Raw genomic sequence first — 56376 nt, forward strand, 5'->3', positions numbered from 1 at the left:
CGCCCGGTACGCACACACAGTGTGACCAGGCGTTCGGGGGCGTAGCGGGCGATCCGCCCGGGCGGATCGGCTGCCGCCAGGGCGTCCGCGGCGCGGTCCGCCCGTACGGCCAGGGCCCGGATCACCGCCGGTTCGGCCGGCCCGAGGCTGCTGCGGCGCCCCTCGACCACGGCCTCCAGCAGGTCCACCGCAGCCACGTCGGCCAGCTCCGGCACGGCGACGTCGGCCAGTTCCCGGGCCGTGCGCTCCAGTTCCAGGGTGGTGCCGATGCGGGCCGAGGCATCCGCGATGAGGGCCAGGCGGCGGCGCGCGGCCTCCGCCTCGACGCCCGCCCGGTACTGCTCGGTGATGTCGACGACCGACATGGCCACGCCCAGCACGGTGCCGGCGGCGTCCTCCAGCCGGTACAGCGAGAACGACCAGGCGTGGTCCTCGTCGGGATCGGCCGGGGTCCGGCCGACCGTGGACAGGTCGACGAGCGGTTGCCCGGTCTCCAGCACTCGGCGCGCCGCGGACTCCAGGGCTTCCGCGCCCCACTCGGGCAGCAGCTCGCGGGCCGTGCGGCCCACGTGCTCCTCGGCGGGCAGGCCGTTGATCCGCTCCAGGGCCGGGTTGACCGAGACGTACCGCAGCCGGTTGTCCAGCACGGCCAGGCCGATCGGGGACTGCGAGACGATCCGCTCCGACAGCGCCACGTCCCGCTCCAGCCGCCGTACGGTCGACTGGTCGGCGGCGAGCCCGAGCGCGTAGACCTTCCCGCGGTCGTCCAGCAGCCGCATGTTGCGGAACTCCACCAGGCGGGTGCTGCCGTCCTTGTGCCGGACGGGAAAGGAGCCGGCCCAGCCCCGGCCGGTCCGCAGTACGTCCGAGAACAGCTTGATCACCAGGTCGAGGTGCTGCTCGTGGACCATGAGCCGGGCCGCGTACCGCCCCAGTGCCTCCTGCGCCGAGTAGCCGAAGAGCTCCGCGGCCTGTGGGCTCCACAGCACGATGCGTCCCTGGGCGTCGAGGACCACCGAGGCGACGCCCAGCACGTCGAGCAGTCCGCTCGGCCGTGCCGGGCGGCCCGCCGGCTCCTCGCCCTCGGCCGAGGGAGCCCCGGAAGCAGTCATCCACGCACCGCCTTCGCCTGTCCGCATGGCCCGTCGTCCCGGTGCGGGCCCCCCTGTCGTACCGCGCCCGCACGTCTTCGAGGCGGTCCGTCGCTTCCCTCCACCATCCCCTACGGCAAGGGCTCCTTCGCGCCGAATCGGCCGGAAGACCGATGCCCGGGCAGACCGGCAAGCGACAAGAGGGCAAGCGCAAGCGGGCAGACGGCGGTGGTGTTCTGCCGGGAAACGGTGCTTTGCTGGTTTTTGCGAGTGGAGGGCCGTGCGGAGGGAACTTTGTGCGGTACCCCGGCCACGAGAGGAGTGATCGTGATGGCGAGCGAGCCGGAGCACCACGAATCCGTCTCGGTGGAACTGAGCGGATGCACCAAGGAAGACGCCCGGACCGTGTTCGACGCCCTGTGTGCCTGCTTCTCCTCCGACCGGTGCGCGGACGACGTGCCCCGGGACTACCACGAAGTGCGCCCGACCGTGTGGCTCGGCACGTTCGACGTGGCCGAGGAACGCGGGACGGACCGCGGGTCCACCCGGCTCGGTGCGTCCGTCACGGCCGACGTGCAGGGCGGCTACTGGGCGATCGACCGTTTCCGCACCACCCTGGACTCCCTGTTCACCGTCCAGGACCTGTGCATGGCCTCCGGCGACCAGGAACGTGAACTCCACGTCCGTCTGGAAAGCCGCTGACCCCGGACGCCGAGGAGACGCCGAGGGGTTTATGCAACTAGTTGCATAAACCCCTCGGCGTCCTCTACAACTACAGACATGAGCCGTTACCCCCATCTGCTGCGCCCGCTCGACCTGGGCTTCACCACGCTGCCGAACCGCGTTCTCATGGGCTCGATGCACGTCGGCCTCGAGGAGGCCGAGCGTGGATTCGAGCGGATGGCGGCGTTCTACGCCGCCCGGGCCCGCGGCGGAGTGGGGCTCATCGTCACCGGCGGCATCGCCCCCAACGAGGAGGGGCGCCCGTACGAGGGCGGCGCGAAGCTCACCACCGAACAGGAGGCCGAGCAGCACGCGACCGTCACCGCGGCCGTGCACCGCGAGGGCGGCCGGATCGCCCTGCAGATCCTGCACTTCGGCCGCTACGCCTATCACCGCGACCTGGTCGCCCCCAGCCCCCTCAAGGCTCCCATCAGCCCGTTCGCGCCCCGCGAGCTCACCGACGCCGACATCGAGCGGACCATCGACGACTACACCCGCACCGCCCTCCTCGCCCGCCGGGCCGGCTACGACGGCGTCGAGATCATGGGCTCCGAGGGCTACCTCGTCAACGAGTTCATCGCCGTGCGGACCAACCACCGCACCGACCGTTGGGGCGGCTCCTACGAGAACCGGATGCGCTTCCCGGTCGAGATCGTGGGCCGGGTGCGCGAGGCCGTCGGCGAGGACTTCGTCATCATCTACCGGCTGTCCATGCTGGACCTCGTGCCCGACGGCTCGACCCTGGACGAGGTCGTCACGCTCGCCGGGGCAGTCGAGGCCGCCGGGGCGACCCTCATCAACACCGGCATCGGCTGGCACGAGGCCCGCATCCCCACCATCGCCGCCTCCGTACCGCGCGGCGCCTACGCGTTCGCCACCAAGAAGCTGATGGGCCGGGTCTCCGTCCCCCTCGTCACCACCAACCGCATCAACACCCCGGAAGTCGCCGAGCAGTTGCTCGCCGACGGATACGCCGACATGGTCTCCGTGGCCCGCCCGATGCTCGCCGACCCCGACTTCGTCGCCAAGGCCGCAGCCGGCCGCCCCGAGGCCATCAACACCTGCATCGGCTGCAACCAGGCCTGCCTCGACCACACCTTCAGCGGGCAGATCACCTCCTGCCTGGTCAACCCGCGCGCCTGCCACGAGACCGAGCTGGTCCTGTCCCCGACCCTGCGGCGCAAGCGGGTCGCCGTGGTCGGCGCCGGACCCGCCGGGCTCGCCTGCGCGGTCTCCGCCGCCGAACGCGGCCACCTGGTCACCCTGTTCGACGCGGCGAGCGAGATCGGCGGACAGCTCAACGTGGCCCGCAAAGTCCCCGGCAAGCAGGAGTTCGACGAGACGCTGCGCTACTTCCGCCACCAGCTCGACGCGCACGGCGTGGACGTACGGCTGAGCACCTGGGTGAACGCCGGCGACCTCACGGACTACGACGAGACCGTCGTCGCCACCGGCGTCACCCCGCGCACCCCCGACATCCCCGGCGTCGGCCACCCGAGCGTCCTCGGCTACCTCGACGTACTGCGGGACGGCGCACCGGTCGGCGAGAGGGTGGCGATCCTCGGCGCCGGCGGCATCGGCTTCGACGTGGCCGAGTACCTCACCGACGGCGGTGACAAGACGAGCGAGGACCCGGCGGCGTACTTCAGGCTCTGGGGAGTCGACATGGACCAGCGCGAGTCCGGCGGACTCACCGCGCCGCAGCGGCCCGCGCCGCCGCGCACGGTGCACCTGCTCCAGCGCAAGACCACCAAGGTCGGCGCCGGGCTGGGCAGGACGACCGGCTGGATTCACCGCACCGAGCTCAGGCACCGCGGGGTCACCATGGTGCCCGGCGTGCGCTACGACCGGATCGACGACCGGGGCCTGCACATCACCGTCGACGGCACGAGCTCGGTCCTCGAGGTCGACACGATCGTGCTGTGCACCGGACAGGAGCCGCGGCGCGACCTGTACGAGGAGCTGGTCGCCGCCGGGCGCCGCGCACACCTGATCGGCGGCGCGGAGGAGGCCGCCGAGCTCGACGCCAAGCGCGCCGTCAAGCAGGGCACGGAACTGGCGGCGGCCCTGTAGGAGGCGACCGGCGGCCGTCCCGCGGGGCCGCCCCGCGGGACCGCGGCGGGCGTGCGGTCCGTCCCTAGGATGATCCCATGTCACTTCCGCACGCGATCCTCACCGCCCTGCTGGAAAAGCCGTCGTCGGGGCTCGAGCTGACGCGCCGCTTCGACAAGTCCATCGGCTACTTCTGGTCGGCGACGCATCAGCAGATCTATCGCGAGCTGGGAAGACTGGAGGCCGACGGCCTCATTCGCAGCCTGCCGGCGAAGGAGCCGGCCCGCGGGCAGAAGAAGGACTACGAGGTGCTGCCCGCGGGCCGCGCGGAACTGGCCCGCTGGACCGCCGCCTCCCAGGAGCCGAAGCCGTACCGCGACGCCCTGCTGCTGCGGCTGCGCGCGGCGGCCGTGGTGGGCACCGCGGGCCTCCGGGTCGAGCTGGGGCGTCATCTGGATCTGCACCAAAGGCAGTTGGCGGAGTACCGGGAGATCGAGGAGCGTGACTTCCCGCCCGGCAGGGACAGTCCCGAGGACCGGCTGCGGCACCTGGTCCTGCGAGGCGGTATCGACCTGGAGACCTTCTGGACGCAATGGCTCCGGCATGCGCTGGAGGAGTTCACCGAGCTGCCCGGCCAGGAATCGGAGTGAGGCCGGCCGGGCCCGATGGGGCGGTCGGAGCCGGTGCGGCTTCGCGGGGCCGTCAGAGCCGGTGCGGCTTCGAACGGCGGCGCAGCACCCACACGGTGGCGACCAGCGCCGCCCCGACCAGGGTCCCGCCGACCGCGAGCGTGAGGGTCCCGTAGTCCTTGACGCCCCCGCCCAGGCCGCCCAGCACACCCCGGGTCGGCACGGCCGTGGGCGCGACATTCGGTGCGTACGTGGGCGCGACATTCGGCGCGTACGTCGGCCTGTACGTGGGCGCGGCCGTCGTGGTGGCGCGGCCGCCGGAGACGACGACGGACTGCGTGCCCGCAGTGACGTTGTTCGCGCAGACGACGGCCACGGTGTAGGTGCCCGGGCTCACGCTCTGCCAGGCGGCGGACTGACCGCTGGCCGTCCCGGTGAGCGCCACCTGGCGTCCCTGGGTGAAGTTCGTCTGGTTGCCGGTGAGCAGCGAGGCCGTGCCCCAACGGCCGTTGACCTGGCTGCACACGCTGGTCGTGACGGACACCGTCGAGCCGTTGGCGGAGACGGATATCCCGGTGCCGCCGGCGTCGGCGGGGCCGGCGGCGAGACCGAGTGCGAGTACGGCGGCCGCCGTGGCGACGGCTGCGGAGCGGGAGGTTGGCTGAGTGTGGCGCATGGGACTGTCCTCCGGCGGCACGGTCGGCGGACCATCCCATGTGCCGCCGGAGATAGGGGAATCGCCCGTGCTGCCTCGTGGCCAGCCAACGTCTCCCGGCCGCCGCCCGCATGCGGGGCGCGTCCGTACGGGTGGGCGCCGCCCGGCCGGTCGACGCCCGGTCGGGTGCTCGGGGCTGCCCTCACGGAGCGGTCGGGTGCTCGGGGCTGTCCGGTCGTCACCGTCCGGTCGGGTGCTCGGGGCTGTCCGGTCGTCACCGTCCGGTCGGGTGCTCGGGGCTGCCCGCGTCACCGCCCGGACGGGTGCTCAGGGGCATCCCGGTCGTCACCGAGCGCTCGGGTGAGAAGCCGCCCCAGGTGCCGTCCGGGAGCATCGCCCGGATCCGCACCCGGTGGCCGGCCCCGGCCTCGCGCCCCAGGTAGAAGCTGTACGAGGCCTTCCCACGCGGTGCCGTGCCGCCCCAGACGAGGGAGGTGGCCGGCTTTCCGTCCAGCTGGATCTGGTACTGCGTCACCGCACCGTCGGTGCGCGGCGGGATCCAGCTCAGGTCGAGGTAGTACGCCCCGTCCGTACGGTGGGTGCCGGCGCGGAAGGAGGACGGCGCGGTGGCCCGGCCGTCGTCGGAGCCCGGCGCGGTGGTGAGCCGGACGGCGGCGCCGGCGGCGGAGAGGTTGTCGGCCGCGTCACGGGCCCGCACGGTGAACGCGTAGGAGGTGCCCGGCCGCAGGCCGGTGACCACGGCGGCGGTCTGGCTGCCGCCGACACTGTGGACCTTCGTTCCGCCCTGGTGGACGTCGTAGGACACCACGCCCCGGTCGTCCGTCGAGCGGGACCAGGACAGCTGGACGGCCCGGCTGCCCACCGCCCGGCCGCGCACGTCGAGCGGGCGGCTGGGAGCCGAGTGGTCGGCCGCGACGGCGGTCGGTGTCGTCGCCCGCACCTGCCGGCTGCGCGGGCCGAGCCGGCCGTCGGTGCCCCGCGCCCGGACGGTGAAGGCGTACGTGGTCGACGGGCTGAGCCGGGTGATGTCCACCATGTGCTCCCGGGCCGGTACGGCCTTCACCTTCGTGGTGCCGCGGTACACCTCGTACCCGCCGACGTCCGAGGCCGCGGGCAGCGCGTTCCACATCACGTGCACGCTGGTGGCGCTCCCCGCGGCGGCGGTGACGCCGGTCGGCACGCCGGGCAGCCGGCCGCCCTCCCCGTCGTCCGCGACACTCCGGCCGCAGGCGGCGAGCAGTGCCAGCGCACCGCACAGCGCCACGACACGCCCGGGCGCGCGGGTACGGCGGGAAGTGGGGGCGGGAACGCGTCGCACGGGTCTGCCTCCCCAGAAACGGCGGCGTGGACGGCCCGCACGCCGCACGGATAATGGTCCGGACCAATATGGCGCGTTGGCGGGAGCGCATCAAGGGGGCCGGGGTTGGTGGGAGTCGCGGGGCGTTACGTATGCTGAAGCTCCTTCCGGGCTGAACCTCCCTGCAATGCAGGGGAGTTCATGCTGTGGCGCGGACAGCTGTCGTCGCTGCCTTCCCGCGTCGTCGCGGGCGGCCGGGGGTCGGGTCGGCATGGATCCGGACCCCCGGCCGTCCGACGGATGGTGCGGGCCATGTGCCGTCCGGTCCCCTAACGTGGGCCGCGCGACCGATTACTCCGCAATTCATCCCTCGTGGGGTGAATGCCCGTAATGTCCCCGAGGAGAGGGGCCTTCATCGTGCGTGCCCAGTCGCTGACGCTCGTCGCGGCGAGCGCCGCCCTGCTCGCCCCCACGACGCTGCCGACGCCCACCGTGCCGTACGCGTACCGCACCCGAGGGGAGCCCGCGGCGCACGGCGACGGCGGTGTCCAGGCCGCCGATCTGCTGGCCAGGGTGCGTGACTGCACACCGGTCTCCCGCGGCCGCTACCGCCTCGACGCCGGGCAGCCCGCCACCGTCCCGGTGTGCGGACTGCCCGGCGCCGTCTTCTGGAAGGCCGACATGGACATCGACTGCGACGGACGGCCCACCGTGCGCTGCAACCGCCGCACCGACCCGCAGTTCTCCCCGGCCGCGGCCTACGAGCAGTCCAACGGCCGCCGTCTGGACGCCGCACGACTGCCGTACATCGTCCTGCCCGCCCCGAGCCGCATCTGGGACCACCGCGCCCACGGTGTGGACGGGGGATCGGTCGCGGCCGTCGTCTACCGGGGCCGCGTGCAGTACGCGGTCGTCGGCGACATCGGGCCCCGAGAGGTGATCGGCGAGGCCTCCTACGCCACCGCCCTGCGCCTCGGCATCCCCGCCGACCCCCACGGCGGCGGTGTCCGCTCCGGCGTGACCTACATCGTCTTCCGGCATTCCCGGATCAGCGCCATCGAGGACCACGCGGACGCCGTGGCCACCGGCGAGCGGCTGGCGCGCCGACTGGTGAACGGCGGGACGGCGACGGCACAGGCGGACGAGCCGCCGCGTCCACCCGGCGCCGTCCCGGCCGCTCCTCACACCTTCCGGTAGCCGTACGCCTCCGAGGCCGCTGCCTCCACGGCGTCCAGGTCGGCTCCCGCCGCCGCCGTGACCACCGCGGCGACCGCGCCCTCGACGAACGGGGCGTCCAGCAGCCGTGTGTTCCCGGGTAGTTCGTCACCCTCGGCGAGCAGCGCCTTCACGGTGAGCACCGCGCTGCCGAGGTCGGTGAGCACGGCGACCCCGGCACCCCGGTCCACGGACGCGGCCGCTGCGGAGACCAGTTCGGCACTGGTGCCCAGCCCACCGTCCTCCCGGCCGCCGGCCGCGGCCACCGGTACGCCCGCCGCCCCGCCCGCCAGCCCCTTCGCGAGCTCGACCACCGAGGACGCCACCTCGGCGCTGTGCGACACCAGCACGATCCCGACCACCTTCTCGCCGCTCACGTCACGCCTCCGCCGCGGCGGCTTCGGCCAGGGCCGCGATCAGCAGGGCGGACGAGGTGGCTCCCGGGTCCTGGTGCCCGATGCTGCGCTCGCCCAGATAACTCGCCCGGCCCTTGCGGGCCAGCAGGGGCGTGGTCGCCTCGGCGCCCGCCTCGGCGGCGGCGCGGGCCGCCGGGAAGCCGTCACCGAGCGCGTCCACCGCCGGGACCAGCGCGTCGATCATGGTCTTGTCGCCCGGTGCGGCCCCGCCCAGCGTCATGACCCCGTCCACCCCGGCCCGCAGGGCCTCGGCGAGCTGCTTCTCGCTCACGTCGGCGGCGTCCCCGAGCGCCTTGCCGGTGCGCCGCAGCAGTGTCCCGTACAGCGGCCCCGACGCGCCGCCGACCGTCGAGATCAGCTGCCGCCCGGCGAGGACGAGGATCGCGCCGGGCGTCTGTGGAGCCTCCTTCTCCAGCGCGGCCCGCACGGCCGTGAACCCGCGCTGAAGATTGGTGCCGTGGTCGGCGTCCCCGATGGGCGAGTCGAGGGCGGTGAGCCATTCCGCCTCGCGGGCCACGGACGCGGCGGTCGCCGTCATCCAGCGGCGGAAGAAGTCGGCGTCGAGCACTGGATCTCCCTTGCGTGGTAGGTACGGTCGAGACGCTCGCGAACTCACCTGCCCCAGCGCAGGCCCGGTGTGCTCACCGGCGCGTCCCACAGCCGCAGCAGTTCCTCGTCGATCTGGCACAGGGTGACCGAGGCGCCCGCCATGTCCAAAGAGGTGACGTAGTCGCCCACCAGAGTGCGGGCGACGGCCACACCCCGCTCGGCGAGCACCCGGTGCACCTCCGCACCGAAGCCGTACAGCTCCAGCAGCGGGGTCGCGCCCATGCCGTTGACCAGCAGCAACACCGGGTTGCGCGGGCTCATGTCCTCCAGGATGGCGTGCACCGCGAAGTCGGCGATCTCACCTGAGGTCATCATCGGCCGCCGCTCCCGGCCCGGCTCCCCGTGGATGCCGATGCCGAGCTCCAGCTCACCGGCCGGCAGGTCGAAAGTGGGGCTGCCCTTGGCCGGGGTGGTGCAGGCGCTCAGCGCTACGCCGAAGCTGCGGGAGTTCTCGTTGACCTGCCGGCCGATCGACTCCACCCGCTCCAGCGGTTGCCCCTCGTCGGCCGCGGCGCCCGCGATCTTCTCCACGAACAGGGTCGCGCCGGTGCCGCGCCGCCCGGCCGTGTACAGGCTGTCGGTCACCGCCACGTCATCGTTGACCAGCACCTTCGCGATCTGGATGCCCTCGTCCTCGGCGAGTTCGGCCGCCATGTCGAAGTTGAGCACATCGCCGGTGTAGTTCTTCACGATGAACAGCACGCCCGCCCCGCTGTCCACGGCCGCCGCGGCCCGCAGCATCTGGTCCGGCACCGGCGAGGTGAAGACCTCCCCCGGACAGGCCGCCGAGAGCATCCCGGGCCCGACGAATCCGCCGTGCAGCGGCTCGTGCCCCGACCCGCCGCCGGAGACCAGGGCGACCTTCCCCGCCACCGGGGCGTCCCGCCGCACGATCACCCGGTTCTCCACGTCGACCGTCAGCTCGGGGTGGGCCGCCGCCATACCCCGCAGCGCGTCCGCCACGACGGTCTCGGCGACATTGATGAGCATCCTCATGGGTACCTCCCGGTGATCTTAGCAGGTGTGGCCGCGACCTGCGTCTTTGCTGGTCAGGGCACATAACGGCTGTTGTTGATCTTGGCGGTCCGTGACGGTCGAACGCGGTGCCCGGCGGTACTGGCGCTGGCCTAACGCTGACTTTACTGACGGGGCATCAGGAAGCTCGGACCGGCGGACACGGGGAAGCCTGAGCGTTCCTACCGGCAGTATCGACCTTGCGGCAGCGAAGGTCACCTGTGGCGACCAGTCAGGCGAACGAGGGAATGGGCGCCTACGGGCTTACCGGCCGTTTCTCAGGGGCGGCCTGCACCCGTCAGCCCGGGCAGGCGGAGCCTGGTCGAGCGATGAATCTCGGCGCAGCGGAGGGGCTCCTCCTGCGGGTGGCGTCCGAGTCGTGGTCTCTCGCCGGCTTCGTTGGCCCGCGAACGGTCCCGATCTTGGCTTCTCTCATCCACCAGTGAGGGTGAGAACTCCGGGCCTACAGCCGTGTCGCTCGCGGGTAGGCGGTTCGTCCCTGGCCGGACCACCAGCGGCGGCGACGGTGTCCGCACTGACCTTGTGCCCGGCCCGGGCCAGCTCCTCGGCGAGGGTGCGGGTCGATTTTCACCGTCCACCGCAGCGGCGACATCGGATCACCCCGCTCGTCCGGCTCGACCAGCGCCAGCAGCGCGGGCCGCAGTCCCGGATCGAGATCCACGACTCGCTTGCGGCCCCCGCCCGGTCGCCGCACCCGGCCCAACGGCTCCTCGCCAGCCTCCAACTCCAACACGCCCTTGCGGACCGTCGTCTCACTCACCGCGGCCGCCCGCGCGACGGCCCGAACCACGCCATGCCCCAGCACCGAGCCTCCGCTCCCATCATCAGCCGCCGCTGCCGCTCGTCCAGATGTGGAAACAACGCGGCGAACTTCACAGCGAGTTGAGCTTGAGTCTCGTGGTGCCCCGTAACCGCTGGTCACGGGTGAGAGGATCTCGCCGTGGCCGGTGTGATCACGGCGTCGGCGCCGTCTTGGATGGCCCCATTCACCGGGCTGAGCCCACGTCAGTTCGGCAGGCTGATCACCGCGCTGCGGCGCGAGGGCGCCGACCCGGTCCGCCAGGGCCGGCCGTGGAGCCTGCCGCTGGAGGACCGGGTGCTGCTGGTCGCCGCGTACTGCGCCGTCCGCGAGGAGGCACGGCGCCCTTTTGGTGCGGACCGGCGGCTCGAGTGACGTCGGTGGTCCCCCGGGATACTGCGGACCGGTGTCGGCGCCCTTCCGCAACTGGAAGGGCGCCGCAACTGGAAGGGGCTCCGTCGGGGAGCCTGACGGCGCGGCGGGCTGGGTCAGACGTCCAGCATCCCCGAGGTGTCGATGACCTGACGGACGGCCCGGCCCGAGGCCAGCTCCTCCATCGCTGTGTTGATGCCTGTCAGCGGCAGGGTGCCGGTGTGCATCCGCTCCACCGGCATCAGGCCCGCCCGCCAGAGGTCCAGGAACCGGGGAATGTCGCGGCGCGGTACCGCGCCGCCCATGTATGAGCCCAAGAGGGACTTGCCCTCGCCCGCGAACGCCAGCGCCGGGACCTCGAGCACCCGGTCGGGGGCGGGCAGGCCCACCGAGACGACCGTGCCGCCCCGGGCCACGGCCGTCAGGCACTCGGCCATCACCTTCGGGCTGCCCACTGCCTCGACCGCCAGCTCGACGCCACCGGAAGTGAGTTCACGAATCGCCTCGACCGCCTCGCCGGGGGCGTACGCGTGGGTCGCGCCCAGCCGGAGAGCCAGCTCGCGCTTCGCCGGCACCGGGTCGACCGCGATGACCGGGTACGCCCCCGCCGCGCGGGCACCCAGCACCGCGGAGAGGCCCACGCCGCCCAGGCCGTAGACCACCGTCGACTGGCCGGGGCGCAGGGCGGCCGTGTTGATGACGGCTCCGGCACCGGTCAGGACCGCGCAGCCGAACATCGACGCCACCGTGAACGGGATGTCCTCCGGGATCGGCACCACCGACTCCTGGGCCAGCACCGCGTGTTCGGAGAACGCGGAGACGCCCAGCTGGTGGTGGACGCGGGCGCCGGAGGCGTCGGTCAGCAGCGACGGGCCGTGCAGCAGCGCCCCTGAGCCGTTCGCCGCGGCGGCCTGTGCGCACAGGGCGGGCCGGCCGGCCGCGCAGTCGGCGCAGAAGCCGCAGCTCGGCACGAAGACCAGGGCCACATGGTCACCGCGACGGACTCGGCTGACGCCCGGCCCTGTCTCCTGCACGACGCCCACCGCTTCGTGCCCCAGCGCCATCGGCAGCGGGCGGACCCGGTCGCCGTTGACCACCGACAGGTCCGAGTGGCAGAGCGAGGCGGCCGCGATCCGAACCAGTACCTCGCCCTCGCGCGGGGCGCCCAGCTCCAGCTCCTCCACCTCGACCGGGCGGGTCTCGCAGTAGGGGCGGGCGGTCGACACGCCGCGCAGCACCACCGCACGGGTCTTCATGCCCGCACCTCCGGACGCAGGGTGCAGCGCAGCACGTCACGGCTCTCCAGCAGTGGGACGACCTTGCCGAGCACGATCTCCCGAAAGTGCGGGGTGGCGCAGTGCGCGGTGAAGTCGGCCTCGGAGACGTACTCCTCGTACAGAACGATCGCCCGCGGGTCCTCGGTGCCCTGGTGGACGCGGTAGGCGAGGTTGCCCGGCTCCTGGCGGGACGCGGCGGCCATGGTGTCGAGCAGGGGGAGGACGGTGTCCTCCTCGCCCTCCTTGGTGTGGTAGCGGGCGACGACGACGTATGACATGGGGGCTTACTCCTGGGATGGTGCGGCGGGCCTCTTCAGCGCGGCGGGCGGAACCGGCGGCAGCTGGTTCCGGCGCAGGTGCCAGAGGCGGGGGTCGGACGTGGCGGCGGCAACGGACCCGAGGGCCAGTGCGAGCGCCACGTCCGAGGGGGTCTCCACGAAGCCCGCGGCGACCGACGGGGACATCGCGCGCAGTGCCTGCTCGCTCATCCGGGCGGCGATCGGGGCGGGCATGATCTCGACCAGGTCCGGTGCCCCGCGCGAGACCGCGTCCGTGGAGCGGCGGAGATTGGACCGGTCGGTGACGAACACCTTCATCATCGTCAGCAGGCCGAGCGGTCGGCCCTTCTCTATCAGCGAGAGCCGGGTGCTGACCACGCCGTGCGCGCCCAGGTTCTTGATGAACTCCAGCGCGCCCCGGTCCTGGGCCAGGCCGGGGCTGCTGTCCACGTTCACGAACACGGTCTTCCCCGCCCGGCACAGCGCCGGCACGACCTGGGGCAGCTGCCCCACCGCGAGCGACGCGACGATGCACGCCTTGGCCGGTGCGGTCAGGAACTGCCGCAGCGGCTGGGTGCCGACTACCGACGCTACGACCGGGACCTCGGCCAGTGCGGAGGCCAGCCGGGCGTCGAGTGCGGCACTGGACCGGGACGGGAAAGAGGTCATGGCAAAGGCCTACCTGGGGATCAAGGGTCCGTGGCTGCTGAGGTCAGCTCAGCGGAGACGTACCGAAGCGGCTGCGGAGGCCCAGCTTGCCAGGGTTGAGGATGCCGGCCGGGTCCAGGGCGTTCTTCACCGCGACGAACGTCGCGAAGCCCGCCCCGAGGGATTCCTCCAGGTAGGGGCCGCGCAGCAGGCCGCAGCCGTGGTGGTGGCTGAGCGCCGCGCCGTGCTTGATGAGCACGGCGTTGGCCGCGTCCCACACCTTGCGGTACCAGCCGCGGCGCCACTCGGGCGCCACGTTTCCGCGGAGCGAGAAGTAGACGCAGGCGCCGTCGGTGTACGCGTGGGACTGGTGGGCCGAGGCGGCCAGGGTGCCGTCCACTGCCTGGATCGCGGCGACCACCTCGTCGTAGATCACCGGGAGGTCGGTCCAGGACGCGGCCATCTCCAGGGTGTCGGCGACGAAGCCCGGACCCGGCTCGAAGCCTTCGGCGGACTTGCCGACCAGCATCCGCTCGTCCAGCCAGCGCTCGAAGACGGCCTGGCTGTCCAGCTCGGGGCCGTACTCCTCGCAGACCTCCTTCGCGACCTTGATCGACGCGTCGACGATGGCCGGGTCGCCCTCGTCGGCGATGAGCAGGAGGTTGGTCTCAGGGTGGCCGAAGTGGGTTCCCGACTCCAGGGTGTCGTACAGGCGCAGGACGGCCGGGGCGGCACCGCGCTGCATGATCCTGCGGCAGGCGTCCAGGCCCTCCGCGAAGGTCTCGAAGCCGTACGCGGCGGCGCTCGCGTACTCCGGCAGCGGGTGGACCCGCAGCCGGGCCGAGACGATCACGCCGAGGGTGCCCTCGGAGCCGACGAACAGCTGGCGCAGGTCCGGGCCGACCGCGGCGCGGGCGTAGTCGCCGTACGTGGCTCGGGTGCCGTCCGCGTGCACGACGTCGACGCCGACGACCATGTCCTCGATCTTGCCGTAACGCGTGGAGAGCTGACCGGCGCCGCGGCAGGCGATCCAGCCGCCCACGGTGGAGACGGCGAACGCGGACGGCCAGTGGCCGGTGGTGACGCCGTACTCCTCCTGGAGCTGCTTCTCGAAGAGGTCGCCGAACATGCCGGCCTGGACGTCCACGACGTTCGACCCGGCGTCGAAGCCGATGATCCGGTTCAGTCCGCACACGTCCAGGACGACGCCGCCGAAGACGGGGAGCGCAGCGCCGGTGACGTTGGAGCGGCCCGCGGACGGGGTGACCGGGATGCCGGCCTCGTGGCAGATCCGCAGCACGGCCGCGACCTGGTCTGCGTCGGCGGCCTCGACGATCACGGCGTTCGGAGTCGCGGGACGGCCCTCGGTCTCGCCGATCATCGAACCGGCCCACCAGTCACGCGTTCGGGTGACGACCTCGTCGCGGGAGGTGTGCACCGCGTGCGCGGCCTCGCGCAGCGCCTCGACCACGGGCTCGGGGACCTCGACCGGGTTCGCCTGGAGCGCGGCCTCGCCGTCGCCGATCGGGGTGTTCTGCGCCCACTTGGCGAAGCTGGGGGCGCCGACGGTGTAGTTGCCCCGGTTGAACGGGTGGGTGATGGTCTGGCGGCTGATCATGATGCTGCCCCTTCGAGGAGTACGGACTTTTCGTGACGGACGGCTGCGAGGTACTCGGCGACCGAGCGCTCGACCTCCGCGTCCGTGAGGTTCAGTTCCTGGCCGAGGATCGTGCCGACGGCCTCGGCGGCGTCGGCGGAGGCGTCCCGGGCGAACAGCCGGGCGCGCGTGCGGCGGGAGAGGACGTCGTCGACCGACCGGGCCAGCTCGGCGCGGGCCGCGTACACGACCTCCGCCTTCGTGTACGGAAGTCCCGCGACGATCGGCTCGGCCAGCGACGGGTCGTCCTGGATGAGGTCGCCGACGAAGCGGGCCTCGGTGCCGAAGCGTTCGCCCAGGTGCGCGGCGATGCCGCCGGACGCGGCGACGGCCTCGGAGTCGTAACCGGCGCCGCCGAGGAGCGGGAGGTCGGTGGTGCGGCTCTTCCCCTTGCGGCCGAGGACCGTCATCACCTTGTCGATGACGAGCTCGCCCATGTGCCGGCTGGTGGTCAGCTTCCCGCCGGTCACCGTCACCATGCCGGTGCGGCCGACGGTGATGCGGTGGTCGCGGCGCACGTCGAGGGTGGCGCCCTCCTTGCCGCCGACCAGCGGGCGCAGACCGCCTATGGAGCCGACCACGTCGTCCGGGGTGAGCTTCCCCTCGAAGGCGGTATTGGCGCCCTCCAGCAGGAAGTCCATCTCCTCACGGGTGCAGTGCACGTCGTCCAGGGAGCCCTGGTAGTCCTCGTCGGTGGTGCCCAGCACGACGTTGTTGCCCCAGCGGGTGCAGGTCGCGCGGCGGGCCCGGCCGGGGATCGGCACGGTGACCGTGCAGTTGATCCGCACCTTGTCCCACGGCACCACGATGTGGACGCCCTTGGCGGGGCGGACCTGCGGCCTGTGACCTTCGTCCGCCTTCGCGTCCAACTCGTCGGTCCACACCCCGGTGGCGTTGACGACGGCCCGCGCACGGATGTCGATGGTGTCGCCGTCCGCCGAGACCCGGGCACCGGACACCTTGCCCATCTGGATCAGCAGGCTTTGCGCCCTGGCCCCGTTGAGGACCGTCGCGCCGAGTGCGGCGGCGGTGCGGACGATGGTGAGGACGAGGCGGGCGTCGTCGGTGCGGGCGTCGAAGTACATCAGCCCGCCTTTGAGGTTCTCGGCGCGCAGCGTCGGCGCCTGGGCGAGCACCTCGGGAACGGTGAGCCGCTGGTGGAGCTTGCCGATGCGCCATCCGCCGACCAGGTCGTACGTCCACAGCAGGCCCTCGAAGCCCTTGGCGAGGCGGGCGTCGAAGACACCCTCCTTCTCCAGGATCGGGAAGAGGAACGGCAGCCGGTGCACGAGATGCGGGGCGTTCTTCCGGAAGCGGTGGCGCTCCAGGAGCGAGTGCCGGACCAGATTGACATTGCCCTGCTCGATGTAGCGCAGGCCGCCGTGCACCATCTTCGACGACTTCGACGAGGTGCCGGAGGCGAAGTCGTCCTTCTCGACCAGGGCTGCGCGCAGACCGCGCGAGGCGGCGTCGAGCACGGCGTACGCCCCGGTGATGCCCCCACCGATGACGAGCACGTCGTACATGTCGTCGGCCAGTCGGCGCTTGAGGGCGGCCCGGCCGAGCAGCAGAGGCGTCCGGCGGGTCGCCGCGGCGTTGCGCCGCGGTTTCCGGGCGGGCATGGTGATCACAACATCAACTCCTGGTGTTTCGGTTCGGCGGCCCGTCATCGTGTGCGGGCCGCCAGTGCGACGGCCGGGGGCCGTCAGTGGGGGGTGTGAGATTCGGGCGTGCCCTCCCGCAGGGCGAGCAGCGCGGAGTCGTTCAGATGGGCGATCAGTACGTCGCGCCAGGCGGCCCGCAGTTCGGTGCGCTCGGCCGCCGTGATCGACGGCTCGAAGACCCGGCCCTGCGGCTGCGCCTCGACGATCTCTTCGAGCGAGGGCCACAGGCCCTGGGCGACCCCGGCCAGATACGCGGTGCCGCGCAGGCTCGCGGTGGCGGAGTCGGAGACCCGTTCCAGCGGCAGGCCGGTCAGGTCGGCCTGGACCTGCATCAGCGGATCGCTGCCGGAGACGCCGCCGCCGACCCGGAGCCGGGTGAACGGGGTGCCCATGGTGTCGGCGACCCCGTCGATCAGGTCGCACACCGAGTGCGCGATCCCGTCGAGCACGGCGCGGGCGAGGTCGGCGCGAGTGGTGGCCAGGGTGAGCCCGGTGAGGGACGCGGTGGTCTCCGGGTGCCAGACCGGCGTACGGACCCCGGCGAGCGCCGGGACGAAACACGGGGTGCGGCCCGGTCGGGTGGGGACCCGGCCCGCTTCCTCACCGAGCTCCTTCGGCGACGCGAACAGACCCAGATCGTCGCAGAGCCAGCGCAGCGCCGAACCCGCAGTGGAGGTGTACGCCTCCAGGCTGTAGTGGCTGATGTCGCCCTGCCGTCGGCCGGGCTGGGCGAGCACCCCGGAGATGTACGGCCGGGGCAGGGCGGGCGTGGTGCCGGTCGCCGCGTCGACGAACGCGCCAGTCCCGTACATGCACATGCCCTGCCCGGCGGCGAGACCGCCGAGCGCGACCAGTGCGGCGTGCTGGTCGCCCATGGATGCGGCCAGCGGGACGGCGATGCCGAGGGCGGCCGGATCGGTCGTGCCGAAACCCGTGTCGTCGGAGCGGAGCTCCGGCAGTAGGTCGAGGGGGAAGCCGAGGTGCCCGATCCATTCCTCGTCCCAGGCGTGCCGCTCCAGCAGGTAGCCACCAGTGGACGCGGCGTTGGTCGGGGTGGTGGCATGCACGGCGCCACCGGTGAGGTGCCAGATCAGCCATGTGTCGACCGTGCCGAAGAGCAACCGTCCCGCCCGGTGCGCCTCGGCCACCTCCGGGTGCGCGGCGATCTGCCGGGCGGCCCAGAGGAACGGGGCGCGGGCGCCGACCGGGCGGCCCTGCCGGGCCAGCAGAACGGCGTCCCACTCCGCCTCATAGTCGGCGAGCTCGTGCGCATACCGCCGGTCCTGCCACACCACCGCGGGCAGCAGCGGTCGCCCCGTGACCCGGTCCCACAGCAGCGCCGTGGCCCGCTGGGTGGACAGCGCGACCGAGGCGATCTCGATGCCCTCCTCGCATGCCCGGCCGACGGCCTGGCGCGCCACCTCGGCGGTGGCGGTCCAGATCTCCATCGGGTCCTGCTCGACCGAGAGGTCATTCGGATGGCTGACCTTGATCGGCCGGTAGAACACCTCGTGGGTTGCGCCCGAGTCGAGCACGACTCCGGCCCGGGTGCCCGTGGTGCCCTCGTCGATGGACAGCACACCGCGCCGTGGGGAAACGCCAGGGAACGTCTGCGTCATGGCAGCCCTTTCATTCGAGCATCGCGAGCGAGCCGTGCGGAGGGATACGGAGAGGACGGATGCGGAGGGGACCGGACCAATGTGTGGTGCGCCAGGTCCGGCGGCGGATCAGCGCGCAGTCACGGAGAGCGCCGCGACGGTGTCGCGGTCCTGTCCGGCGACCTCGTCGGGCGAGGCGGCCTTCGTCGGGTCCCACTTGATCAGCAGGCACGTGACCAGGCCGATCAGCGGCACGACGGACAGCACCAGGAAGGTGTCGGCGAGTCCGAGCGAGTCCTTGATCTGCGGAAACACGTACAGGCCGGCGACACTGCCGAAGCTGCCGACCATCCCGGTGACACCGGTGCCCAGGGCGCGGACGTCGCTGCTGTAGGAGAGCGCGGCGATGGACTTGCCGTTGGCACCGGGGCCCGCCGAGTGGCAGAGGATGAACAGCACCGGTAGCAGGAACGCCACGGCCGTGGGCACCTTCCCGAAGGTCAGCCCCATCGCCACCAGGGCCACGAAGACCCCGGCAAAACCGGCAGCGGAGCTGAGCCGCAGGCCGAGGCGGCGGCCGAAGTACGCGGACAGCAGCCCGCCCGCGATACCGAAGGCGTTGAACACCATCGAGCCGATGGTGGCCTTCTCGAAGCTCTCGCCGAAGATCGCCAGGCTGATCAGCGGGAGGTACCAGCCGACCGCGAAGTACTGCATCGACTGCCCGAGCGAGATCACCGAGGAGAGGACCGTGCGCGGCAGGTAGTCGCCCTTGAACAGGAGTCCGGCCTGGCGGAACCCGATGGCGGGTGCCTCAGCTGCGGTGCGGGTCACCGCGTCGGGCGTACCGGCGACGGCCTTGATCCCGTAGATCCGGTCCAGGTTGGCGACGGACTCGTCCAGCCGGCCCTTGCTGGCCAACCAGGTGGGGCTCTCCTTGAGCATCAGTGCCTGGCTCAGCAACAGCGCGGCGGCGACGACCGCGGCCGAGCCGACCGACCAGCGCCAGATGTCGGCGCCGACGTCCAGGTTGAAGAAGACCAGGGCCAGGGCGAGGTTGCTGGTGGTGGCGACATACCAGACGGCTTGCCACAGGTTGAGCCGACCGCCCAGCTTCGCGGGCGTGTACTCGGCGAGCAGCGCCATGGCGACCGCGAAGTCGATGCCGTACGCGACACCCACCAGGACCCGGCCGAGCCATACGACGGTGAAGTCACCGGCGAACGCGGCGAGCACGCCACCCGCGATCGCGAAAACCTTGGCGATGAGGAGCGGGGGAACGCGGCCGATGCGGGTGGCGAGCCATCCACCGAGGGGGTTGAAGATGATCGCCAGGGCCGGAGCAGTGGCCGTGAGTATCGAGACTTGGGTGCTGGTGAGCTCCATCTGGGACGTCATCGGTCCCAGACCGGCGCTCAGCGCCGCGTTCGAGTAGGCGTCGAGGAACAGCCCGCCGAACACGAGGAACCAGACGATCTGCGCCCGGCCGGTGATCTTTCCCAGCCCATCGATGAGCGCAACGACGTCGGCGACGCTTCTGACGCTCGGACGTTGTGCCATGAATCCGCCTTCGAGGAAGACCTACCGGCGGCACGGGGAGCACAGAAAAAAGGCACGACGAAGCCACCGACAGGTGGTCTGTGTCTATGCCTGCCAAAACACTGCGGAAAGCGCCGCAGCACGTGAACTGCTGGGACTGCCAATCACGCGGTGCAGTGAGGTTAAGAACGAGCCAGTAGAAACGTCAAGGGTTTCAGCCAGGTTACTGAAACGTGACGGGTGTCCGGTGCGGGGCCCAGGCGGGTGGCGACGACGAGTTCGCGGACGCCGCCGGCCTTGTGCAGCCGCTCGGCGCGATCGGCGAGCACCACCCGTCGCTGCATCACCCCCAAGTGCTCGTCGAGGTACCCCGTCAGGCTCCCCCCGATCGAGCCGGCCCCTTACTGCTCGCCGACCGGGGGCTGCCGGGCGAGGAACTCCGCGAACGCCGCCGACTGCTTCGGGTCCATGTAGCCCTGGCGCCCGTTGCGCGCCCACTCCTCCAGCCGGGCAAGCTCACCCGCAGACCGCAGCTCGGCCACGACGACGCGGCCCCGCGTGAACGTCGCACGCACCCCGTCCGCATGCACGTACCGAACGTACGGGCCCTGCTGTTCCGGTCCCGGCGGCCGCTCCCGCGCCTCATCCGGAAGGGGTGTCGAACACGGGGTCCTGATCCCGGACGCGGCCGACTCGTCGGTCAAGACGCTCCGTGTGGTGGCCGAGCAGGAACCGCGTGTCCGCGCACCGACGCGGTGACAGCTTCCGGACGCTACCCCGGTTGTGCGCCCTGCGCGGCCGACGGGTGTCGAGGCGGTGGCGCGTACATGACCGCGATGGCCGCGGCATCGTCGGCGAGCCGGCCCCCCACGTGCGCGAGGAGGTCGCCGCGCAGGCACTGGAGCACGTCGTCGGGCGTGCAGTCCCCCCACGCGGCGAGACGTTCGGTCAGCAGGTAGAAGGCGCCGGACTCGTCACGGGCCTCGACGACGCCGTCGGTGTAGAGCAGCAGCAGGTCGCCCTCCTCGAAAGCGAACTTGTCGAGGGCGTACTGGCCGCCGTTGAACTCGCCGAGTCCGAGTGGTGGCGCCGACGGGCTGCGGTTGAGCTGCACCACGGTGCCGCGGCGCAGCATCAGCGGTGGGGGATGCCCGCAGTTGACCACGTGGACGCAGCGGCCGTGATCGGGGAAGTCGAGGAGCACCGCCGTGACGAAGCGCTCCTCGCCGTTGTCCTCTCCGGTGTGCGGATCCCATCTGACGCTGCCGTCCAGGTGTGCCGCGAGGGCGGGCAGGGTCTCCTGGCGGTGGGCGAATCCGTAGAAGGACCCGAGCAGCATCGCGGCGTCCCCGACCGCCGCCAGCCCCTTGCCCCGGACGTCGCCGATGAGCAGCCGGGTGCTGGTGTGGGTGCGCGCCGCGGCGTACAGGTCACCGCCGATCTGCGCCTCGGCTTCGGCGGCGAGGTAGACCGAGGCGACCGTCAGCGGACCGATGCGATCCGGCAGCGGCCGCAGCAGGACCTTCTGCGCGGCCTCGGACACGGACCGCACCTGGCTCAGCACGCGCCTGTGCCGGTCGCGTACAGCCGTGAAGACGACCACCACGATCGCGCCGGCGGCCAGCGCGGCGATCTCCCCGTCCCGGCTCGAAACCCCCACCGTGTGCTGCAGCGAGGCCACCGCGAGCCGGGCGCCCACGGCCAGGACACTGACCAGCGCGGTGAGCCTGAAGCCGGCGAACGCGGCGGTGACGGCGGGCGCCGCCATCAGCAGCGGTCCGAGCTCCACGTACGGCGGAGTCAGCGCGTCCGCGAGGGAGATCAGCGCGATCAACACGAACGGCGATGCCACCAGGGCACGCCTCGGCCGCCCCCGCACCGCGTCGGCGACTCTCAGGTGATCCAAAAGACAGGCCATGGGGCTAGCCACCGTTCGGATCCGTAAAAGGCACACCAGACCATACAGTGACAAAATCTACATGCCGGGGGTGGGTGGGAGGGAAAGGTGGATTTGGGCGCTGTCCTCGATGAGCTGTACGGCCTGCCGCCGGGCGAGTTCACCGCCGCCCGCCACGAGCGTGCCAAGGCCGCCCGCGCGGCGGGTGATCGCGAGCTGGCCGCACGGATCCGCCGTCTGCGCCGCCCCACCCTGGCCGCGTGGGTCGGCAATCTGCTGGTGCGTGAGCAGCCGGACGAGGTCGAGCGGCTGCTGGAGCTCGGTGCGGCGCTGCGGCAGGCCCACCAGGATCTGGACGGCGGGCAACTCCGGGAGCTCTCTGCCCAGCAGCACCGGCTCACCTTCGCCTTGGCTCGGCAGGCCGGCCGACTGGCGGCCAAGGCCGGGCAGCGCATCGGCGACGACACCCGGCAGGAGGTCCAGGACACCCTGCACGCGGTACTGGCCGACCCCGAGGCGGCCGAGCAGTGGGCGGAAGGGAGCCTGACGAAGCCGCTGAGCGCCCCGGTCGGCTTCCCCGCCTCCCTCCGAGAGCCCGAGACGGCCCCGGCCACCCGCCGCACCAAGCCCGCCGGCGAGGTGGCCGACCTGGATGCCGCCCGCGTCCGGCGCCGCGAGCAGCAGGAGCGCCTCGATCGGGCGCGGCAGCAGGCGGCGGACGCCGAGCGGGAACTCCACGACCGTGAAGGCGAGCTGGCCGCCGCCAAGGAGGAGCAGAGCCGGGCGGAGGAGGCGCAGCAGCGGGCCGAGCGACGCGTCGCCGAGCTGTCCCGGCAACTCGAGGACGCCGAACGTGAGCAGCGGGCAGCCGGGGAGGTCGCACACAAGGCCCGCGACCACACACGGGACGTGGACCGGACCGTGCGTGAAGCCCGGCGCCGGGCCGGGGACGCCGCGGCCCACGCCCGGAAACTCGCCGAACGGACACAGCGCAAGGCGCGCGAGAAAGATCAAGGATGAGCGATGGCGCGAGCAATCTGGAGCGGGGTGCTGACGTTCGGGCTGGTCACGGTGCCCGTCAAACTGTTCGCCGCGACCGAGGACCACACCGTCCACTTCCACCAGCTCCAGCGCGGCACGTCCGACCGGATCCGCAACCGCCGGGTGAACGAACGCACCGGTGACGAGGTCGACACCGGCGACATCGTCAAGGGCTACGAGATCGACGAGGGCGAGTACGTCGTGGTCGAGCCCGACGAACTGGACGAGATCGCCCCAGGCCGCTCCCGGACGATCGACATCGGCGACTTCGTGGACCTGGACGACATCGAGCCGGTGTACTTCGACCGCACCTACTACGTCGCCCCGGGCGGCAAGGAGTACACCAAGGTGTACGAGCTGCTGCGCGTGGCGCTGGCGGAGGCGAACAAGGCGGGCATCGCCACCTTCGTCATGCGCAACAGGCAGTACCTGACCGCGCTGCGCGCGGAGGACGAGGTGCTGGTGCTGCAGACCCTGCACTGGCCGGACGAGGTCCGCGACCCACGCGAGGAGCTGCCCGAGCTGCCCTCGGGCCGGGCGGGGCGCGGCAAGCAACTGGACATGGCGTTGCAGCTGGTCGCCGCCCTCGGCGCCGACTGGGAACCGGCCCGCTACCACGACACGTACCAGGAGAAGGTGCGCGAGCTGGTCAAGGCCAAGGCCGAGGGCCGGGAGATCGCCACGGCCCAGGGGCCGCCGGAGGCGACCGAGGTCGTCGACCTGATGAAGGTCCTCGAGGGCAGTCTTCAGGCCGCCCGCTCCGGCCGCGCCGAGGCGCCGGCGCGGAAGGCTCCGCCGAAGAAGGCCGGGGCGGCCTCGGCGCGGGCCCGAGGCCGCGGCAGCGGCGGCAAGAGTGAGTTGCGGAAGCTGAGCAAGGCAGAGCTGTACCGGCGGGCGACCGAACAGGACGTTCCCGGCCGGTCGAAGATGAGCCGCGAACAACTCGTCGACGCCCTCGCCGGCAGCGCCCGCCGCCGTAAGGAGACCGCGGCCTGACCGCCGCGGCGAACGGCCACGATCGGGCCTGCGGGAGGTCCGGGCGCTCGTATCCGTTGTCTGGGCTCGATGCCCGCTCGGCCGTGAGCCGACACGAACGGGATCGTGTCGCCATGGGTGATCACCTGGCGAGATCCCGGGCCGGCGCGCGGGACCTGAGGGCGCACGGCGCACCGTGCCGTGCGGCCCGTGGCCCTTGGGTCCAAGCTGGAGGGAGATCTGCGAGGGAGTGACCATGCGGGTGGGAGTGCTGACCGGAGGCGGCGACTGCCCCGGTCTGAATGCGGTGATCCGCAGTGTCGTACGCAAGGGCGTGCAGGAGTACGCCTGGGAGTTCGTCGGGATCGCGGACGGATGGGGCGGCGCCGTCAAGGACGTCACCCGTCCCCTGGACGTGGCGGCCGTGCGCGGGATCCTGCCGCTCGGCGGCACGATCCTCGGCTCCTCCCGCACCAACCCGCTCCGGATCGACAACGGCATCGACCGCATCCGCGGGACTCTCCGCGCGCACGGGATCGACGCCCTCGTCGTCATCGGCGGCGAGGACACGCTCAGCGTCGCGAGCGCGCTGTCCGACGCAGGGGTCGACCTGGTCGGCGTGCCCAAGACCATCGACAACGACGTGGGCGGTACCGACTACACCTTCGGCTTCGACACCGCGGTCGGCATCGCGACCGAGGCCATCGACCGCCTGCACACCACCGCCGAGTCGCACAAGCGCACGCTGGTCGTCGAGGTGATGGGACGCCACTCCGGATGGATCGCCCTGCACGCGGGCGTCGCGGGCGGCGCGAACGCCATCCTCATCCCGGAAGTGGAGTTCGATGTCGACCGGGTGTGCGCCTGGGTGGAGAGCCGTTTCGAGATCAACTACGCGCCGATCGTCGTCGTGGCGGAGGGGGCGGTCCCGCGGGCCGGGCAGATGGTGGTCAAGGACGAGTCGCGCGACGAGTTCGGGCACGTGCGCCTGTCGGGCATCGGCGACTGGCTGGCCCGGGAGCTGGAGAGCCGTACCGAGAAGGAGGCGCGTACGACGGTGCTCGGCCACGTCCAGCGGGGCGGCACGCCGTCCGCCTACGACCGGTGGCTCGCCACCCGCTTCGGTCTGCACGCCGTGGACGCCATCAGGGACGGCGCCTTCGGCACGATGGTGGCGTTGCGCGGCACTGACGTCGTACGCGTCCCGCTCGCGGACGTGACGGGCACGAACAAGCTGGTCCCCAACAAGCTGTACGAGGAGTTCGACGTGTTCTTCGGTACCTGACGCGCGTCAGCCGTGGGGCACGACGACCACCGGGCAGTGGGAGTGGTGCAGGACGGCGTGGGCCACGGGACCCAGCCGCTGCTCGGCCGCCCGCGGGCCGGCACGCCGGCCGACGACGAGGAGGCCGGCCCGCTGTGAGGCGTGCACCAGCGCGTACGCCGGGTGGAGCAGGACGGCGTCCGGCAGCACGGAGACGTCCGGATACCTCTTCCGCGGCTCCCGGAGCACGTCGGACAGCCGCTGGACCTCCTCGTCCTCCCACGCCGCCCGATCCTCCTCGGGCACCGCGAGGGCCGTCCACGGCGGGGCGCCGGCGAGGGCCCACGCGTGCACGGCACGCAACCGCGCCTGACGGACGCGGGCGGCGCCGAAGGCGAAGTCCACGGGGGGCTCGGCCGCCTTGCGGGCGTCGACGCCCACGGCCACCTCCGCCTCGTGCCGTGCGGCGGCGGGGGGCCGGGGCACGACCGCCACGGGGCAGGGCGCACAGCTCGCCACCACCAGCGCCGTCGAGCCCACCACGAGGCCGTCGAATCCGCCGTCCCCCCGAGCCCCGACGACGAGGAGCTCGGCCGCTCGGGCGGTGGAGAGCAGGGCGGCCGGGGTGGAGCCGGTCACCTGCACGCGGCTCATCGCCACACCGGGACGCCCCGCGGCGAGACCGGCCTCGGCGCGCCCCAGCACCTCCTCGCCGGACCGCTGCCAGGAGAGGGCGATCGGCGGTTCGGCGATGCCGTCGGCGGGGGACGGCGCGACGAAGACCAGACGCAGCTCCAGACCGCGGCGGTCCGCCTCCTCGGCCGCCCACTCGCCTGCGACGAGGCTCTCCCGGGACGCGTCGATCCCGGCCACGAGGAAACGGGTCATCCGGTCCTTCCCTGCGGGACAGAGGACCATTGTGGACGGGCCGCCACGGCGCCACCAGTCGAACCGGCCGGGCTCCCGGTGCCCTCCCCCGCCCGGGCCGTTAATGTGGCTGGCAGGTCGGTGAGACCGCTTTCGGTGGTGCGCGGGGGTTTGGAGGGTCGCCGGTGGGTGGTTCCGGGGAGTCAGGGGAGGCCCGCGTGCGGCTGCCGCAGTTGCGGTTGGACGAGTTGCTGGGGGAGTTGCAGGCGCGTCTGGACGCGGCGCGGGGCACCCGGGACCGGGTGCACAGTCTGCTGGAGGCGGTGCTCGCGGTCGGCCGGGAGCTGGACCTGGAGCAGGTGCTGTACAGCATCGTGGACGCCGCGGCGACGCTGGTGGACGCCGAGTACGCGGCGCTGGGCGTGATCGGTCCGGACGGCAGGCGGTTGTCGGCGTTCCACACGGTCGGGGTGGGCGAGGAGCAGATCGCGCGGATCGGCGCGTTCCCCGAAGGGCACGGGATCCTGGGGGAGCTGATCCGGCATCCGGAACCGCTGCGGCTGACGAAGCTGTCGGAGCATCCGGCGTCGTACGGCTTCCCGGAGCACCATCCGCCGATGAACACGTTCCTGGGCGTTCCGATCCGGGTACGGGACCAGGTCTTCGGCAATCTGTACCTGACCGAGAAGCGCGGCGGGCTGGAGTTCGACGAGGACGACGAGTCGGTGCTGGCCACGCTGGCGGTGGCGGCGGGCGTGGCGATCGACAACGCCCGGCTGTACGAGGAGTCGCGGCTGCGGGAGCGCTGGCTGCGGGCGATGGCGGAGATCACGCAGAGCCTGATGTCGGGTGCCGACCAGGCGGAGGTCCTGGGGCTGATCGCCGAGCGTGCGCGGGAGATCACGGGGGCGGCGCTGGCGGCGATGTCGACGCCGGTGAAGGGGACCGGCACGCTGAGTGTGGAGCTGGCGATCGGCCGCGAGTCGGAGGCGCACCGGGGGCTGGTGCTGCCGGTGGAGGGCACGCTGACCGGGGAGGCGTTCGTCGGCGGAGTACCGGTGAGCAGCCCGGACATCACGCGTGACCCGCGAGTGACGGCGGGTCCGCCGCGGTTCGCGGGCCTGGGTCCCGCGGTGGCGGTGCCGGTCGGGGACCCGGGCGATCATGTGCGCGGGGTGGTGCTGCTCGTGCGGGAGGCCGGCGGGACCGACTTCTCCGGCAAGGAGCTGGAGCTGCTGAAGGGGTTCGCGGCGCAGGCCGCCGTGGCGATGGAGCTCGCGGGGCGGCGGCGCGACGCGGAGCAGATCGCGTTGCTGGAGGACCGTGACCGGATCGCCAGGGACCTGCACGACCTGGCGATCCAGCGGTTGTTCGCGACGGGCATGACGTTGCAGAGCGCGGGCCGGTTCATCGACCATCCGGGGGCCAAGGAGCGGGTGCTGCGGGCGGTGGACGACCTGGACGAGACCATCAAGATCATCAGGTCGACGATCTTCGGTCTGCGGGCGCACGACGAGGAGGGTGGCGCCGGACTGCGGACGCGGGCGGTGCAGGTGGTCGGGGAGGCCGCGCCGGTGCTGGGGTTCGCGCCCGGTGTGCGGATGGAGGGGCTGCTGGACACCCATGTGCCCCGGGAGACCGCGGACGAGGTGGTGGCGGTCCTGTCGGAGGCGCTGACGAACGTGGCCCGGCACGCGCACGCCGACCGTGCGGAGGTGGCGCTGGAGACCGACGGCCGGAGCGTGCGGCTGACGGTCGCCGACAACGGCGTGGGGATTCCCGCCGACGGGCGCCGCAGCGGGCTGGCCAACATGGCCGAGCGGGCCCGCAGGCTGGGCGGCGGCCTGGAGTGGACCACACCCGAGGGCGGCGGCACCAGACTGGTCTGGCACGCGCCGGTGGGCACCACGGAGGCCCATCGGCCCGCACCGGGGGACTGACCGGTCCTGCACCGGGGGAGCGACCGGGGAGTGACCGGGGCGGGGCGCGCGGGACGGATCAGCGGTGCCGGTCGTGCTCCTGTCGCACCACGACCACCGGGCAGGCCGCGTGCTGGGCGCAGCGCTGGCTGACCGAGCCCAGCATGGCGCGGGCGAAGCCGCCGCGGCCCCGGCTGCCCACGACGAGGACGTCCGCCCCTTCCGAGGCACGGATCAGCACCTCCGACGGATCGCCCTCGACCAGGTACTCCACCAGGTGCTCCGGGCGGTCGTCCGCGAAGACGCTGCGCAGTTCCGACACGAAGCGCTCCCTGGCCTGCTCCAGGTCGAACTCGGGATCGATCGCGGGGCCGGTCCAGCCGACGGCCGACGGCGTGTCCCAGGCGTGGATCGCCTCCACAACACCGCCGACTAGCTGGGCGTATCCCGCCGCCCAGCGCAGCGCCGCGTACGAGGACGGCGAACCGTCCACGCCCACGACCACCCGGCGTCGCGGTTCAGAGGGTTGCATGGCCACCTCACTGAGCAGTCGTTGTCCCTATGTCCACGCTGCCCGGCCCGACGCGACCGTGCCAGCCAGGGACCGTCCCGGTCAGGGGCCGGTCGGCCCTGACGCGGGACCAGCGGCCCATGGCCGCCATGCCGGGTGACAGGGATTCTCGAAAGCGGATCACCGGATCACAGATCACCGGATCGCCCGTCGCAGGAGGTGGGAGACCATGTCCCGCACCGTCACCGTCGGTCTCGACGGCTCACCCGAGAGCCGGGCCGCCGCCGAATGGGCGGCGCGGGAGGCCAAGCTGCTCGGGCTGCCGGTGCGGCTCGTCCACGTGTGGGAGCCGGTGCCCGGGCCCCTGGCGCAGGCACCGCTGCTCGCTGCGGAGACTTCGGCGAACCCCTGGTCATCGAGGAGCGCCCGGACCCCGAGTCCGGACCCGGCCAGGTCCGCGTCCGCGTCGAGGCCTGCGGGCCGTGCCACACCGACGAGGTGCTGCGCGGTCAGGTCAAGGCGCGCATCGTGTGCGACCTCGGAGAGGGAGGATGAGAACCATGGATCTGCCACTGGTCGTCGGAGTCGACGGTTCCGAATCCAGTCTGCGGGCCGCCGACTGGGCCGCTGACGAGGCCGCCCTGCGCGCAGTGCCGCTGCGGGTGGTGTACGCCTCGCTCTGGGAGCGCTACGAGGGCGCCGCACTCGCGCGGGAGCTCGGCAAGCCGGACGACCAGGTGCGGGCCGAGGAGGTCGTCGCGGCCGCCGCCCGGCGCGCCCGCGCCCGCCACCCCGACCTGCCGATCAGCAGGGCCGCGCTGCCCGAGGAGCCCGAGTACGCGCTGGTGCGGGAGGGCAAGAACGCCTCCGCCCTGGTCGTGGGCGCCCGCGGCCGCAGCGCGGTCGTCGACCTGCTGCTCGGTTCGGTCAGCCTGTTCGTGGCCGCGCACGCCGACTGCCCCGTGATCGTGATCCGCGGCAGCCACGACAACCAGGCCCAAACTCCGGTGCACGGCCGCATCGTCGTCGGCGTCGGGGACCGGTCAGCGGCGGCGGTGCGCTTCGCCGTCGAGGAGGCCCTGCGTCGCGGGGCCGAACTGGAGGCCGTACGGGCCTGGCGGTGCCCCGCGCACGAGGCCCTCGACCATCCGCTGATCGGCGGGGAGCCCGAGCGGGTGTACGAGGAGCGGGCCGCCGACGCCCTGGAGGCGGCGCTGCGGGACGTACCGCCGGAGGTGAAGGTGCGCCGGCGCACCGCAGAGGGACCGGCCCCCCGTGTGCTGCTGGCCGCCGCGCCGAGCGCCGATCTGCTCGTGGTCGGGGTCCGGCGCCGGGCGGGACGGTTCGGGCTCCAGCTCGGCCGGGTCGCGCACACCGCACTGCACCACTCGGCCTGCCCGGTGGCCGTGGTGCCCGAACGGACGTGAGGTCACAGGTCCGCCGTGTGATCGGGGACGTAGGTCTGCAGATCGCGCGGCGGCCGCCGGTATCCGGTCGCCGCCGGCCGCTCGGGCAACCGCAGCACCGTCGGTGAGACATCGTGGTACGGCACGGTGCCGAGCAGATGGGCGATCATGTTCAGCCGGGCGCGGCGCTTGTCGTCGCTCTCCACGACGTACCACGGCGCTTCGGAGATGTCCGTGTGCACCATCATCTCGTCCTTGGCCCGCGAGTACGCCTCCCAGTGGGTGATGGACTCCAGGTCCATCGGCGACAGCTTCCAGCGTCGCAGCGGGTCCTGCAGGCGGCGCCGGAAGCGCTCCTGCTGCACGGCGTCGCTCACCGAGAACCAGTACTTGCGCAGCAGGACCCCGTCCTCCACCAGCATTCGTTCGAAGATCGGGCACTGGCGCAGGAACCGCTGGTGCTCCTCCTTGGTGCAGAAGCCCATCACGTGCTCGACTCCGGCCCGGTTGTACCAGGACCGGTCGAACAGCACGATCTCACCGGCGGCCGGCAGTTGCTCGACGTAGCGCTGGAAGTACCACTGGGTGCGCTGGCGCTCGGTCGGCGCGGGCAGCGCCACGATCCGGGCGATGCGCGGGTTGAGGTGCTCGGTCACCCGCTTGATGGTGCCGCCCTTGCCGGCCGCGTCCCGCCCCTCGAACACCACGACGAGCCGGGCCCCGGTGACCCGCACCCACTCCTGGAGCTTCACCAACTCCGTCTGAAGGCGCAGCAGTTCGCTCTCGTAGGTCTTGCGCGGCAGCGCCGCCCTGTTGTCGGCCGTCACAGCAGGACACCGTACTTTCCGACGGGCGCGAACGCACCCGGGCGGACGCGAGGGCGACGACGAACTCCGCTCACGCCGATGTCAGCGGCCTCCGCGCCCCCTCCGGCCGGGCGTGATGGGTGGTGAACCAGTCCCGGGCCAGGTCCGCCACCGTCTCCACCGTGCCCCGCTCGGTGAACAGGTCGGTGGCGCCGGGGACGGGGACGACACGGTGGTCGCAGCGCATCCAGTCCGCCGCGAGCCGGTTGAGGCCCAGCAGCCGTGTGTCCAGGGCACCGACGACGAACAGGCAGGGGGCGCGCACGCGGGCCAGCGCCGCCGGCGCGGCCAGGTCGGGGCGGCCGCCGAGACAGACCGCGGCGCAGATGTCGTCGTCCGCCGCGGCCTCCAGCGCGGCGGCGGCGCCCGTACCCGCCCCGCAGTGGCTCACGGGCAGGCCGGTCTCCCGGCGCAGCCAGTCGGTGGCGGCCCGCAGGCGCCGGGCCAGCAGCACGATGTCGAAGGCGTTGTGCGGGGTGCGCTCCTCGTCCTCGGTGAGCAGGTCGATCAGCAGCGTGCCCAGGCCCGCCCGGCGCAGGACGGCGGCGACGCGCCGGTGGGGCGGGTGGTGCCGGCCGCTGCCGCCGCCGAGGGCGTAGGCCACCGCCACCGGGGGCGTCGGGGGCAGGGCGAGTCGCGCGGCCAGGTGCACCGGACCGGCCGGCACCTCCACCTCCCGGTCCGGCGAGGGGGATGCCGAGGCGGATTCGGGGAGCGGTCCGGTGGCGGTCGTGGTGGCCGGCTGGGCCTCGGCCAGCAGGGCGGCGACCTCCGCGTCGGTGACCTGCCCGAAGTCCTCGTACCAGGCCCCGACCGAACCGAGGTGGCGCAGTGGCTGGAGGCAGACGACCCCGTCGGCCACCGTGCGCAGGTGCGGCAGCGCGGCCTCCGGCCCGACCGGGACGGCGAGGACCACACGCTCGGCGCCGCGGGTCCGCGCCACCCGGCAGGCGGCCTCGGCGGCCGCGCCGGTCGACAGCGAGTCGGCCACGACGAGCGCGGTCCGCCCGGCCACGGGCAGCGGGGGGCGGCTGCCGCGCAAGTGCCGCAGCCGCCGCTCCAGTTCGGCCTGCTCGGCGTGTTCGACGGTCTCCTGCTCGGCGGGATCCAGACCGCTCTCGCTCAGGACGGCCCGGTCGATGACGCGTACCCCGTGCTCACCGAGGGCGCCGAAACCGAGTTCCGGCTGCCAGGGCACGCGCAGCTTGCGCACCACGGCCAGGTCGAGCGGAGCGTCCAGGCGCCGGGCCACCTCGAAGGCCACCGGGACGCCGCCCCGGGGCACTCCGAGCACCACCACGTCCTCGTGGCGCAGGAACTCCAGGCACCGGGCCAGGCGCCGCCCGGCGTCCGCGCGGTTCTCGTAGCGCATGCGCCGCCACCTCCTCGTGCGTGGTTCCGGCGGCGCGGCGGCAGACCGCCTCGACTCCATTCGAACGCTTCCGGGGTTCGAGCGCCTCCGGGCCCGCGAGGCGGGTCAGCTCGTCTTCTGGTCCCAGCGCGGGCCGACGAGATCCCACTCCGCGCCCCACAGGTCGTAGCGGCGCCGGTCCAGCCGCCGGCGGACCAGGGCCGTCGTTCCGTAGACCAGGCCGCCGAAGGCGAGCGCCGCCGAGGTGCCGAACAGGGCGGCCTGGGCGGTCGCCTCCGCCGGGCCGGGCGGCTCGGTGGTCAGAAAGCCCCGGCCGTCCTGCCAGACGGTGACCGTCGCCCCGGCCGGCAGGTCCGTGCTCACCAGGGTCTGCCCGGTACGGGTGGTGCCGTCGGGGCCGGTCCAGCGCACCTTCGCCGGTGCCTGGTGGCGCGCGTTCTCCGTCGACGTGGTCGCCGGGGCGGCCGTGAGCAGCACGGCCCGGACGGGCTGCCGGTCGGCGCGCTGCCAGGCGAACTCCTGGCCCGCGGCGCGCGCCGCCACCGTCCCGGCGACCGCGCCGCCGACCACGATCACCACCCACGTCACCAGGACCGCCCACGCCTCGACGATGTCCTCGTGGCGGCGCAGCGGATTGCGACGCCACCGCCACAGACCCCGCCGCGTGTGCCCGTGGCCCGTCCTGCCGCTCACCGGTCGCCGCCTCCCTCTCTCACGTTCACCAGCCCCGTGCACCGAACGTCCTCCCATGCGCCGGCCCCGCCTTCCGCCCCACCGTGGTGGCCGCTCATCCGCCCTTCATCCCTGTTTTGCGGCGACGACCCCCTGCTGGGCGGCCGACCCGGCGGCCGGGGCCTCCTCGAACTCCGGCAGTACCTGGAAGACGCCGGTCAGGCCGGTGTGGCGCAGGATCCGCCGGAAGGACGAACTGCCGCTGACCAGCCGCAGCCGGCCGCCGCGGGCCGCGACCCGGTTGCGGACCCGGCACAGCAGACCCAGCCCGGCGCAGTCGATGAAGGGCACCGGCCGCAGGTCGAGCACCAGGTCCGGCCGGGGCCCGTCGGTCAGTGTGTCGAGGCGCGCGACGAGGGACAGCCTCGTGACGAGGTCGACGTCGCCGCTCAGTGTCACGACTGTCGTGGTGCCGACCCTGCGTTCCGCATGGCTCACGGCGGGCCCGGTGGGACGTTCGGACATGACGTCAGCCAAGCCGGTCCCGCGCGGTGCGGGGAAGGGCCGTTCGGTCCCCTCCGCGGTGGCCGAAGAGCCCGCGGACGGACTACCCCGCGGGCACCCGTCCCCGCGGGTGGCCGATGGGGCCGACCGGCCCATGCGGAATCCCGGACCGTCGGAGAAGCTGAAGGCGTGGGCGGTCCCGGTGTCCCGCCGGAGCGCGGGCCGCGCCCGCCGGCCGAGGACCACGAGGTCGCGGCCGTCCGACCGGGAAGGCCATGTGTCCGCGAAGGCCGTCCGTCCGCGAAGGCCATGTGTCCGCGAAGGCCATGTGCCCGCGAAGTCCGTCCGTCCCGGAACGAAGAGGGTGAGGTTCGGCATGAAAGGCTACGTCTTCCACGGCCCCGGGCAGTCCGCCTGGGAGGAGGTTCCCGACCCGGACCTCGAGGAGGCCACCGACGCCGTCGTGCGCGTCGACGCCGTGACCATCTGCGGAACCGACCTGCACATCCTCAAGGGCGACGTGCCCGAGGTCCGCCCCGGCACGGTGCTCGGGCACGAGGCCGTCGGCGAGATAGTCGAGGTCGGCGCCGAGGTACGTACCGTACAGCCCGGCGACCGGGTCCTCGTCTCCTGCATCACCGCCTGCGGCCGGTGCCGCTTCTGCCGCGAGGCCATGTACGGCCAGTGCCGCGGCGGCGGGGGCTGGATCCTCGGCCACCTGATCGACGGCACCCAGGCCGAGTTCGTCCGGGTGCCCTTCGCCGACCTCTCCGTGCATCCGCTGCCCGCCGCGGTGACCGACGCTGACGCCGTGCTGCTGGCCGACATCTTCCCGACCGCCTACGAGGTCGGCGTGCTCAACGGGCGGGTACGGCCCGGGGACACCGTCGTCGTGGTCGGCGCCGGGCCCATCGGACTCGCGGCGATCGCCACCGCCCGGCTGTTCGCGCCCGAGCGCGTCATCGTCGTGGACCTGGCCGCCGCCCGCCTGGAGGCCGCCCGCAAGCTCGGCGCCGAGGCCGTGGCCGACGCGCGCGAGGCCCCCGAGCAGTTGGTCGAGGACCTCACCGGAGGGCTCGGCGCGGACGTGGTCGTCGAGGCGGTGGGCGTACCGGAGACCTTCGAGCTGTGCACGCGCATGGTGCGGCCCGGAGGCCACCTAGCCAATGTCGGAGTGCACGGCAAACCCGCCACCCTGCACCTGGAAGACCTGTGGATCAAGAACGTGACCATCACCACGGGACTGGTCGACACCCACTCCACGCCGACACTGCTGCGGATGGCGGCGGCCGGCCGGCTGCCCACCTCCCAGCTGGTCACCCACACGTTCCCGCTGGACCGCATGGAAGAGGCCTACGACGTCTTCGCCCACGCCCCCGAGACAGGGGCGCTGAAGGTCGTGCTCGGTGGTCCACGGCGCGAGGTCGTCCCGGTGCCCGCGGCCTGACGGGCCCGACGACGGGCGCGACCCTCGTGCCCGGCCCCGGAGCCGCCCCGGGGCCGCCCCAGGGCCGCCCGGCCCCTGGGCCCAGGACGGGGGACACGCGAGAGGTGCAGCAGACACGCAGGAGACGTGGCGCGGAACGGCCGCACGCGCTCCGCCAGGTGGAAAGACGGATGACTGATGTATCGCAACGACGGGTTCCGCGAGCTCGGGCGGCAGGAGTGCCTGCGGCTGCTGGCCAAGGCGCCGGTGGGCCGTATCGTCCATACGCGGCACGCCCTGCCCGCGGTGCTCCCGGTCAACTTCGCCCTGGACGGCGACGGCGCGGTGCTGCTGTGCACCTCGGCCACCTCCGAGCTGGTCCGCGCGATCGACGGCGCGGTGGTCGCCTTCGAGGCCGACGAGGTGGACACGGTCGCGCACTCCGGCTGGAGCGTCGTGGTCACCGGCCCCGCCTCGGTGGTGACCGACCCCGCCGAGCACCGGCGCCTGGTCCACGGCGGCCCGCGTTCCTGGGTGCCCTCGCCGCAGGTGGTCTTCGTCCGCATCGAACCGGAACTGGTCACGGGCCGGGAACTCGTCGGCGGACTCAGCGTGTACGGCCTCGACCCCTTCGTCTGATCTTCGAGCCCGCCCCTCTTCTTCGAGCCCGCCGGAGGACGCCATGCAGGGTTCCCAGTACACCGTCGGCGACGTGATGACCACGACCGTCGTCGCCCTGGCCGGTGGAGCGATGTTCAAGGAGATCGTGCGGACCATGGAGCAATGGGGCGTCAGCGCGATGCCCGTGCTGGACGGCCGGGGCCGGGTGCTCGGCGTCGTCTCCGAGGCCGACCTGCTGCGCAAGGAGGAGCTGCGCGACAACGAACCGGAGCTGCCGCGCGGGCCGCGGCCCGCGGCCGGCTCGCGCTCGGCCAAGGCCCGGGCGGTGACCGCCGAGGAGCTGATGAATACCCCGGCCGTCACCGTCCAGCCCGCCGCCACCCTGGGCCGGGCCGCCCGCATCATGGCCCGGCACGGCGTCAAGCGCCTGCCCGTCGTCGGCGACGACGGTGTGCTCATCGGCATCGTCAGCCGTTCCGACCTGCTCAAGGTGTTCCTCCGTGGCGACGAGGACATCGCCGGGGAGGTCCGCCGTCTGGTCGTCGCAGCCGGGTTCCTGACGGACTCGGTGGGCGTGGCGGTGCGCGAGGGAGTGGTCACCCTCACCGGCCGGGTCCCGGACGCCTCCCTGATACCGCTCGTCATCCGCCTGGCGCGCACCGTCGAGGGCGTGGTGGACGTGCGGTGCGACCTCACGGGACCACGCCGCCGCCCCCTCCTGGAACCCGATCTGGCCGAGGAACAGCCGTCGTCGCGGGCCACGGGGTCCGGACCCGAGACCTGACGGCGCGTGCACCGGGCGCGCTGAGCCGGGGAGAACCGGGAGACGGTGCGGTGGGACGGGCCGAACGGTCCCCCGAACGGCCCCCGGAAGGACCGAAGCGCTCTCGCGCCGTGCCGTGCCTGATGCGACGGTGAAGGTGGGATGCGCTGCCGCAGGAGGCGGCAGCCCCGGCGGAAGGCGGTGGGGTCGATGGAACTGCCCGTGGTGGTGGGTGTCGACGGGTCGGACCCGAGCCTGACGGCGGTGGACTGGGCGGTGGGTGAGGCCGTCCGGTTCGGTCTGCCGCTGCGACTGGTGTACGCGTCCTTGTGGGAGCGCTACGAGGGCGCGGTGCCGTCCGGGACTGTGGGGCGCCCCACGGAGCAGGTGATGGCGGAGCACATCGTCGCCTCCGCCGCGGAGCGGGCCCAGCGGCGCGACCCGGAGGTGAAGGTGTCCACCGACGTCCTTCCACAGGACGCGGTCTCGGCCCTGCTGGGCGAAGGCGCCAATGCCCACCTGCTGGTCACCGGCTCTCGCGGCCGGGGTCAGCTGAAGGGGCTGCTGCTGGGTTCGGTCGGTCTTGCCGTGGCGGCCCGGGCGCACTGCCCGGTGGTCGTGGTCCGCGGCGACCGGGCGGGCCTGGCCGGCACCCACGAGCGGATCCTGCTCGCCGCCGGTGACTCCGACACCGGTCACGAGGCTGTGCGGTTCGCGTTCCGGGAGGCCGAGGCGCGCGGCTGCGTCCTCGACGTCGTACGCACCTGGCGGCGCCCCGTGCACGAGAGCGCCGGCATCCCGGAGCTCGCCGACGAGCCGGCCCGGCGGCACGAGGAGCGGGCCGCCGCCGTGCTGGAGGAGCTGCTGAGCGAACCCGCGGCCGAGCACCCGGCGGTGCGGGTGCGCCCCGCGACGGTCGAGGGTCCGGCGCACCGGGTGCTCGTGGACCGCTCGGCCGCCGCCGACCTGGTGATCGTCGGGGTACGGCGCAGGGAGGGCCACTTCGGTCTCCAGCTGGGCCGGACGGCCCACACCCTCCTGCACCACGCGCACTGCCCAGTGGCCGTCGTACCGCAGCGGGTGTGATCCGGCGGTGCCGGCGACGATGGCGCGGACCTGGGCGTACGACGGCTACGACCCCGCTCAGGAGCGGCTGAGGGAGGCCCTGTGCACCCTGGGCAACGGTCGCTTCGCCACGCGCGGAGCCCTGCCGGAGTGCGCCGCGGACGAGGTGCACTACCCGGGCACCTACCTGGCCGGCTGCTACAACCGGCTCGTCTCCCACGTGGCCGGCCGCCAGGTCGAGAACGAGGACCTGGTCAACCTACCCAACTGGCTGCCGCTGCGCTTCCGCCTCGCGGGCGGAGCCTGGCTCACCCCGGACACGGCGCCGGTCCTCGAGCACCACCAGGTCCTGCACCTGGACCCGGGCGTGCTGGAGCGCCGCACCCGGTACGGGCTCGGCGACGGGCGGACGCTGACCGTGCGCCAGCAGCGGATCGTGCACATGGCCGACCCGCATCTGGCAGCCCTGCGCACCGAGTTCACCGCCGAGGGCGGCCCGGCGGACCTGGAGGTCGAGGCGGCGATCGACGGCGGCGTGACGAACGCCGGAGTACGCCGCTACCAGGACCTGGACGGCCGCCACCTCACGCAGGTGCACACCGGCAGCGCGGCCCCGGACACGGTGTGGCTGCGCTGCCGGACCCGGACGTCCGACGTCCGGATCGGCCTGGCCGTCCGCCTGACCGGCGACCAGGCGGCCGGACCGGTCGGCACCCGGCACGAGCACCCGCGCGCGATCCAGCGGGTGCGCCTGGGACTGACGCCCGGCCGTACCGCCACCCTGGACAAGACCGCCGCCCTGCACACGTCCCGCGACCTGGCGATCAGCGACCCGCTGGACGCGGCGATCGACCGGGTGGGCACGGCGCCCGGCTTCGCCGAGCTGCTGGAGAGCCATCGGACGGCCTGGGGGCGGCTGTGGCGCCGGGCCGCCATCGACGTCCCCGGGGAGCCGGGACGCATCCTGCGCCTGCACCTCTTCCATGTGCTCCAGGCCCTCTCCCCGCACACCGCCGACCTGGACGTCGGCGTACCGGCCCGCGGCCTGCACGGCGAGGCCTACCGCGGCCACGTCTTCTGGGACGAGTTGTTCGTCCTGCCGTATCTGAACCTGCACTTCCCCGAGGTCTCCCGTGCCCTGCTGCACTACCGGCACCGGCGCCTGGAGCGGGCCTGCTCGGCGGCGCGCGCGATCGGCCTGCGCGGCGCGATGTTCCCGTGGCAGAGCGGCAGCGACGGCCGGGAGGAGAGCCAGTGGCTGCACCTGAACCCCCGTTCGGGCCGCTGGCTGCCGGACCACTCGCACCTCCAGCGCCATGTCGGCTCGGCGGTCGCCTACAACGTGTGGCGGTACTGCGAGGCGAGCGGCGACGCGGAGTTCCTGCACACCAAGGGCGCCGAGACGCTGCTCCAGATCGCCCGTTTCTGGGCAGACTCGGCCACCTGGGACGAACAGCTGGGACGCCACCGCATCCTCGGCGTGATGGGCCCCGACGAGTACCACGACGCCTACCCGGACGCCGAGCGGCCCGGTCTCGACGACAACGCCTACACCAACGTCACGGCCGCCTGGGTGCTCGACCGCGCGCTCATGGCGCTGCGCCTCCTGCCCGAGCCGCGCCGCCGTGAACTCGTCGAGCGCACCGGCGTGGACCGCGCCGAGCTCGACCGGTGGGAGCACGTCTCCCGCACGCTGCACGTGCCCTTCCACGACGAAGTCGTCAGCCAGTTCGAGGGGTACGGCGGCCTGGCCGAGTTCGACTGGGCCGGATACCGCGAACGCTACGGCGACATCCGCCGCCTGGACCGGATCCTGGAGGCCGAGGGCGACAGCGTCAACCGCTACAAGGCGTCCAAGCAGGCCGACGTGCTCATGCTCGGCTACCTCTTCTCCCCGGCCGAGCTGTGCGCGCTCCTCGGCCGCCTGGGCCACCGTTTCGACGAGGACCGGTGGCGGCGCACCGTCGACTACTACCTGGACCGCACCTGCCACGGCTCCACCCTCAGCGGTCTGGTGCACGGCTGGGTCCTGGCCCGCGCCCGCCGTGCCGAGGCGTGGGCCTTCGTCCAGGAGGCGCTGCGCAGCGACATCGCCGACGTTCAGGGCGGCACCACCGGAGAGGGCGTCCACCTCGGCGCCATGGGCGGCACCCTCGACCTCGTGCAGCGCGGACTGACCGGTCTGGAGACCCGTGAGGGCGCGCTGTGGCTCGACCCCGCCCCGCTGCCGGAGCTGTCCTCCTACGGCGTCTCGATCCGCTACCGGGGGCACTGGGGCGTAGGGCTGCGGCTGGAGCACGGCCGGATCCGGATCGCCGTGCCCGAGTCCGACGGCCCGCCGATCGACGTGCGCCTGGCCGACCGCGCCGTCAGCGTCCAGCCGGGCGAGACGTGCACCCTGCTGCTGCCCGACTGAGCCACGTTCCCCGGACCGGTCCCGCACCGCCGCCGCAGAGGTTGGAAATACCCCGGGGGGTACTTGTGTTAGTGTCTGCAGAGATACCCCTGGGGGTAATTCTTCGCTAGGAGGGAGCGTCCTGTGTTCTTCGTCGAGACCATCGAACTGCCAGGACTCGGCAACCGCAGCTACCTGGCCGGAGGCGAGCGCACGGCCGTCGCGGTCGACCCGCCCAGGGACGTCGACCGGGTGCTGGCGGCGGCGGCCCGGCGCGGGGTGCGCATCGCCTACGTCGTCGAGACGCACGTCCACAACGACTACGTCTCCGGCGGCCTGGAACTCGCCCGGCTGACCGGAGCCGGCTACCTCGTCCCGGAAGGCGCCCGCGTCCGCTTCGCGCACACCCCCGTACGCGACGGCGACACCGTGACCGTCGACGGCGACGCCCGGCTTGCCCTGCACGCCATGGCCACCCCGGGACACACCCCGCACCACACCTCGTACGTCCTCCGGGAGGCCGGCACCGCCCTCGCCGTGTTCACCGGCGGCTCGCTGCTGATCGGCACCGTCGGCCGCCCCGACCTGGTGGAACCGCGGCTGACCGAGGGCCTGGCCCGCGCCCAGCACGCCTCCGCCCAGCGGCTCGCCGCCGCACTGCCCGACGCCACCGCGGTGCTGCCCACCCATGGCTTCGGCAGCTTCTGCTCCTCCGGTCAGACGGAGGGCGGCAGCACGACCATCGGCCGGGAGCGCGTGGTCAACGACGCGCTCACCCGCGACGTCGACACCTTCGTCGCCGACCTGCTCGCGGGCCTGGACGACATCCCCGCGTACTACACGCACATGGGACCGGCCAACGCCGCCGGACCCGCGCCGGTCGACCTGACCCCGCCCGCCATGGCCGACCCCGAGGAGATAGCCGCGCGGCTTGCCGCGGGGGAGTGGGTGGTCGACCTGCGCAACCGGGTTGCCTTCGCCGAAGGGCACGTCGCGGGATCGTTCAACTTCGAGGCCGAGGGCAAGCTCGCCACCTACCTGGCCTGGCTGGTGCCCTGGGGCAAGCCGGTGACGCTGCTCGCCGAGACGGCCGCGCAACTGGCCGACGCGCAGCGCGAGCTGGCCAGGGTCGGCATCGACCGCCCGGCCGCCGCGGCCACCGGCGGGCCGTCCGACTGGCTCCGTCCGGGCGAGGTGCCCGCATCCTTCCCACGGGCCACCTTCGCGGACCTCGCCGAGCGGCACCCGGGGGAGGGCGTCGTCGTACTGGACGTGCGGCGCGACTCCGAACGGGCCGGAAGCTTCGTCGAGGGCTCGGTGCACATCCCGGTCCACCAGCTCCACCGGCGGACCGGCGAGGTCCCCGACGGCCAGGTGTGGGTGCACTGCGCGGGCGGCATGCGCGCCGCCGTGGCCGCCTCCCTGCTCGACGCGGCGGGCCGTGACGTGGTCGCGGTGGACGACGGGTTCGAGTCCGCGGAGAAGGCCGGACTCACGGTACGGACCGAACGGGAGGAACAGTGCCGATGAGCCCGGTCCGCCGCGGTCCCGCCCGTATCACCGCCCGCGAGGCCGCCGAACGCACGGGCCGCGCCCCGGCCGGCGGCACGCCCGGCGGCGCCGTGCTCGTGGACGTGAGGGAAGCGCGGGAATGGCGCGCGGGACACGCTCCCGGCGCGCTGCACCTGCCCCTGAGCGCCCTCGCCTCGGGTGCGGACGTGCCACCCGAGGCGCGCGGGCGGCTCCTGGTCGTCGTCTGCCGCTCCGGCAACCGCTCCCAGCAGGCCGCCGAACTGCTGACCGCCCGAGGCGTCGACGCCGTCGACGTGATCGGCGGGATGCGGGACTGGATAGGGGCCGGACTTCCCGTGGTGGACCAGCGGGGCGAGGACGGCACGATCGCGTGAGTGCTCTGCTCCTCGCCCTGGCCGCCGGGGCCGTCATCGGCCTGGCACTGGGTGCGCTCGGGGGCGGCGGCAGCGTACTGGCCGTCCCCGCCCTGATCTACCTGCTCGGCTTCACCCCGGTCGCGGCCACCACCGCGAGCCTGGTCATCGTCACCGTCACCTCGGCCACCGCGCTCGTCGCACACGCCCGCGACGGCCACGTGCACTGGCGTACCGGCCTGCTGTTCGCCGCCGCGGGCGTCGGCCCGGCCGTGCTGGGCGGCGCGGTCGCCGGACGGCTCCCGGACGCCGTGCTGACCGCCGCCTTCGCGTTGGTCGCCGCGGTCGCCGCGGCCCGGATGCTGCGCCCGCGCCCGGTCCCCGAGGCGGACCGTCCGGTACGGCCCGGACGGGCGGCGGCCGCCGGCGCCGGACTCGGCGCGGTCACCGGCGTGCTCGGCGTCGGCGGCGGCTTCCTCGCCGTCCCCGCCCTGGTGGGCGTGCTCTCCCTGCGCATGCGCGCGGCCGTGGGCACCAGCCTGCTGGTCATCACCGTCAACTCGCTGGCCGCGCTGGCGATGCGGGCCGGGACGGCCGACGGGCTGGACTGGGTGGTGATCGCGCCGTTCGCCGGTGCCGCGGTCCTCGCCGCGTGGGACGGCAGACGGCTGGCCGCGAAGGTGTCCGGGCCGGCGCTGCAGCGGATCTTCGCCGTGGTGCTGCTGGCGGTCGCGGCGTTCATGCTCACCGACGTGGTCGCCTGATGCGCGCCGACCGGCTGCCCTCCCGTACCGCGCCGTGGGCGGCCCGCCCTCACGCCAGCGACAGGAACAGCTTCTCCATCCGGGCACGCATCTGCGCGGGGTCCTGGCCGTCCGTCCGGCCCGCCTCGATGTCGGCCACGCACTTCTGCAGGCCGGTGGCGATGATGGCGAAACCGGCGCGGTCCAGGGCCCGGGAGGCGGCGGCGAGCTGCGTCACGACCTCCTCGCAGTCCCGGCCCTCCTCGATCATCCGGATCACCCCGGAGATCTGGCCCTGCGCCCGGCGCAACCGGTTCAGCACGGCCTTGAGGTCCGTGCCCTCCAGCTCCAGTTCCACGATCACTCCTTGCAAAATACCCCTGGGGGTACTGTACGTCCGTCTTCTCGACGACGTCGACCACCCCACCGACCGGAAAGGACCCGTTCTGCCGTGACCGTTCCCTCCACCCCCGTTTCCCTGGCCGTCGAGCAGGCGCGCTCCCGCCTCGACGAGCTGACCGTCATCGACGTGCGCACGCCTGGCGAGTATGCCTCGGGACACCTCCCCGGCGCTCTCAACATCCCGCTGGACCGCGTCCGGCAGGCACTGCCCGAGATCCGGCACGCGGCGGGGCGCGGCGAGATCCTCGTCGTCTGCGCCTCGGGCGCGCGCTCGGCCAAGGCCTGCGTCTACCTGGCCCGGCACGGTGTCGGTGCCGCCACCCTCGCCGGCGGCACCGGGGCCTGGGCGGCGGCGGGTCACGAGCTGCACCGGCCGACCGCCTGCGAGACCTCGGCGGGCTGGAGCATGGAACGTCAGGTACGTCTCACGGCCGGTTCGTTGGTGCTGCTCGGCCTGGTGCTCGGGCTGCTCGTCCACCCGGCCTTCCTGATCCTGTCGGCGGGCGTGGCGGGCGGACTGGTCTTCTCCGCGCTCACCGACACCTGCGGCATGGCCGTCCTGCTCGCGAAGCTCCCCCACAACCGGCCGCGCGCGGCCCGGCTCGACGCGACGCTCGAGACGCTGCGGAGCCGGTGAGACCGGGCGGCCGGCCGGTCAGTTCGCCGCGACCGGCCGCTCCGGCTCCCACCGGGCCGGCGCGTTCGGCCGCGCCGCCCTGCTGCTCGTCGGACGAGCCCCCGCCTCCCGTCCCGTGCGGCGCGGACTCACTCGTCGGGGCCCTCCTCGTGTTCCAGCAGGTGCCCCATGCGGTCGCAGAACAGATGGCCGACCAGCGCACCGCCGTAGACGACGAACCCCGCGCCGACCAGCCAGGACTCCACCACCAGGATGGTGCCGATGGCGCCGTAGCTGACCGCGTTGGTCACGATCAGCGGGGTGAACACCAGGAACGAGAAGGCCCGCAGGCCCACCAGGCCCACCATGGTGGCGACGGCACCGGGGAGGAGGAGCCGCCAGCGCACCTGGTGGCCGAGCAGGAAGTGCGGGCCCCACCAGAAGAACAGCACGCCGATGCCCACGCTCAGCAGCATGCGGTAGGTCCCGTCGAGCACCGTGCGGGTGAGCACCTGCACGTACAGGTACACCATGAGCGCGATCAGCCAGACGGCCTGCCGCCAGATCCGGTGCCACGGCCCGGCGGGCAGCCGCCACACCCGCTCGTAGCCGTTCTGCACGCTCGACGCGAAGGACACGCCGAACACCGCCAGCAGCACCAGACCCCACACGCTGGTGCTGCCGGCCACCTTGCGCGCCGGGCTGAAGACCTCCGAAAGCACGTCGGCGGACCGGCCGGACAGGTCCATGCCGTCCACCAGCCACAACGCGAACCCTCCGTGGTGCAGCGGATCGAGCGCGGCCACCACGATCAGCAACGGGGCCAGGGTGACCAGGGAGAGCGTGGCGAAACCCATCGCCCGGTGCATGAGTTCCAGCCGCTTCCCGCGCCGGTAGAGCTCAGCGGCCCACCCCAGGTGTGTCGTCGGGCGGTCGGAGGACTCCCGCTCGCTCAACTCGGCCGCCGTGAGCGCCCGTCTCCGCGACCGGTGCCGCTCGACGCCGGAGGGGACGGGGTGGGACGTGACATGGCGACGGCGCCTCCTCTCCGAGTCCCGGGTGACCGGCGTACGGCCCGCGCATACCCATCATCGCGACCCGCCCGCCGGGCCGCACCCGGGCAGGCGGGAATGCGACAGCACACCCGGGGCCACTCGTTCGGATCATGCCGGGCTCGCGGGCCCTGGTGCCGCTCCCCCAATCTCTTCGAGCAGGCGGTACCCCCAGCCGCGTTGTCGTCGGTCGGCGGGGCTCCGCCCTGCCGCCCTCCTCCGCCTCGCGATCCTCCTCCACTGCCTGAAGGGCGTGGGAGATGCCTCCGGCACCAGGCCCCGCTCCCTGATCCGCCCTGATCCGCCCGCGTGTCCAACTGGCCCCCACGGCAGCCGGGCCGATCAGCACCAACGTTGTGAACCGGACGTAGAGGTTCGTCCGGCCCACCAGCAGATGCACCTTCGCCGAGAACACCACGCAGACGACGGTCACCGTGGTGACGGCCAGCACGCCGGACGGTGAGCAGAACACCGCCGCCGGAGCGGGCGCACCCACCGTCAGGGGAGCCAGCCCGATGCCGGACCTCATGGCCTTGTCCACCACCAGCAACACGACGGGCAACGGCATCACCCCCCGGCGATGCGCCGCGGGTGGGACCACATCACGGTCCAGTGCTCCGGGTCGCGGCTTCGACCGTGCAACGAGACCACCACCTCCCGGTGGCCCGCCGCACCTCCCGCCACCGCGCAGCGACGGGATCAGGCCGGGCCGCGTCGGGCCCCTCGCCACACCGGCACTCCCATCGTCGCGCCGCCGCCGTGACCAGGCACACCAGGAGCACGGCCGCCCCTTTCGCCCCGCCGGACACATGCCCAGGCCCCCCTCGCCCGCGGACGAGAAGGGCCGCCTTTGCCGGTGATGAGGCTGAGCCTCAGCGGTCACATCCTGGTACAGACCATGTGCTCCGAGACCCAGACCCTCTTGCCGTGGCGGGTCTCGAAGTGTCCCTTGACCTTGTGGCAGTGGCGCGCGGTCGAGTACGAGGTGGTGCTCTTGGCGGGCGCTGCCGATGCGATGCCCACGGAGACCGTGGCCGCGCCGCCCGCCATGACGCCCGCAGCGAGGCCGGTGGCCAGTGCGCGTGTGAGTCGACGTCGCATAACTGGCTCCCTTTCGCTTGGAGATCAGGTACTTTGCTCATTTTTGTCGCCACTCCGGGCGCCTGCATCAGGGCTGGTGGACGGACCGGCCCCGGTTCCCTGAGTCCGTTCCGCACCGTACAAAGCCGGGCGGCGGCTCGCCATACTGGACGGGGGCCTCCCCGCGGATCTGGCCGGCGCCGGGATGGGGTCAGGGGGTGGCCCGCACGGCGGGCCACGGCCCGGAGAGGCGGGGTACACGGCGACGGGGGCGGCGGCGCGAGATGTCGGACACCATGCTGATCCAGGGCCGTTACCGGCTGCTCGACACCATCGGCCGGGGCGGCATGGGGGAGGTCTGGCGGGCGCGGGACGAGTCGCTGGGCCGCCATGTCGCCGTGAAGTGCCTCAAGCCGCTCGGCCCGCACCACGACCCGTCCTTCACCCGCGTGCTGCGCGAGCGCTTCCGGCGCGAGGCCCGGGTGGCCGCCGCTCTCCAGCACCGCGGGGTGACCGTGGTCCACGACTTCGGCGAGTCCGACGGCGTGCTCTACCTCGTGATGGAGATGCTCGACGGCCGCGACCTCGGACAACTGCTGGAGGACAACGACCACCGGCCCCTGGCCGTGCCCGACATCGTCGAGATCGCCGAACAGGTCGCCGCCGCCCTCGCCTACACCCACCAACAGGGCGTCGTGCACCGTGACCTGAAACCGGCGAACATCATGCGCCTGACCGACGGCACGGTGAAGATCTGCGACTTCGGCATCGCCCGGCTCGGCCACGACATCGGCTTCACCGCCCGGCTGACCGGCACCGGCGTCGCCATGGGCACCCCGCACTACATGTCGCCCGAACAGATCGGCGGAACCGACGTCGACCAGCGCAGCGACCTGTACTCGCTGGGCTGCGTGCTGTACGAACTCGCCACCGGGGCCCCGCCGTTCGACTTCGACGACGCCTGGGGGATCCTCGTCGGCCACCGCGACACACCGCCCGAGCCGCCGCGCCGCCACCGTGCCGGACTCCCCGAGTACCTCGAGCGGATCATCCTCGACCTGCTGGCCAAGCTGCCCGAGCAACGACCCGATGACGCCCACGAGTTGAGCCGCCGTATCATCGCCGGCCGCACGGCGGCACCGCGGTACGCGCCCACCGTGGTCGCCCCGCTCCCACGGCTCCGCCCGTCCGAGCGGGCCGGTCGTGACGCCCGCCTTCCGTCCTGGACAATGGGTATGACGACCGGTCACAAGGCGGCCGGGGCGGTGCCGCGCACGGCACTCCCGGACGCCGCGGCCGGCCTGACCGGCGAGTGGACCCCGCGCAGCGCCACCGACGGCTCCGCGGAGACCGGGCAGCCGCCCGGCGGGCGGCCCGTCCCGCCGCCGGAGGCCGTCGGGGCGCTGGCCGACCGGCACCAAGAGGCCCTGAGCCTGGGCCGGCTCGGCCGCTGGGCCGAGGCGGGCGAGGCGCACCGCGCGGTCGCCGGCGAGCGCACCCGCCTCCTCGGCCCCGACCACCCCGACACCCTCGCCAGCCGATACGAACTCGCCTTCAGCCTCAGCCGCACCGGTCGCGCCGCCGAGGCGCTGCGCGAGTACAAGCAGGTGGCCGAGGCGCGCATCAGGGCCCTCGGCGCCGACCACCCGGACACGCTCGCCGTGCGCCAGGAGATGGCGTACGTGCTGGGCCGCCTGGGCCGCGACTTCGACGCGCATCAGGTGTACGCGGCGGTGCTCGCCGCGCGCGAGCGCACCATGGGCCCCGACCACCCCGACACGCTGCGCTGCCGGCACAACCTCGCTTTCAGCCTCAGTCGGCTCGGCCGCCTGGTCGACTCCTACCGCATGGCCGGCCAGGTCGCCGCCGCCCGCGCCCGGGTGCTCGGGCCGCAGCACCCCGACACCCTGCTCACCAGGTTCGAAGTCGCCTACGCGCTCGGTCAGTTGGGGCGATGGGCGGAGGCCCTGGAGACTTACCGCGAAGTCGCCGAGGCACGCGCCCGGGCGCTCGGCGCCGACCACCCCGACACCCTGGCCGCCCGCTACGAGGTCGGCATCAGCCTGGGCCGGCTCGGCCGCAGCGCGGAGGCGCTCCGGCTGTACCGCGCCCTGATCGACGACCGCACCCGGGTGCACGGCCCCGCGCACCCCGAGACCCTGCGCGCCCGCCACGGTTTCGGGGTCAACCTCGGCCGGCTCGGCCGCTGGGAGGAGGCCCTCGCCGAGTCCCGCGACGTGTGCGCGATCCGTGGGCGCGTGCTCGGCCCCGATCACCCCGACACCCTCGTCAGCCGCCGCGAGGTCGCCGTGAGCCTCGGCTGGCTCGGCCGCTGGGCCGACGCGCTCACCGAGTACCGCGCCGTGGCCGCCGCCCGCGAGCACGTCCTGGGCGCCGGCCACCCCGACACCCTCGCCAGCCGCACCGACGAGGCCCACTGCCTGGAACAACTCGGCCGCGGCGGGGAAGCCGTGGAGCTGTACCGAAGGGTCGCCGGCCTGCGCGGGCAGCGAGCGGCCGACGGGCCATAGGCCCAGGATCCTCCGCCGCCCGTACCCTGGCCGAAGTGGATCACCGCGTGTTACGAAGGACCATGAGCGCACACGAGGGACACGGGACGTACGACGCCGTCATCGTCGGCGGGGGACACAACGGACTGGTCGCCGCCGCCTACCTGGCCCGCGCCGGACGGTCGGTGCTCGTGCTGGAGCGGCTGGACCACACCGGGGGCGCCGCCGTCTCCACCCGCCCGTTCGCCGGCGTGGACGCAAGGCTGTCCCGCTACTCCTACCTGGTCAGCCTGCTGCCCCGGAAGATCGTCCAGGACCTGGGCCTGGACTTCCGGCTGCGCACCCGCACGATCTCGTCGTACACGCCCGTCGAGCGCGCGGGGCGGCCCACCGGTCTGCTCGTGGGCGGCGGTGAGGAGCGCACCCGCGAGGCGTTCGCCCGGCTCACCGGCTCCGACCGCGAATGGGAGGCCTGGCAGCGGTTCTACGGCATGACCGGCCGCCTCGCCCGCAGGGTCTTCCCCACGCTCACCGAGCCGCTGCCCACCCGTGAGGAACTGCGCCGCCGCGTCGACGACGAGGAGGCCTGGCGGATCCTGTTCGAGGAGCCGATCGGCGTCGCCGTCGAGGACCGCTTCGCCGACGACCTCGTACGCGGCGTGGTCCTCACCGACGCCCTCATCGGCACCTTCGCCGACGCCCACGACCCGTCCCTGGCGCAGAACCGCTGCTTCCTGTACCACGTGATCGGCGGCGGCACCGGCGACTGGGACGTACCGGTCGGTGGCATGGGCGCCCTGACCGACGCCCTCGCCGCCGCGGCCCGCCGGGCCGGCGCCGTCATCGCCACCGGCCACGAGGCGATACGCGTCGTGAGCGACGGGCGCGCCGCGGAGGTCGCGTACCGCACCCGCGACGGCGAGGGCACCGTCGGCGCCCGGCACGTGCTGGTGAACGCCTCCCCGCAGGCCCTGGCCGCGCTGACCGGCGAGGAGGCGCCGGAGCTCGCCGAGGGCGCTCAGCTGAAGGTGAACATGCTGCTCAAGCGGCTGCCCAGGCTCCGTGACACCTCCGTCGACCCGCGCGAGGCCTTCGCCGGCACGTTTCACATCGCCGAGGGCTACCGGCAGCTCGCCGACGCCCACGCCCGGGCCGCCGCGGGTGAGCTGCCCGCAGCGCCGCCCTCCGAGATCTACTGCCACTCGCTGACCGACCCCACCATCCTCGGCCCCGATCTGGTCGAACAGGGCTACCAGACGCTGACCCTGTTCGGTCTGCACACCCCCGCCCGGCTCTTCGCCCGGGACAACGACGCCGTACGCGAGGAACTGCTGAAGTCGACGCTCGCGCAGCTCGACGCGCACCTCGCCGAACCGCTCGCCGACTGCCTGGCCACCGACGCCGACGGACGGCCCTGCATCGAAGCGAAGACCCCGCTGGACCTGGAGCGGGACCTGCGCCTGCCCGGCGGCAACATCTTCCACCGGGCGCTGAGCTGGCCGTACGCCTGGGAAGGCGCCGGCCGCTGGGGCGTGGAGACCCGGCACGCCAACGTGCTGCTGTGCGGGGCGGGCGCGGTGCGCGGCGGCGGGGTCAGCGGAGTGCCCGGGCACAACGCCGCCATGGCGGTGCTCGAGGGGCACGGCGCCTGAGGACGCGCGCCCCTCGTCCCCGCACGGTGAGGCCCCGCGCCCCGCGCCCCGAACGCCCCTCCGCTACCGGACCGCGGCGGTGTCCGCCGCCGCGGCGGGCAGGGTGTGCAGGGTTCCGCCGGACGAAGCTGGGCGAACGCTGGGGCCACCGGGGGAGCAGGCCGTCGCCAGGTCCGGCCGCCGAGGCCGAGGCTCGGCAGCGACGCCCCGTCCGCCGCGTCCAGCAGGTGCAGCCGGCCGCTCCAGCCGCCCGCGTACACGGCGGCCCCGTCGGAGCACAGCGCGAAGAACTCCTCCCGCTCCCCGTGGCACGCGTGCCAGATCGGCTCGCCGGTCGCCGCGCCCGGGCAGTGGACCGTGCCCGCGACGTCCCCGACGATCACCGTGTCGAGCACCCCGACCGGCGGCGCCACCACAGGCGCGCCGAGCCGGGCCGCCACACCGGTGTGCCGTCGGCGGCCGCCAGGCACCTCAGCGTGCCCTCGCCGCCCGCGATCACCAGGTGCTCCTCCGGCGGCAGCGGCGGCGCCAGGACCGGGGCCGGGAGCCGACCTCAGTCCGCGGAGGCCGTCCAGCCCTTCGCTTCGACACGGGACGCGTCCGTCGGGCGTGCCTCGTCGAACAGGACGGCGCGGCCGGTCTCGACCCGCTGGGCGTCGACGTAGGCGCCGCGTCCCACGTACAGGCGGTCGGTCGTGTACCGCCAGCGCAGGATCAGCCGCCCGGCCGCCGGGAGGTCGGCCGTGAGCCCGTGCCAGACCCGGCCCGAGTAGCCGGTGGCGGTGCCCGTGGGGTGCTGCTCCGGTTCCTCGCCCCGGTGCGTGGTGATGAACGGCACCGGCTGCCAGGTGGCGCCCCCGTCCGTCGAGCACTCCAGGACGAGCACGTCCGACCCGGGCTCGGTGTCCCACCACAGGCCGCACCGCAGCCGGGCGCCGCCGGCGGAGGTGTCGAGCATGGGGAGGGTCAGAGTCGCCGTCGCGGTGCTCGCCATCCCGGAGAACCACGCCGTGTGGCCCCGCGTCGGACGGACCGGCACGGCCCGTGCCAGGCCGTTGGCGGTGGCGACCCGCGGAGCCGAGCCGGAGCGCCAGTTGCGCACCGGGTGCACGGAGTTGCCGAGGACGACCAGGAACGAGTCGGTGGTCGGATCGAGGACCAGCGACGTGCCGGTGAAGCCGGTGTGTCCCGCGGTGCGCGGAGTGGCCATCGCGCCCATGTACCAGTGCTGGTGGAGCTCGAAGCCGAGGCCGTGCTCATGGCCGGGGAAGGCGGTGTTGAAGTCGGTGAACATCAGCTCCACCGACTCGGGCCGCAGGATGCGGGTGCGCCCGTACGCGCCGCCGTTGAGCAGCGTACGGCCCAGGACCGCGAGGTCCCACGCGCACGAGAACACGCCCGCGTGCCCCGCCACGCCGCCGAGGCTGAAGGCGTTCTCGTCGTGCACTTCGCCCCACACCAGACCGCGGTCCAGGCCCGACCAGGGCTTGCGGGCGTCCTCGGTGGCCGCGATCCGCGACTTCCAGGAGGCGGGCGGGTTGTAGCGGGTGCGGTCGAGGCCGAGCGGCCCGGTGATCCGCTCGTGCAGCAGGGTGTCCAGCGCCTGCCCGGTGACCGCCTCCAGGACCAGTTGCATGGAGATCATGTTCAGGTCCGAGTACAGGTACGCGGTGCCGGGCGGGTTGATCGGCGCCTCGTTCCAGACGAGCTCCAGTTTCCGCTCGTACGTCGGCGCGTTGTACAGCGGGATCCAGGCCCGGAATCCCGAGGTGTGGGTGAGGAGTTGTCGGATGGTGACGTCCTGCTTGCCCGCGCGCCCGAAGTCCGGGAGGTAGGACGCGACCTTGCCCTCCAGTTCCAGCGTGCCCCGTTCGAGCTGCTGCACCGCGAGCATCGAGGTGAACAGCTTGGAGACCGAGGCCAGGTCGAAGACGGTGTCCCGGGTCATCGGGATCTGCCGGTCCGCCGGGAACTCCACCGCGGTGTCGGTCTTCTCGTCGTACGCCGAGTAGCGCACCGCCATGCCGATCGGCTCGTGCAGCGCCACGGTCCCGCCGCGCCCGGCGAGCAGCACGGCACCCGCGTACCAGGGGTGCTTGGGGGATGGACCGAGGAACGCCTCGGCGTCTTCGACGAGTTGACGCAGGGGTGCGGCGAGCAGACCGGCCCGCTCGGGGGATCCGTACCGCAGGGTTGGGTCGCCGTTCGCCGGCGCGGCGGCGGCCGGGCCCGCGGGCAGCGCCGCGAGCGCGACAGCCCCGCCCAACGCCATTGTTCTCAGGCCCAGTTGGCGGCGGGTCAGCCCGCCTGCTGCTCTGCCTGCCGCGTCGTCGGTCGTCATGAGGCCTCCCGCCCACCGTCTGAAAGTATCTTTCGGGGATGGTCGTGTGCGGTGAAACTTTCGTGTCAGGCGGGGGCTGTGTCAACGGTGCGTGCGCACCCCAAAAGATCTGACGGGGCGTCAACCCGGCCGGACGGGCGGTGTTCCCAGAGGTTCTTGACCTCCCGCCGCGCCGGACCGAGGATCGTCTGTCATGACGCCTGGACACGGCAGCACGGTCGACGGAGTTCTGCGGCGCAGCGCCCGGCGCACCCCGGCACGCGTCGCCGTCGAGTACGGCGAGCGCTCCTGGACCTACGCCGAACTCGACGACGCCGTCTCCCGCGCGGCGAACGTCCTGCTCGGTCAGGGCCTCGCCCCAGGCGACCGCGTCGGCGCCTACGGCCACAACTCGGACGCCTACCTGATCGGCTTCCTCGCCTGCGCCCGCGCGGGCCTGGTGCACGTGCCCGTCAACCAGAACCTCACCGGCGACGACCTCGCCCACATCGTCGGCCAGTCGGGCAGCGCCCTGGTCCTCACCGACCCGGACCTGGCCGGACGGCTCCCTGCCGCCGCAAGGGCATTGCCGCTGCGCGACGCGGGCGACTCGCTGCTCGCCCGGCTGCCGTCCACGCCGCCGTACGACGGCCCCGAGCCGCGCTCCGAGGACCTCGTGCAGCTGCTGTACACCTCGGGCACCACCGCCCTGCCCAAGGGCGCGATGATGACCCACCGGGCGCTGGTCCACGAGTACCTGAGCGCGATCACCGCGCTCGACCTCAGCGCGGGGGACCGCCCCGTCCACGCGCTGCCCCTCTACCACTCGGCGCAGATGCACGTGTTCCTGCTGCCGTACCTCGCCGTCGGCGCGACGAACATCGTCCTCGACGCGCCCGACGGCGACCGGATCCTCGACCTGGTCGAGGCCGGACGCGCGGACAGCCTGTTCGCCCCGCCCACGGTCTGGATCGGGCTGGCCAACCGCCCCGACTTCGCCGCCCGCGACCTCGGCGGACTGCGCAAGGCGTACTACGGCGCGTCGGTCATGCCGGTGCCGGTCCTGGAGCGCCTCCGGGAGCGCCTGCCGCAACTCGCCTTCTACAACTGCTTCGGCCAGAGCGAGATCGGCCCGCTGGCCATGGTGCTCGGGCCCGACGAGCACAAGGACCGCATGGACTCCTGCGGCCGGCCGGTGCTCTTCGTGGACGCCCGCGTCGTCGACGAGGACGGCAAGGACGTGCCCGACGGCACAGCCGGCGAAGTCGTCTACCGCTCACCGCAGTTGTGCGAGGGCTACTGGGACAGGCCCGAGGAGACCGCGGAGGCGTTCCGCGAGGGCTGGTTCCGCTCCGGCGACCTCGCCGTGCGCGACCCGCACGGCTACTACACGGTCGTCGACCGGGTGAAGGACGTCATCAACTCCGGTGGCGTACTGGTGGCTTCCCGCCAGGTCGAGGACGTTCTGTACGCTCACCCGCGGGTCGCCGAGGCGGCCGTGGTCGGCCTCCCCGACGAGCGGTGGATCGAGGCCGTCACCGCGTTCGTCGTCCCCAGCGGCGAGGTCACCGAGGCCGCCCTGATCGCGCACGTCCGTGAGAAGCTGGCGTCGTTCAAGGCCCCCAAGAAGGTGATTTTCGTGGACGAACTGCCGCGCAACGCCAGCGGGAAGATCCTCAAGAGGGAACTGCGCGACCGGTTCGGTGCGCTGTGACGGCGTACCCGTCGGCGGAGGCCACCCCGAGCGCCCCCGCGCTTGTCCTGCGCCCCCGGGTCGCGGCGGACGCCGCCCACCTGGTCGAGGCGTACCGGGACGACTGCCTGCGCCGCTGGACGGCTCCGGCCGTGGACGACGAGACCGGCGCGGCCCGGTGGATCCGGGAGCGGCAACGGGACTGGGAGACGGGGAGCGCTTCGCGTTCGCCGTCCTCGAGGCCCGGGGGCTCGGGGGGCTAGAGGAACCAGAGGGGCACGAGAGGCTGGTGGGCCACGCCGTCGTCAAGAGCGTCCGTCCCGGTGCCCCGTCCGCCGAGGTGGGCTACTGGACCGCGGAGCGCGCGCGGCAGGGGAGTGGCGCCCCGGGCCCTGCTGGCGCTGACCGACTGGGCCTTCGCCATGTTCGGGTACCGGGGGCTGAACCGGCTGGAGCCAGTGCACCAGGTGGACAACACCGCCTCCTGCCGGTCGCGCGGAAACGCGGGTACGGGCAGGCCGGGCTCCTGCCGGCGGCACCGCCCGACTACCCGCTCGACGGCCACCTGCACATCCGCACACGGCTCCCGCACGGGGCTTGACGCACCTGGTGAAAAGTCCCCTCAGGTGGCCTGTTGACGCCGGGACTCGATCGCTAGGCTGACCCGCGGACGACGATTGGGGAGGAGCACGGACGTGGCCGAGAGCACTGTCCAGCAGCACCCGCTCGCGGGATGGGACAAGCCGGAACTGGATCTCAGCAGCGCGCAGTGGCAGTCCAGCAGCGGCGGCCTGGGAGATGTCCAGATCGCCTTCGTCGAGGGCTTCATCGCGATGCGCAACGGCGGCCGCCCGGAAAGCCCTTCCCTGATCTTCACCCCCGCGGAGTGGGGCGCGTTCATGTCAGGAGCGCGGCAGGGGGAGTTCGACCTCACCTGACCGGACGCCGATCGGGGGTGTTCCCCTCGCGTTCGGGGACAAGGGACCTTGAAAGCCCCGCCGGGGCCGGCGGCCGAGCGACGCCGGGCCCGCGAGGAGGTCTCCGTCCGGAGGAGAGGAACTCATGAGCACCCCACCGGTCGTCGCCGCCGTCGACGGCTCCGACGACAGCCTGCGCGCCCTGGACTGGGCCCTCGACGCCGCCCGGCGCCGCCGGGCGCCCCTGCGGGCGGTCCACGTCCGGCAGTACGCGGCCTGGACCCAGCCCGACGTCCTCGTCGCCGGACCGCCCGGGGACGACGGCGATCCGGTGCTCGACCAGGCACGCGCCCACCTCGGCGAGCGCACCCGCGGGACGGAGGTGGAGTACGCCGGGCTGGACGGGTTTCCGGGCGCCCTGCTGCCCGAACTCGGCTCCACCGCCCAGCTGTTGATCCTCGGCTCACGGGGGCGCGGCGGCTTCGCCAGCCTGCTGCTCGGCTCCAGCAGCCTGGCCGCGGCCCGCGACGCCGAGTGCCCGGTCGTCGTGGTGCCCCGCCCCGGCCGCGAGGTCCACGGCGAGACGACGGCCGGCCCGGGGCCACGGGTGGTCGTCGGCGTCAACGTCGACAGCCCCGACGAGGCCGTGCTCGGCTTCGCCTTCACGGAGGCCGCCCTGCGCGGGGCCGGCCTCCAGGTGGTCGCCGCCTACCCGTGGCCGCCTCCGGCCTGGGCGGCCCCGGCGGAGGTCACCACGCTCATGGTCGACCAGGACGCCGTGGAGAGCGAGACCCGGGCCCGGATCGAGGGCTTCCTCGGCCCGCACCGCGCCCGCCACCCCGACGTGTTCACCGAGCCCCACGTGGCGCCCGGCGACGCGGCCGGTCTGCTGGTCGCCGCATCCCGGGACGCGGAGCTGGTCGTGGTCGGCCGCCATCGCCGCCGCCTGCTGGCCCCGGCCCGCATGATGGGCTCCGTCACCCAGGCCGTCCTGCTGCACGCGGCGAGCCCGATCGCGGTGATCCCCCCGTCGCCGCCGGAGGAGTGACGACGGTCGCTCGGGGGTTACGGCAGGTCGACGTACTCGGCTGGTGGCCGGGTCACAGTGACCGGCTCTCCCGAGTGCGCACGATGCTGGACCGGCCGGGCCGGGACGCGCGGCTCGGTCCCGGCCTCGCCCCCGACACCCTCCGTCACGACGGCCGAGGTGGCACCGCCGGCGACCGGCCCGGGAACATCGCACTGAGCGACCGGGCACCCGCCCCCTCGAACGCCGTACCGGCGACGGCCACCGTCCGCGACCTGCGCGCCGCCGTCCCCGCGCACCGCTCGTCCACGCCGCTGATCGCCTTCTCGACCGGACCCCACGGGCAGCCGCGGCGCGCCCGCCACCACGAGCGGCACCGCGTGCACGGCACCGGGTGATTCCACCTCCGGTCAGTGGCCGCCCGCACACCACGCCGCAGGCCGGGGCACGTACCATGGCGGCATGTCGTTCCTCCGCCGCCGCAACGCCACGCCCGCCGGGCCCGACTTCGACGTCCTGGCCATGGATCCGGGCGACTGGCCCGGCAACCTGGGCGCCGGTCTGCTGCCCGCGCCCGACGGCACCTGCCAGGGCGTGTTCCTGCGCTACGACCTGTTCGGCGGCCGCGGCACCGCGATGATCATCGGCAATCTGCCCGAGGGCTCGGCCGCCCGCGAGGTCGCCGAGGGCGAGGTGCCCTTCGAGGTGGCACAACTGCTGCTGGCCCTGGAGAACGACGAGGAGGTCACCGTCGTCGGCAGCGAGGACATGCCGGTGCTCCAGGGTGACAACCTCCTGATCGTGCGCCGGCTGAGGCTCTCCGAGAGCCGTATCTCCTGCGTGCAGTTCGACCGCAGCGACGGCGTCCTGGTCACCATCGCCGCCTGGGACCGGCCGATCACCGACGACCTGTACGCCCTGCTCAAGCCGCTGCCCGCCGAGCTGTTCCACCAGGGCTGACCGGCCGCCGCGCGAATGGGCCGGCCCCCGCGGGACCGGCCCCTCACGTGCTCGTACGACCGCGGCCCGCTACCGGGACGACGGCTCCACCCGTACGTCCGCGGCCCGCACGAACGCCACCCGGTGGCCGAACTGGATCTGGTAGTACATGTCCTTGCCGACCACCACCCGGTGCGAGTCCGTGGTGAAGGTCGCCGAGTAGTAGTACTCACCCGGTTGCAGGTCGCCCACCACGTACTTCTGGCCCGCGAGCAGCTTGTACGGCAGCGGCGACACGGCCTGGACGGGCACGCCCGCCGGATAGGCCCCCGCCTCCGGGTACGCCCTGCCGTACACCGGCACGCTGTCCAGCCCGGCCTTCGGCGTCACCACCGTACCG

Annotated in this window: 52 protein-coding genes and 4 pseudogenes (2 of these 56 cut by a window edge); 29 read left to right on the top strand and 27 right to left on the bottom strand. The window is 73.2% G+C overall.

All coding sequences use genetic code 11. The features are described 5' to 3' along the window. On the bottom strand, positions 1-1112 hold the 5' portion of the coding sequence (locus tag ACFY4A_RS11990) for a SpoIIE family protein phosphatase (protein ID WP_390829290.1). It extends 967 nt beyond the left edge of the window; 1112 of the gene's 2079 nt are visible here — the first part of the coding sequence; the start codon lies at positions 1110-1112; the stop codon falls past the left edge of the window. A 309-nt stretch (positions 1113-1421) separates the two neighbouring features. Between ACFY4A_RS11990 and ACFY4A_RS11995 the strand changes: the two genes are divergently transcribed. The 3 genes from ACFY4A_RS11995 to ACFY4A_RS12005 all read left to right on the top strand — a co-directional run bounded on the left by ACFY4A_RS11995 (position 1422) and on the right by ACFY4A_RS12005 (position 4516). Then, complete coding sequence (locus ACFY4A_RS11995; RefSeq protein WP_390829291.1) at positions 1422-1793, top strand: hypothetical protein; 372 nt, start codon at positions 1422-1424, stop codon at positions 1791-1793. Positions 1794-1871: 78 nt separating this feature from the next. Further along, positions 1872-3887: an FAD-dependent oxidoreductase gene (locus tag ACFY4A_RS12000; RefSeq protein ID WP_390829292.1), complete on the top strand. Its 2016-nt coding sequence runs from the start codon at positions 1872-1874 to the stop codon at positions 3885-3887. A gap of 77 nt (positions 3888-3964) precedes the next feature. Then, positions 3965-4516, top strand: coding sequence for a PadR family transcriptional regulator (locus ACFY4A_RS12005; protein WP_390829293.1), 552 nt, complete (start codon positions 3965-3967; stop codon positions 4514-4516). 52 nt (positions 4517-4568) lie between these two features. On the opposite strand, the gene ACFY4A_RS12010 is transcribed toward ACFY4A_RS12005, so the two are convergent. Beyond that, positions 4569-5171, bottom strand: a complete 603-nt coding sequence (locus tag ACFY4A_RS12010) for a hypothetical protein (RefSeq protein WP_390829294.1) — start codon at positions 5169-5171, stop codon at positions 4569-4571. Between the two features lie 253 nt (positions 5172-5424). After that, a complete protein-coding gene (locus ACFY4A_RS12015) occupies positions 5425-6489 on the bottom strand; it encodes a fibronectin type III domain-containing protein (protein WP_390829295.1) in 1065 nt (354 codons plus the stop codon). 396 nt (positions 6490-6885) lie between these two features. Here ACFY4A_RS12015 and ACFY4A_RS12020 point away from each other — a divergent pair, with 396 nt between their 5' ends. Continuing rightward, positions 6886-7665, top strand: coding sequence for a glycoside hydrolase family 75 protein (locus tag ACFY4A_RS12020; RefSeq protein ID WP_390829296.1), 780 nt, complete (start codon positions 6886-6888; stop codon positions 7663-7665). On the opposite strand, the gene ACFY4A_RS12025 is transcribed toward ACFY4A_RS12020, so the two are convergent. The 4 genes and pseudogenes from ACFY4A_RS12025 to ACFY4A_RS12040 form a co-directional block, all read right to left on the bottom strand. Next, a complete protein-coding gene (locus ACFY4A_RS12025; RefSeq protein ID WP_390829297.1) occupies positions 7650-8060 on the bottom strand; it encodes a PTS-dependent dihydroxyacetone kinase phosphotransferase subunit DhaM in 411 nt (136 codons plus the stop codon). The two genes, ACFY4A_RS12020 and ACFY4A_RS12025, sit on opposite strands and share 16 nt — an antisense overlap. Before the next feature lies 1 nt (position 8061). Then, positions 8062-8667, bottom strand: coding sequence for a dihydroxyacetone kinase subunit DhaL (dhaL, locus tag ACFY4A_RS12030; RefSeq protein ID WP_390829298.1), 606 nt, complete (start codon positions 8665-8667; stop codon positions 8062-8064). A 44-nt stretch (positions 8668-8711) separates the two neighbouring features. Continuing rightward, positions 8712-9704 carry a dihydroxyacetone kinase subunit DhaK gene (gene dhaK, locus ACFY4A_RS12035; protein ID WP_390829300.1) on the bottom strand — a complete coding sequence of 331 codons (993 nt, stop codon included), beginning with the start codon at positions 9702-9704 and terminating at the stop codon, positions 8712-8714. 537 nt (positions 9705-10241) lie between these two features. Then, positions 10242-10565 (bottom strand): annotated as a pseudogene (locus tag ACFY4A_RS12040) (ISAzo13 family transposase); the annotation flags it as partial. A gap of 118 nt (positions 10566-10683) precedes the next feature. Between ACFY4A_RS12040 and ACFY4A_RS12045 the strand changes: the two are divergent. After that, positions 10684-10860: pseudogene (locus ACFY4A_RS12045) on the top strand (IS5/IS1182 family transposase); the annotation flags it as partial. Between the two features lie 170 nt (positions 10861-11030). On the opposite strand, the gene ACFY4A_RS12050 reads toward ACFY4A_RS12045, so the two are convergent. The 9 genes from ACFY4A_RS12050 to ACFY4A_RS12090 all read right to left on the bottom strand — a co-directional run bounded on the left by ACFY4A_RS12050 (position 11031) and on the right by ACFY4A_RS12090 (position 21427). Beyond that, the gene (locus ACFY4A_RS12050; RefSeq protein ID WP_390829301.1) at positions 11031-12170 is read right to left on the bottom strand and encodes a zinc-binding dehydrogenase; all 1140 of its coding nucleotides are present in this window, start codon (positions 12168-12170) and stop codon (positions 11031-11033) included. Beyond that, positions 12167-12469 carry a putative quinol monooxygenase gene (locus ACFY4A_RS12055; RefSeq protein ID WP_390829302.1) on the bottom strand — a complete coding sequence of 101 codons (303 nt, stop codon included), beginning with the start codon at positions 12467-12469 and terminating at the stop codon, positions 12167-12169. The genes ACFY4A_RS12050 and ACFY4A_RS12055 overlap by 4 nt, the downstream gene beginning before the upstream one ends. A gap of 6 nt (positions 12470-12475) precedes the next feature. Further along, entirely contained in the window at positions 12476-13138 is a 663-nt protein-coding gene (locus ACFY4A_RS12060; RefSeq protein WP_390829303.1) for a glycerol-3-phosphate responsive antiterminator, read from the bottom strand. Positions 13139-13181: 43 nt separating this feature from the next. Further along, positions 13182-14735 carry an FAD-binding oxidoreductase gene (locus ACFY4A_RS12065; protein ID WP_390829304.1) on the bottom strand — a complete coding sequence of 518 codons (1554 nt, stop codon included), beginning with the start codon at positions 14733-14735 and terminating at the stop codon, positions 13182-13184. After that, on the bottom strand, positions 14732-16405 hold the full coding sequence (locus ACFY4A_RS12070) for an FAD-dependent oxidoreductase (protein WP_390829305.1): 1674 nt from the start codon (positions 16403-16405) through the stop codon (positions 14732-14734). Before ACFY4A_RS12070 ends, ACFY4A_RS12065 begins: the two co-directional genes overlap by 4 nt. A gap of 74 nt (positions 16406-16479) precedes the next feature. Beyond that, positions 16480-18057 (bottom strand): FGGY family carbohydrate kinase, encoded by a 1578-nt coding sequence (locus ACFY4A_RS12075; protein ID WP_390829306.1) that lies wholly within the window; start codon positions 18055-18057, stop codon positions 16480-16482. Positions 18058-18165: 108 nt separating this feature from the next. Then, positions 18166-19596, bottom strand: coding sequence for an MFS transporter (locus ACFY4A_RS12080; RefSeq protein ID WP_390829307.1), 1431 nt, complete (start codon positions 19594-19596; stop codon positions 18166-18168). 380 nt (positions 19597-19976) lie between these two features. After that, complete coding sequence (locus tag ACFY4A_RS12085) at positions 19977-20165, bottom strand: hypothetical protein (protein WP_390829308.1); 189 nt, start codon at positions 20163-20165, stop codon at positions 19977-19979. 182 nt (positions 20166-20347) lie between these two features. Beyond that, entirely contained in the window at positions 20348-21427 is a 1080-nt protein-coding gene (locus ACFY4A_RS12090) for a PP2C family protein-serine/threonine phosphatase (RefSeq protein WP_390829309.1), read from the bottom strand. 153 nt (positions 21428-21580) lie between these two features. Here ACFY4A_RS12090 and ACFY4A_RS12095 point away from each other — a divergent pair, with 153 nt between their 5' ends. The 3 genes from ACFY4A_RS12095 to ACFY4A_RS12105 all read left to right on the top strand — a co-directional run bounded on the left by ACFY4A_RS12095 (position 21581) and on the right by ACFY4A_RS12105 (position 24773). Beyond that, a complete protein-coding gene (locus ACFY4A_RS12095; RefSeq protein ID WP_390829310.1) occupies positions 21581-22492 on the top strand; it encodes a hypothetical protein in 912 nt (303 codons plus the stop codon). 3 nt (positions 22493-22495) lie between these two features. Beyond that, positions 22496-23509: a Ku protein gene (locus ACFY4A_RS12100; protein WP_390829311.1), complete on the top strand. Its 1014-nt coding sequence runs from the start codon at positions 22496-22498 to the stop codon at positions 23507-23509. A 235-nt stretch (positions 23510-23744) separates the two neighbouring features. Next, complete coding sequence (locus ACFY4A_RS12105) at positions 23745-24773, top strand: 6-phosphofructokinase (protein ID WP_390829312.1); 1029 nt, start codon at positions 23745-23747, stop codon at positions 24771-24773. Between the two features lie 6 nt (positions 24774-24779). On the opposite strand, the gene ACFY4A_RS12110 is transcribed toward ACFY4A_RS12105, so the two are convergent. Then, entirely contained in the window at positions 24780-25640 is an 861-nt protein-coding gene (locus ACFY4A_RS12110) for a universal stress protein (RefSeq protein ID WP_390829313.1), read from the bottom strand. 197 nt (positions 25641-25837) lie between these two features. On the opposite strand from ACFY4A_RS12110, the gene ACFY4A_RS12115 reads away from it, so the two are divergent. Next, entirely contained in the window at positions 25838-27559 is a 1722-nt protein-coding gene (locus ACFY4A_RS12115; protein ID WP_390829314.1) for a GAF domain-containing protein, read from the top strand. Positions 27560-27617: 58 nt separating this feature from the next. Here ACFY4A_RS12115 and ACFY4A_RS12120 read toward each other — a convergent pair whose 3' ends face one another. Then, the gene (locus ACFY4A_RS12120) at positions 27618-28070 is read right to left on the bottom strand and encodes a universal stress protein (RefSeq protein WP_390829315.1); all 453 of its coding nucleotides are present in this window, start codon (positions 28068-28070) and stop codon (positions 27618-27620) included. 208 nt (positions 28071-28278) lie between these two features. Between ACFY4A_RS12120 and ACFY4A_RS12125 the strand changes: the two are divergent. The 3 genes and pseudogenes from ACFY4A_RS12125 to ACFY4A_RS12135 form a co-directional block, all read left to right on the top strand. Next, a pseudogene (locus ACFY4A_RS12125) lies at positions 28279-28416 on the top strand (universal stress protein); the annotation flags it as partial. Next, the gene (locus ACFY4A_RS12130; RefSeq protein WP_390829403.1) at positions 28392-28604 is read left to right on the top strand and encodes a hypothetical protein; all 213 of its coding nucleotides are present in this window, start codon (positions 28392-28394) and stop codon (positions 28602-28604) included. The pseudogene ACFY4A_RS12125 and the gene ACFY4A_RS12130, both read left to right, overlap by 25 nt. 5 nt (positions 28605-28609) lie before the next feature. Continuing rightward, entirely contained in the window at positions 28610-29476 is an 867-nt protein-coding gene (locus ACFY4A_RS12135; protein WP_390829316.1) for a universal stress protein, read from the top strand. Positions 29477-29478: 2 nt separating this feature from the next. Here the strand turns inward: ACFY4A_RS12135 and ppk2 are convergent, their stop codons facing one another. The 4 genes from ppk2 to ACFY4A_RS12155 form a co-directional block, all read right to left on the bottom strand. After that, positions 29479-30282: a polyphosphate kinase 2 gene (ppk2, locus tag ACFY4A_RS12140; RefSeq protein ID WP_390829317.1), complete on the bottom strand. Its 804-nt coding sequence runs from the start codon at positions 30280-30282 to the stop codon at positions 29479-29481. Between the two features lie 70 nt (positions 30283-30352). Next, complete coding sequence (locus ACFY4A_RS12145) at positions 30353-31693, bottom strand: phosphoribosyltransferase family protein (protein WP_390829318.1); 1341 nt, start codon at positions 31691-31693, stop codon at positions 30353-30355. A gap of 105 nt (positions 31694-31798) precedes the next feature. Further along, positions 31799-32386 (bottom strand): hypothetical protein, encoded by a 588-nt coding sequence (locus tag ACFY4A_RS12150; protein ID WP_390829319.1) that lies wholly within the window; start codon positions 32384-32386, stop codon positions 31799-31801. Positions 32387-32491: 105 nt separating this feature from the next. Next, positions 32492-32890: an STAS domain-containing protein gene (locus tag ACFY4A_RS12155; protein ID WP_390829320.1), complete on the bottom strand. Its 399-nt coding sequence runs from the start codon at positions 32888-32890 to the stop codon at positions 32492-32494. Between the two features lie 355 nt (positions 32891-33245). On the opposite strand from ACFY4A_RS12155, the gene ACFY4A_RS12160 reads away from it, so the two are divergent. From ACFY4A_RS12160 to ACFY4A_RS12195, 8 genes are all read left to right on the top strand, one after another. Continuing rightward, positions 33246-34316 (top strand): zinc-dependent alcohol dehydrogenase family protein, encoded by a 1071-nt coding sequence (locus tag ACFY4A_RS12160; RefSeq protein WP_390829321.1) that lies wholly within the window; start codon positions 33246-33248, stop codon positions 34314-34316. 177 nt (positions 34317-34493) lie between these two features. Continuing rightward, on the top strand, positions 34494-34934 hold the full coding sequence (locus ACFY4A_RS12165) for a pyridoxamine 5'-phosphate oxidase family protein (RefSeq protein ID WP_390829322.1): 441 nt from the start codon (positions 34494-34496) through the stop codon (positions 34932-34934). A gap of 43 nt (positions 34935-34977) precedes the next feature. Then, positions 34978-35700, top strand: a complete 723-nt coding sequence (locus ACFY4A_RS12170; RefSeq protein ID WP_390829323.1) for a CBS domain-containing protein — start codon at positions 34978-34980, stop codon at positions 35698-35700. A 189-nt stretch (positions 35701-35889) separates the two neighbouring features. After that, positions 35890-36765, top strand: a complete 876-nt coding sequence (locus ACFY4A_RS12175; protein ID WP_390829324.1) for a universal stress protein — start codon at positions 35890-35892, stop codon at positions 36763-36765. A 19-nt stretch (positions 36766-36784) separates the two neighbouring features. Next, positions 36785-39160, top strand: a complete 2376-nt coding sequence (locus ACFY4A_RS12180; protein WP_390829397.1) for a glycoside hydrolase family 65 protein — start codon at positions 36785-36787, stop codon at positions 39158-39160. A gap of 123 nt (positions 39161-39283) precedes the next feature. Further along, entirely contained in the window at positions 39284-40669 is a 1386-nt protein-coding gene (locus ACFY4A_RS12185; RefSeq protein ID WP_390829325.1) for a rhodanese-like domain-containing protein, read from the top strand. Then, positions 40666-41046, top strand: a complete 381-nt coding sequence (locus ACFY4A_RS12190; RefSeq protein WP_390829326.1) for a rhodanese-like domain-containing protein — start codon at positions 40666-40668, stop codon at positions 41044-41046. The genes ACFY4A_RS12185 and ACFY4A_RS12190 overlap by 4 nt, the downstream gene beginning before the upstream one ends. After that, positions 41043-41789, top strand: coding sequence for a sulfite exporter TauE/SafE family protein (locus tag ACFY4A_RS12195; protein WP_390829327.1), 747 nt, complete (start codon positions 41043-41045; stop codon positions 41787-41789). The genes ACFY4A_RS12190 and ACFY4A_RS12195 overlap by 4 nt, the downstream gene beginning before the upstream one ends. Before the next feature lie 49 nt (positions 41790-41838). On the opposite strand, the gene ACFY4A_RS12200 is transcribed toward ACFY4A_RS12195, so the two are convergent. Continuing rightward, complete coding sequence (locus ACFY4A_RS12200; RefSeq protein WP_390829328.1) at positions 41839-42126, bottom strand: metal-sensitive transcriptional regulator; 288 nt, start codon at positions 42124-42126, stop codon at positions 41839-41841. A gap of 93 nt (positions 42127-42219) precedes the next feature. Here ACFY4A_RS12200 and ACFY4A_RS12205 point away from each other — a divergent pair, with 93 nt between their 5' ends. After that, complete coding sequence (locus tag ACFY4A_RS12205; RefSeq protein ID WP_390829329.1) at positions 42220-42807, top strand: rhodanese-like domain-containing protein; 588 nt, start codon at positions 42220-42222, stop codon at positions 42805-42807. Positions 42808-42935: 128 nt separating this feature from the next. On the opposite strand, the gene ACFY4A_RS12210 is transcribed toward ACFY4A_RS12205, so the two are convergent. Further along, positions 42936-43742, bottom strand: coding sequence for a ribonuclease BN (locus ACFY4A_RS12210; RefSeq protein WP_390829330.1), 807 nt, complete (start codon positions 43740-43742; stop codon positions 42936-42938). Between the two features lie 975 nt (positions 43743-44717). Beyond that, positions 44718-44939: a hypothetical protein gene (locus ACFY4A_RS12215; RefSeq protein WP_390829331.1), complete on the bottom strand. Its 222-nt coding sequence runs from the start codon at positions 44937-44939 to the stop codon at positions 44718-44720. A gap of 263 nt (positions 44940-45202) precedes the next feature. Here ACFY4A_RS12215 and ACFY4A_RS12220 point away from each other — a divergent pair, with 263 nt between their 5' ends. Both ACFY4A_RS12220 and ACFY4A_RS12225 read left to right on the top strand, forming a co-directional pair. Continuing rightward, complete coding sequence (locus tag ACFY4A_RS12220) at positions 45203-47449, top strand: tetratricopeptide repeat protein (RefSeq protein ID WP_390829332.1); 2247 nt, start codon at positions 45203-45205, stop codon at positions 47447-47449. A 62-nt stretch (positions 47450-47511) separates the two neighbouring features. Next, complete coding sequence (locus ACFY4A_RS12225) at positions 47512-49080, top strand: phytoene desaturase family protein (RefSeq protein ID WP_390829333.1); 1569 nt, start codon at positions 47512-47514, stop codon at positions 49078-49080. Positions 49081-49633: 553 nt separating this feature from the next. Here the strand turns inward: ACFY4A_RS12225 and ACFY4A_RS12230 are convergent. Beyond that, positions 49634-51421, bottom strand: a complete 1788-nt coding sequence (locus tag ACFY4A_RS12230) for a serine hydrolase (protein WP_390829334.1) — start codon at positions 51419-51421, stop codon at positions 49634-49636. A gap of 193 nt (positions 51422-51614) precedes the next feature. On the opposite strand from ACFY4A_RS12230, the gene ACFY4A_RS12235 reads away from it, so the two are divergent. The 6 genes and pseudogenes from ACFY4A_RS12235 to ACFY4A_RS12260 all read left to right on the top strand — a co-directional run bounded on the left by ACFY4A_RS12235 (position 51615) and on the right by ACFY4A_RS12260 (position 55997). Continuing rightward, complete coding sequence (locus ACFY4A_RS12235; protein WP_390829335.1) at positions 51615-53114, top strand: acyl-CoA synthetase; 1500 nt, start codon at positions 51615-51617, stop codon at positions 53112-53114. Continuing rightward, positions 53111-53694, top strand: a pseudogene (locus ACFY4A_RS12240) (GNAT family N-acetyltransferase). The gene ACFY4A_RS12235 and the pseudogene ACFY4A_RS12240 overlap by 4 nt, the downstream one beginning before the upstream one ends. Positions 53695-53788: 94 nt before the next feature. Next, on the top strand, positions 53789-54031 hold the full coding sequence (locus ACFY4A_RS12245) for a DUF397 domain-containing protein (RefSeq protein WP_390829336.1): 243 nt from the start codon (positions 53789-53791) through the stop codon (positions 54029-54031). A gap of 124 nt (positions 54032-54155) precedes the next feature. Further along, the gene (locus ACFY4A_RS12250; protein ID WP_390829337.1) at positions 54156-55058 is read left to right on the top strand and encodes a universal stress protein; all 903 of its coding nucleotides are present in this window, start codon (positions 54156-54158) and stop codon (positions 55056-55058) included. Then, the gene (locus ACFY4A_RS12255; protein ID WP_390829338.1) at positions 55055-55435 is read left to right on the top strand and encodes a hypothetical protein; all 381 of its coding nucleotides are present in this window, start codon (positions 55055-55057) and stop codon (positions 55433-55435) included. Before ACFY4A_RS12250 ends, ACFY4A_RS12255 begins: the two co-directional genes overlap by 4 nt. Before the next feature lie 64 nt (positions 55436-55499). Beyond that, positions 55500-55997, top strand: a complete 498-nt coding sequence (locus ACFY4A_RS12260) for a hypothetical protein (RefSeq protein WP_390829339.1) — start codon at positions 55500-55502, stop codon at positions 55995-55997. 69 nt (positions 55998-56066) lie between these two features. On the opposite strand, the gene ACFY4A_RS12265 is transcribed toward ACFY4A_RS12260, so the two are convergent. After that, a protein-coding gene (locus tag ACFY4A_RS12265) for an N-acetylmuramoyl-L-alanine amidase (RefSeq protein WP_390829340.1) crosses the window boundary here: on the bottom strand, positions 56067-56376 show its 3' end. 1664 nt of this gene lie beyond the right edge of the window; the window shows 310 of its 1974 coding nt (coding positions 1665-1974); its start codon lies beyond the right edge, outside the window — the gene reads right to left on this strand; its stop codon occupies positions 56067-56069.

This window comes from Streptomyces sp. NPDC001292 (assembly GCF_042896465.1).
Taxonomy (GTDB): domain Bacteria; phylum Actinomycetota; class Actinomycetes; order Streptomycetales; family Streptomycetaceae; genus Streptomyces.

What these genes read in the sequence shown, in the direction of transcription:
- ACFY4A_RS11995 (WP_390829291.1), top strand. Translation starts at nt 1,422, where the DNA reads ATGGCGAGCGAGCCGGAGCACCACGAATCCGTCTCGGTGGAACTGAGC.
- ACFY4A_RS12000 (WP_390829292.1), top strand. Translation starts at nt 1,872, where the DNA reads ATGAGCCGTTACCCCCATCTGCTGCGCCCGCTCGACCTGGGCTTCACC.
- ACFY4A_RS12005 (WP_390829293.1), top strand. Translation starts at nt 3,965, where the DNA reads ATGTCACTTCCGCACGCGATCCTCACCGCCCTGCTGGAAAAGCCGTCG.
- ACFY4A_RS12010 (WP_390829294.1), bottom strand. Translation starts at nt 5,171, where the DNA reads ATGCGCCACACTCAGCCAACCTCCCGCTCCGCAGCCGTCGCCACGGCG.
- dhaK (WP_390829300.1), bottom strand. Translation starts at nt 9,704, where the DNA reads ATGAGGATGCTCATCAATGTCGCCGAGACCGTCGTGGCGGACGCGCTG.
- ACFY4A_RS12050 (WP_390829301.1), bottom strand. Translation starts at nt 12,170, where the DNA reads ATGAAGACCCGTGCGGTGGTGCTGCGCGGCGTGTCGACCGCCCGCCCC.
- ACFY4A_RS12055 (WP_390829302.1), bottom strand. Translation starts at nt 12,469, where the DNA reads ATGTCATACGTCGTCGTCGCCCGCTACCACACCAAGGAGGGCGAGGAG.
- ACFY4A_RS12060 (WP_390829303.1), bottom strand. Translation starts at nt 13,138, where the DNA reads ATGACCTCTTTCCCGTCCCGGTCCAGTGCCGCACTCGACGCCCGGCTG.
- ACFY4A_RS12065 (WP_390829304.1), bottom strand. Translation starts at nt 14,735, where the DNA reads ATGATCAGCCGCCAGACCATCACCCACCCGTTCAACCGGGGCAACTAC.
- ACFY4A_RS12075 (WP_390829306.1), bottom strand. Translation starts at nt 18,057, where the DNA reads ATGACGCAGACGTTCCCTGGCGTTTCCCCACGGCGCGGTGTGCTGTCC.
- ACFY4A_RS12080 (WP_390829307.1), bottom strand. Translation starts at nt 19,596, where the DNA reads ATGGCACAACGTCCGAGCGTCAGAAGCGTCGCCGACGTCGTTGCGCTC.
- ACFY4A_RS12100 (WP_390829311.1), top strand. Translation starts at nt 22,496, where the DNA reads ATGGCGCGAGCAATCTGGAGCGGGGTGCTGACGTTCGGGCTGGTCACG.
- ACFY4A_RS12105 (WP_390829312.1), top strand. Translation starts at nt 23,745, where the DNA reads ATGCGGGTGGGAGTGCTGACCGGAGGCGGCGACTGCCCCGGTCTGAAT.
- ACFY4A_RS12110 (WP_390829313.1), bottom strand. Translation starts at nt 25,640, where the DNA reads ATGACCCGTTTCCTCGTGGCCGGGATCGACGCGTCCCGGGAGAGCCTC.
- ACFY4A_RS12120 (WP_390829315.1), bottom strand. Translation starts at nt 28,070, where the DNA reads ATGCAACCCTCTGAACCGCGACGCCGGGTGGTCGTGGGCGTGGACGGT.
- ACFY4A_RS12135 (WP_390829316.1), top strand. Translation starts at nt 28,610, where the DNA reads ATGGATCTGCCACTGGTCGTCGGAGTCGACGGTTCCGAATCCAGTCTG.
- ACFY4A_RS12145 (WP_390829318.1), bottom strand. Translation starts at nt 31,693, where the DNA reads ATGCGCTACGAGAACCGCGCGGACGCCGGGCGGCGCCTGGCCCGGTGC.
- ACFY4A_RS12155 (WP_390829320.1), bottom strand. Translation starts at nt 32,890, where the DNA reads ATGTCCGAACGTCCCACCGGGCCCGCCGTGAGCCATGCGGAACGCAGG.
- ACFY4A_RS12160 (WP_390829321.1), top strand. Translation starts at nt 33,246, where the DNA reads ATGAAAGGCTACGTCTTCCACGGCCCCGGGCAGTCCGCCTGGGAGGAG.
- ACFY4A_RS12165 (WP_390829322.1), top strand. Translation starts at nt 34,494, where the DNA reads ATGTATCGCAACGACGGGTTCCGCGAGCTCGGGCGGCAGGAGTGCCTG.
- ACFY4A_RS12170 (WP_390829323.1), top strand. Translation starts at nt 34,978, where the DNA reads ATGCAGGGTTCCCAGTACACCGTCGGCGACGTGATGACCACGACCGTC.
- ACFY4A_RS12175 (WP_390829324.1), top strand. Translation starts at nt 35,890, where the DNA reads ATGGAACTGCCCGTGGTGGTGGGTGTCGACGGGTCGGACCCGAGCCTG.
- ACFY4A_RS12180 (WP_390829397.1), top strand. Translation starts at nt 36,785, where the DNA reads ATGGCGCGGACCTGGGCGTACGACGGCTACGACCCCGCTCAGGAGCGG.
- ACFY4A_RS12190 (WP_390829326.1), top strand. Translation starts at nt 40,666, where the DNA reads ATGAGCCCGGTCCGCCGCGGTCCCGCCCGTATCACCGCCCGCGAGGCC.
- ACFY4A_RS12215 (WP_390829331.1), bottom strand. Translation starts at nt 44,939, where the DNA reads ATGCGACGTCGACTCACACGCGCACTGGCCACCGGCCTCGCTGCGGGC.
- ACFY4A_RS12220 (WP_390829332.1), top strand. Translation starts at nt 45,203, where the DNA reads ATGTCGGACACCATGCTGATCCAGGGCCGTTACCGGCTGCTCGACACC.
- ACFY4A_RS12225 (WP_390829333.1), top strand. Translation starts at nt 47,512, where the DNA reads ATGAGCGCACACGAGGGACACGGGACGTACGACGCCGTCATCGTCGGC.
- ACFY4A_RS12230 (WP_390829334.1), bottom strand. Translation starts at nt 51,421, where the DNA reads ATGACGACCGACGACGCGGCAGGCAGAGCAGCAGGCGGGCTGACCCGC.
- ACFY4A_RS12235 (WP_390829335.1), top strand. Translation starts at nt 51,615, where the DNA reads ATGACGCCTGGACACGGCAGCACGGTCGACGGAGTTCTGCGGCGCAGC.
- ACFY4A_RS12250 (WP_390829337.1), top strand. Translation starts at nt 54,156, where the DNA reads ATGAGCACCCCACCGGTCGTCGCCGCCGTCGACGGCTCCGACGACAGC.
- ACFY4A_RS12260 (WP_390829339.1), top strand. Translation starts at nt 55,500, where the DNA reads ATGTCGTTCCTCCGCCGCCGCAACGCCACGCCCGCCGGGCCCGACTTC.